Source organism: Enterococcus durans NBRC 100479 = LMG 10746, assembly GCF_001544215.1.
GTDB lineage: Bacteria > Bacillota > Bacilli > Lactobacillales > Enterococcaceae > Enterococcus_B > Enterococcus_B durans.
The window spans coordinates 1-46,903 of record NZ_BCQB01000024.1; the positions used below are offsets into that span (position 1 = coordinate 1).

Consider the following 46,903-nt stretch of genomic DNA (forward strand, 5'->3'; position numbering starts at 1 on the left):
CCACTCTTCTGGCTTGTACAGAAGAGTTCCTTTATAAATCAAGCAAATTTGCCCTTTATATTTTTCTTTAGTTAAACAATTTTCCTCGAAATAGATATTTAGGTCTAGAATATTTAGGGTATCTTTGATAAGCTGAGTATGAGACATCTTGAATCCTCCTATGAATTTGTTAGCCAAATTAATTCTAAAGGATTTCAGGGTGTCTTTTCTATATTTTTTTATACAAAAAAAGATGTTGGCGAAGTTCACCAACATCAAAAAGTATAGAGCCATTTTTTCTGATTTTTGTCCCACTCTCTACTCTTAGTATGTTTTGCTAAATTTCAGTTGTATCTTTCTCTACCAACACTAAATGTTGAAGAGCCTAAAAAGCTCGTACCCATTGTCGTACCCAAAAACACAAAAAAAGACACTCTCCATAATTTGGAAAGAGCCAGAAAAGTTAGGATCAAGGTAACTCGCCTCACCCATCATCCTTCTCATAACTAAAAAAACACACCCTCCAAAATGAAAGGTGTGTTTTTGCTTGAACGATAATAAAATTAACGTTTTGAGAACTGTGATGCTTTACGAGCTTTTTTAAGACCTGGTTTTTTACGTTCAACCATACGTGCGTCACGAGTAAGTAACCCAGCGCGTTTAAGAGCAAGACGGAAGTCAGGATCAACTTCTAGCAATGCACGAGCGATACCATGACGCATAGCTCCTGATTGTCCAGCGTAGCCTCCACCGTTTACGTTAACAAATACGTCATAAGCGCCTTTTGTTTCAGTAACAGCGAAAGGTTGATTGATAACTTCACGCAAGTCAGCATGTGGAATGTATTCTTCAACATCTTTTTTGTTTACAGTAATTTTACCAGTTCCTGGTACTAAGCGTACGCGAGCAACTGCATTTTTACGACGGCCTGTGCCGATATATTGAACTTGTGCCAATGAAATTCCCTCCTATTAGATTAAGTTTGTGATGTCTAAAACTTCTGGTTGTTGTGCTGCATGTGGATGTTCAGCGCCACCGTATACATTTAATTTTGTAAATTGTTTGCGGCCTAAAGTATTTTTAGGAAGCATTCCTTTTACAGAAGTTTCGATCAAACGACGAGAATTTTTAGCACGCAATTCGCCAGCAGTGATTGATTTCAATCCTCCTGGGAAGTTGCTGTGACGGTAATAAATTTTATCAGTCGCTTTTTTACCTGTTAATTTCACTTTATCTGCATTGATGACGATGACGAAATCGCCAGTGTCCAAATGAGGTGTGAAAGTTGGTTTATTTTTACCACGTAGTACAGATGCAACAACTGTTGAAAGACGTCCCAATGGAACATCAGTTGCGTCTACTACATACCATTTACGTTCTACTTCGCCTGGTTTGGCCATATATGTTGTACGCACGTTATTTTCCTCCAATTTAAGTTCTGATGTTTGACATACACTTCGAGTTTCCGGGGCTCTTTGTGGGGCAAACAATACCATTTAACATATTACCTTCTAATCCCCTTAATGTCAACGTTTTTTCTTTCTAATGAAAAATTTTAATTTTCAGTGCAAATTCTTTTATTCTTTTCATTTTTCCAACGTCCAATCAAAAATCCGCTTTGAATAAAATGATGGATATTCATAAATAAATGCATAATATATATTTTTATTTCGTTTTATTGTATATTTATTTATTAAATTGATTGATTTTTTATTTTTATGATGTTATCATTTGAAACAATCAATTCTGAAAACAATGAAAATTAAGGGGAGATTTCTATGAAAGAGAAAATTATTTTAGCTTACTCTGGTGGTCTGGATACATCTGTCGCAATCAAATGGTTAGCAGATGATGGATATGATGTCATCGCGTGCTGTCTTGATATTGGTGAAGGAAAAGATACTGCGTTCATCAAAGAAAAAGCATTACAAGTCGGCGCGGTTGCTTCTTATGCGATTGATGCGAAAGAAGAATTTGCCCAAGAATTTGCGAGTGTGGCGCTTCAAGGGCACACATTCTATGAACAGTCTTATCCACTGGTCTCTGCTCTTTCACGCCCCTTAATTGCAAAGAAATTAGTGGAACTTACTCGAGCAACGGGTGCAACAACGATTGCGCATGGCTGTACTGGAAAAGGAAATGACCAAGTTCGTTTTGAAGTGGCGATCAATGCCTTGGCGCCTGATTTAAAAATCGTAGCACCTGTTCGTCAATGGCAATGGTCTCGGGAAGAAGAGATTGCTTATGCGAAAGACAATGGGATTCCGATTCCTGCGAATCTAGATAACCCTTACTCGATTGATCAAAATCTTTGGGGACGTGCATGCGAATGTGGCGTATTAGAAGACCCTTGGGCAACTCCTCCTACTGGCGCCTATGAACTGACGACTGATTTGAAATACACACCTGATGAAGAAGATATCATTGAGCTTACCTTTGAAAAAGGGTTGCCCGTTGCATTGAATGGTGAGAAACTCTCTCTTTCACAACTGATCCTTGCAGTGAATCAATTGGCTGGTAAACATGGTATTGGCCGTATCGATCACGTTGAGAATCGTTTAGTGGGCATCAAATCCCGTGAAGTATATGAATGTCCTGGAGCTGTAACATTGATGCAAGCCCATAAAGAATTAGAAGACTTGACATTTGTTCGTGAATTGGCGCATTTCAAACCAATTATTGAACAACAATTGAGTCAAATGATCTATGACGGTCTATGGTTCAATCCTTTGACAGAAGCATTGCTTCAATTTTTGAAATCGACACAAGTGTATGTGAATGGTACGGTTCGTGTGAAACTGTTCAAAGGAAATGTCATCGTAGAAGGACGTAAATCAGAAAACAGTCTGTATAGTGAGGAATTGGCTACTTATACTTCTGCTGATACATTCGATCAACAGGCAGCTGTTGGTTTTATCAAATTATGGGGACTACCTTCAAAGGTCCACGCAGAAGTCCAAGAAAAACAGATGAACAAAACAAGTACGAAATAATTTGCAAATCATACAAGATTTACGCCGGATACTTGCCAATTACTGGGAGGAACAATAATGGAAAAACTTTGGGGTGGTCGTTTTCAAGGAAAAAGTGAAGAATGGATTGACGAGTTTGGAGCATCAATCTCTTTTGACCAAAAATTAGCAAAACAGGATATTTTAGGGAGTTTGGCCCATGTCAAAATGCTTGGTCACACAGGAATTCTTACGGTTGAAGAAACTGCAGCAATTACAGAAGGATTACAGACCTTACAAGCGAAACTGCAAGAGGGAAATTTACAATTTTCCATTGAAAATGAAGATATCCACTTGAATATTGAAACGTTACTGCATCAGGAGATCGGTGCAGTTGCCGGAAAATTGCATACAGCTCGTAGCCGAAATGATCAAGTCGCCACGGACATGCACCTGTTTTTGAAAGATGTTGTGCAGGAGATACTTGAAAAATTGCATCATCTACGCCAAACCTTTGTGGAAAAAGCGGAAGAACATGTAGAAACGATTGCACCTGGCTATACCCATCTCCAACATGCTCAACCGATTTCATTTGGTCACCATTTGCTTGCCTATTATCAGATGTTTACACGTGATTATGCGCGTTTAACAGAAAGTTTGAAACGAATCGATCTTTCTCCATTAGGTAGTGCGGCTTTAGCCGGGACAACTTTTCCGATCGACCGAGAATTTGCTGCTAAAGAGTTAGATTTTTCTGGTGTTTATGCGAATAGTCTAGATGCTGTAAGTGATCGTGATTTTATCCTCGAATTTTTGAGTAACTGCTCCTTGTTGATGATGCATTTGTCACGTTTTTGCGAAGAACTCATTTTATGGTGTAGTTACGAGTTCCAATATATTGAATTAACAGACACGTTTTCTACAGGTAGTTCAATCATGCCACAAAAGAAAAACCCGGATATGGCTGAATTGATTCGTGGAAAAACAGGACGTGTCTACGGAAATCTATTTGGTTTATTGACATTGATGAAAGGTCTTCCCTTAGCATACAATAAAGATTTTCAAGAAGATAAAGAAGGGATGTTCGATACCAGTGAAACGGTGTTGGCATGCCTGACTATCATGGATGGGATGGTTGCTACGATGAAAGTGAACAAATCACGTATGTACGCAGCCACTCAAAAAGATTTCTCGAATGCTACAGAATTAGCGGATTATCTGGCAGCTAAAGGATTACCTTTCCGCCAAGCCCACGAGATCGTTGGTAAGTTGGTTCTGCGTTGTACGCAGAAAGGTGGGTATCTACAAGATATTCCTTTTGAAGAATACCAAGCAATCAGTCCTTTGATCGAAGAGGATATCTATGTGACTCTTCAACCGGAAACTGCTGTCAAACGTCGTCATTCGCTTGGTGGGACAGGATTTGATCAAGTACGCTTGCAACTTGACCATGCGCATAAAGAGTTACTCACTGAAAATTAGAGATTGGCTTCCAAAAGAAGAAGGCTCTGCGTTTATTCTTCTATTCTTTGAAGAATCACTCATTGAAGCCATTTGCGGATAGCCATTCTCTTTCAAAAGGTTTCCAAATAAAAATGAATACCCCTCTAACATAAAAAACTGCGTGAAAGGAAACTTCCACGCAGTTTTTCTACTATTATATATTCTATCAATTATCTTTATGCATCGATTTCTGGTGCTTTGCCCAAGTGTGCTTGGATCATCCAGATACGTTTTTCAGTAGCTGTTTTAAATGCAATAAAGATGTCTTGTGTTGGGTCATCGCCTTCTTCACCAGATACTTCTATCCCTTTTTGGTAAAGGTCTGCTAAGTAGCGGTAGCCTTTAACAAGTGTTTCTAAGCGTTCTGGGATTGTACGGTCCCAACGGCCTACTTCATCAGGGATTTTTGTATTGTCAGCAAATTCCCGTAAAGTTGAGTAAGGTGAGCCATCTAACGTAATCAAACGTTCTGAGATTTCATCCAATTGTTCATTTAAATCATCCATGAACTCATCCATCATTGGGTGCAATGTCAGGAAGCCCGGCCCTCTCATGTACCAATGTGTTTGGTGAACCACAACAGACATTTGACTCAAATCTGCCACTAACTGATTTAATACTTCTTTGGTTTGTTGGAATTTCATTTTCTGGTTTCCTCCTAACTTTTATTTACATTAAAAGCATAGTAAACTTTGAGACAAAAGTACAATGAAACCATTTACTTGAGAATGATTTTCAACATAGAACAATTCTTTTTCAATCTGTATTCCTCAGTGCTTTCCCCTTTATCGCATCTTTGGTTCATCTCAATCTATTAGATTTCATTTTTTGAGTATCATGTTCTGGCTAATGATTGGCGAAGGTGTGCTAGTCGTTTATAGGTACTGGTTAATTGTTGTTGTGTATCAACGAATGTCGGATAAATGATTTCATAGATCTCGTGGATATTTTTCTGTACGGGAACTTGGGTCTCTAATTTGATCCATTTTTTGCCTTCATTTAATTCCTTGATTTTCCCTAGGCTCTGCCAGCCTAGAAAAACAGCCCCTAAAGCGGAGGCCTCAGAAACAGCTGGAAAGACGAGTGGATAGCCTAAGACATCTGCCATGAGTTGACGAAAAACATAGGATCGAGCAAATCCACCTGTCGCTCGTAGTTCAGATAGCTGACCTTCTTGGCAGATCCCTTCCAAGATCCGTTTCAAGTTGAGACAGATTCCCTCTAAGATTGCCCGCATCATTTCTTTTTCTGTGTGGTGCCGTTGGAGACCTAAGAAGCTTCCAGAAGCCTCTGCATCCCATAGTGGCGCTCTTTCTCCTAATAAATAAGGTTGGAAAAGTAAGCCGTTTGCTCCTGGAGGGACAAAAGCAATTGCTGAGAGCAGGGCATCGTAAGGATTGTCTCCTTGCGCAATCGCTTGTTGCGTGACTTCCTGCATCAAGGTTTGACTTGCCCAATCAAAGATCCCTGCACCATTACTTGTTGCCCCACCAACGACCCAATGGCTTTGATCCAATACGTAACAAAAGGTCTCCATATCTGGGTGCAACTGTGGATGATCTGTTATAAATCGGATAGCACCACTCGTCCCGACCGTTAATGCGGCGATATCCTCCCCAAATGCGCCTAATCCTAAATTTGAGAGCGGACCATCTGCACCGCCCAAAACAAATGATATATCATTTTCGAGTTTCAATATTTCTTGCATCTCTGCTTGAAGTTTCGGCATCTCCATAGTGGGTGGAGCTATTTCAGGTAACTGTTTTTCACTGATATTTAAGTAATCCAGCACTTCTTTTGTCCATCTGAACTGATGGATATCGAAGTATCCTGTGCCAGAGGCTGTACTATAATCTGTTATGAGCTTGCCAAATAAACGATAAATGATATATTCTTTGATCCCGATATAATACGCGGTACGTTCGATTAGTTCCGGTTGTGTTTCTTGTAACCATTTGATTTTTGCGAATGGCGTCATTGGATGAAGCGGCGTACCTGTTTGTTGGTAGATGCTTAGACCTAGTGGAGTGTTCTTCAATCTTTCTGCCTGTTCCACAGCACGTGTATCTGCCCAAGTGATCATTCGGGTAAGTGGCACCATTTGTTCATCGCACAAAATTAAACTGTGCATTGCTGACGAGAAGGAAATGACGTCAATCGTTGCTTCTTTAGAGAACCGTTCAGTCAATTGCTGGATCACTGTACAAACAGCATGGAAAATCAGTTCTTGATCTTGTTCTGCCATCCCTGGTTGTTCTTGGATCAAGGGATAAGGAAAGTACGCTGAATCGATGACTTGTGCTTGTTCATCGAAGGCGACTGCTTTGGTTTGGGTTGTGCCAATATCTATGCCAATTGAGATATTCATTTTATCACCTCTACTAAAAATTACGAAAAAATTGGAGCATTACTGACGTATCTTACCTAAAAAGGAGGATACATTCATGTTACTGTCTGTTATCATTGGTTGTTGTGTTGGTTCTTTCTTATGTTTGTCGGCACAACGGATTCCCCAAGATCATTCTATTATTTCTCCCAGATCACATTGTGTCAACTGCCACCATTTTTTGACATGGTATGAATTGATTCCTTTGCTTTCGATTTGCTTGCAACGATTTCGCTGTCGCTCTTGCCATGTTCCCTTACCCCAAAGCTATTTTTTAGCTGAACTGGCTTGTGGTGGGATCTTTGTTTGGTTCTTCCACTATGCACCAAGCACGGATCCAATGCTCCTTTTTTGGATACTTTCTGCTTTTTTGCTCTCACTGATGGATTGTTTTTATCTCTTCATTGATTCTAGGATACTTTACCTTATTTGGATCATTTTGTGGAGTTATTGGTTGCTTACTGGGCATTTTCAATTCACGACGGTTTTGATCCTATCGATTGTCAGTAGTCTTTTGATTTTTTATGCTACTGATTATTTAGGTTCCGGTGATTCATTGGTTGTATGGTGTTGGAGCGGACAACTCTTACTAGTACAATTACTGTACTTAGTCTTGATTGCTAGTGCCTTAGGAATTTGTTTTATGCTCTGCACTCATTTCTTCTTTCAAAAGAAGATCACAAAGTTACCCTTTCTGCTTTTTTTAAGTGTGGCTTTACTCGTTGTCCAACATATTGAATAACGCGATACTACAGCAATGAAAAAGCCGACATCTAGTTGCACCCTAGCTGTCGGCCGAACATAGAGGTCGAGAAAAAAGTCGTTTAGGTTTGAGAAATTGGAGAGAAAAACGAGGCTAGGACAGAAGTAAGAAACACTTTTGTCTCATTCTTTAGAAACGAATACACGGTGGGAGCAAAACTGATTTTTAGATTTGTCCCAGACTCTATCTTTTTTAGCTCTTTTTATCGCCCCAATGCTTTCTCAAAAAGCCTCCACGCCCAGAGCCTTCACGGTATAGCTGATAATGTACTTTGTTTTTCCTATAATAATCTTGATGGTATTCTTCTGCTGGATAAAAGTCGCTTTTAGGTTCGATTTTCGTTACGATCGGTTTATCGAATCGACCACTATCTTGCAGTTTTTGTTTTGATTTTTCCGCTATTTCCCGCTCTTCTTCATTCCCATAATAAATGACTGGCCGGTAGGAATCCCCTCGATCTGCAAACTGTCCTAACGCATCGGTCGGATCGGTTTGTTGCCAATAGATCTCCACCAGTTGTTCATAGCTGATGATGTCAGGATCATAGGCGATCTCCACGGCCTCCGTATGTCCTGTCGTTCCTGTTGTCACTTGTTCATATGTTGGATTAGGCACGTGTCCACCTGTATAACCTGAAACAACAGAGAATATACCTGGTTGCGTTTCAAATGGTTTTACCATACACCAGAAACATCCTCCGGCAAATACCGCTTTTTTTACTGCCATAATGATCAACTCCTTTCCTTTTATCATACTCATTTTAGATGAAAGTCCTATTGATTTGCTTAAATTACCCTACCAGGGTATTCAAAAAGCTGCTTTATTTCTGTTTTTCCTACTGCCTATTCCAGACTCAATTTTTTGATATTGTGGATAATTATTGAAAAAGAAAAAACTTATCCACCTGTGGATTTATTTTTCGTGTAACTTTTTGTGTTTCCTACTGACTGTTGATAGCTTCTTCCTACTTTTTTATCCACAATTTTTTAAAATCATTTGATAAACTCTAGGACGATTTATCTGTAAAATGACTCACAAGATGAGCATAGCTAGAATTCGCTTCAATAAATTTCTGTTTATGTTCCAATGAACTAGACTACTATTTTATTCAAAAAAAAGAGGATGTGATAGATTTTATCACATCCTCTAGTTCGAGTAACAAGGGAGAACAGAAGTCATTTCTTGATGAATCCTTCTGTTCTGACCGCTTTACTTACACGTTATGCTTATTTTTGTTCATTCATTGCATCTTCTGCAGCCATTTGTGCTTCGATGTCTGAAATACTATAAACATTTTCACTTGCTACACCGACTTCTTTTGGTTCCATGTTGCGGTAACGTGACATACCAGTACCAGCTGGGATGATCTTACCGATGATAACATTTTCTTTCAAACCAAGAAGTGGATCTTTCTTCCCTCTGATAGCAGCATCCGTCAAGACACGAGTTGTTTCTTGGAATGATGCAGCAGATAAGAAGCTGTTTGTTTCTAATGAAGCCTTTGTAATACCTAGTAAGACTGGACGAGATGTTGCAGGAACACCGCCGGCTACTAACGTATTGTAGTTTTGGTCTTTGAAATCTGCGATATCTAATAATGTTCCTGGTAAGATTTCTGTATCACCTGGGTCCATTACGCGAACTTTACGCAACATTTGACGAACCATTACTTCGATATGTTTGTCTCCGATTTCTACCCCTTGCATACGGTATACGCGTTGTACTTCACGTAGCAAGTAGTTTTCAACAGACAATACATCGCGGACTTGTAACAATTGTTTAGGATCAATCGAACCTTCTGTCAATGGTGCTCCACGATGGATCATATCGCCTTCAGCAACTTTCATACGAGCTGTATAAGGAACAGTATACGTACGTGTATCTGTTTTCCCTTTGATTGTTACTTCTTTTGTACGTGTCGCAGCGTCTTCTGAAATGTCGATGACATCTCCAGTTACTTCTGTGATCACGGCTTGCCCTTTCGGATTACGTGCTTCAAAAATTTCTTGGACACGAGGAAGCCCTTGAGTGATATCGTCTCCGGCAACCCCACCCGTATGGAACGTACGCATTGTTAACTGAGTACCTGGTTCACCGATTGATTGAGCGGCGATCGTACCAACTGCTTCTCCGACTTCAACGTCAGAGCCAGTTGCCAAGTTACGTCCATAACAATGTTTGCAGACACCGTGTTTTGTGTTACATGTGAAGACTGAACGGATCGTTACTGTTTCAACACCTGCATCAACGATTTGTTTTGCAACGTCTTCTGAAATCAATTGATTTCCAGCAATGATCACTTCATTTGTTTCAGGATGACGGACTTCTTTACGTGTGTAACGTCCAATCAAACGATCTTCTAGTGATTCAATGATTTCGTTTCCTTCACGAATCGCTTGAATTTCAAGCCCTCGATCTGTACCGCAATCTTCTTCACGAATGATTACGTCTTGGGCAACGTCTACTAAACGACGAGTTAGATAACCTGAATCGGCTGTCTTCAAGGCTGTATCGGTCATTCCTTTACGCGCTCCGTGAGTAGAGATAAACATTTCCAAGACAGATAGTCCTTCACGGAAGTTTGAAATGATCGGCAATTCCATGATTCGTCCGTTAGGGGCAGCCATCAATCCACGCATACCAGCAAGCTGTGTAAAGTTGGAGATGTTACCACGGGCTCCAGAATCAGACATCATGAAGATTGGGTTTTTCGCTTCCAGACTTTCCATCAGTTTTTGTTGGATGTTGTCTTTGGCAGCGTTCCAAACAGCGATTACGCGTTCATAACGTTCATCATCAGTAATCAACCCACGACGGAATTGTTTAGTGATTGTTTCAACTTGTTTATGGGCATTTTCAATGATTCCTTGTTTTTCATCTAGTACACTGATATCTGCGATACCCACTGTGATACCAGCATGAGTGGAATGTTTGTACCCTAAGTCTTTCATACGGTCAAGCATCTTAGAAGTTTCTGTTACTTTGAAACGTTTGAAGACTTCTGCGATGATATTTCCTAAGTTTTTCTTCTTGAATGGTAAGACTAATTCTTGCTCTTTGATGTGTGCCGGAATATCTGTACCTGCTTCAACAAAATATTTATCCGGTGTTTGGACTGTTAAGTTGAAGTCAGTAGGTTCATTCAAGTAAGGGAATTCTGGTGGCATGATTTCATTAAAGATGATCTTACCAACAGTTGTGATCATCGTACGTTCTTTTTGCCATTCAGTAAATGGTTTTTCACCTAGTGAATTAGGGTTCACACCGATACGTGAATGTAAATGAACGTAGCCATTACGCCATGCGATCACGGCTTCATTTTGATCACGGAAGACCATACCTTCGCCTTCACGTCCTTCTTCTTCCATCGTTAGGTAGTAGTTACCTAACACCATATCTTGAGAAGGGGTTACAACTGGTTTACCGTCTTTTGGATTCAAAATGTTTTGAGCAGCGAGCATCAACATGCGTGCTTCTGCTTGTGCTTCTTCGTTCAATGGTACGTGAACAGCCATTTGGTCTCCATCGAAATCGGCATTGTAAGCTTCACATACAAGTGGATGCAAACGGATTGCACGACCTTGAACTAATACTGGTTCAAATGCTTGGATACCAAGTCTGTGAAGCGTAGGTGCCCGGTTAAGTAAAACTGGGTGTTCTTTGATTACGTCTTCTAGGACATCCCAAACTTCGTCTTCTTGACGCTCGATTTTACGTTTCGCATTTTTGATATTTGAAGCAAGTTCACGTTGAACAAGTTCACGCATCACAAATGGTTTGAATAATTCGATCGCCATTTCTTTTGGTAGACCACATTGATACATTTTCAAGAATGGTCCAACAACGATAACCGAACGACCTGAATAGTCCACACGTTTACCAAGTAAGTTTTGACGGAAACGACCTTGTTTCCCTTTCAACATATGAGAAAGAGATTTCAATGGGCGGTTACCTGGTCCAGTAACTGGACGGCCACGACGACCATTATCAATCAATGCGTCAACAGCTTCTTGTAACATACGTTTTTCATTTTGAACGATGATACCAGGAGCGTTCAAGTCCAACAAACGTTTCAAACGGTTATTACGGTTGATTACTCGACGGTAAAGGTCGTTCAAGTCACTTGTCGCAAAACGGCCACCTTCTAATTGGACCATTGGGCGTAGATCTGGCGGGATGACAGGGATAACATCCATGACCATCCAGCTTGGTTCATTTCCTGAAGCACGGAAAGCTTCTAAAATGTCCAAACGACGGATCGCACGTGTACGTTTTTGTCCTTGTGCAGATTTCAATTCTTCTTTTAATTCAGCTGCTTCAGCATCTAAATCAACATTATCAAGTAATTGTTTGATTGCTTCTGCTCCCATAGCTGCTTGGAATTCTTGTCCATATTGTTCACGTTTTTCGCGGTATTCGCGTTCAGTCAACAATTGTTTTTTCTCTAAGTTTGTGTTTCCAGGTTCGATGACCACATATGAAGCAAAGTAAATGATTTCTTCTAGTGCGCGTGGGCTCATGTCTAATACAAGACCCATACGAGAAGGAATACCTTTAAAGTACCAGATATGTGAAACAGGTGCTGCTAATTCAATGTGTCCCATACGTTCACGACGAACTTTTGAACGTGTGACTTCCACACCGCATCGATCACAAACGATTCCTTTATAACGGATACGTTTGTATTTTCCGCAGGCACATTCCCAGTCTTTTGTAGGACCAAAAATCCGCTCACAGAACAACCCTTCGCGTTCAGGTTTTAAGGTACGATAGTTAATCGTCTCAGGTTTTTTTACTTCACCGTAAGACCAGCTTCTGATTTTTTCGGGAGAAGCCAAACCTATTTGCATACTTTCGAATTTATTTACATCGATCAAAAGGGGTTCCCTCCATTTCGTTTAATGGCAAAACCGCAAGGCGGCTGATCATCGACCGCCTTACAGCTCATAGACCGGATTAGTCTAATTTATCTTCTGCGGTTTCAAAGTTTTGGATGACATCTTGTCGTTCATCTTCTACTTGTTCTGCAGCTTTTTTCTCTAGCTCTTTTGCAGTTTGTTGTTCCGCAAATTTAGTCAATGCATCAACGGTGATCAAATCATCGTCTTCGTCATCCATATCACGAAGTTCGATTTCAGCATCCTTGATATCCAAGACACGCATATCCAAACCAAGTGATTGTAATTCTTTTACTAATACTCGGAATGATTCTGGAACGCCTGGTTTTGGAATTGGTTCACCCTTAACAATTGCTTCGTATGTTTTCACACGACCGACAACATCATCTGATTTGTAAGTCAAGATTTCTTGTAAGGTATATGCTGCACCGTAAGCTTCCAGTGCCCAAACTTCCATTTCCCCAAAACGTTGTCCACCAAATTGTGCTTTACCACCCAACGGTTGTTGTGTAACCAATGAGTAAGGTCCAATTGAACGAGCATGCAATTTATCATCAACCATGTGGGCAAGCTTGATCATGTACATCACGCCGACAGACACACGGCCATCAAATGGTTCACCAGTACGACCGTCATAAAGAACAGTCTTCGCATCGCTAGCCATACCAGCTTCACGAACAGTTTCCCAAACGTCTTCATCACTTGCACCATCAAAGACTGGTGTTGCAACGTGGATGCCTAGTTGACGAGCAGCCATCCCTAAATGCAATTCCAATACTTGTCCGATATTCATACGTGATGGCACCCCTAGAGGATTCAACATGATATCGATCGGTGTTCCATCTGGTAAGAATGGCATATCTTCTTCCGGCATAATACGGGAAACAACCCCTTTATTACCGTGACGACCGGCCATTTTATCCCCTTCATGGATTTTACGTTTTTGAACGATATAGACACGAACTAACATGTTCACACCTGGTGACAATTCATCGCCAGCTTCACGAGTAAAGATCTTCACATCGTGAACGATCCCACCACCGCCATGTGGTACACGTAAAGAAGTGTCGCGGACTTCACGAGCTTTTTCACCAAAGATCGCATGCAATAGACGTTCTTCTGCTGATAGTTCAGTAACCCCTTTTGGCGTAACTTTACCAACAAGTAGATCTCCATCTTTCACTTCTGCACCGATACGGATGATACCCATTTCGTCTAAGTCTTTCAGTGCATCTTCCCCAACGTTAGGGATTTCGCGAGTGATTTCTTCTGGTCCTAATTTTGTATCACGAGCTTCTGACTCATATTCTTCAATATGGATTGAAGTATACACATCATCTTTTACCAAACGACGGCTCATGATGATCGCATCTTCATAGTTATACCCTTCCCAAGTCATGAAACCGACAAGAACGTTTTGTCCTAAAGCCATTTCACCTTGTTCCATAGAAGGTCCATCAGCTAATGTATCGCCTTTTTCAACTTTTTCGCCTAAATGAACGATTGGTCGTTGATTGTAACTTGTTCCTGAGTTTGAACGGCGGAACTTCGTAATATCATATTTATCTAATGCACCATTATCACGACGAACACGGATTTGAGAAGCATCAACGAATTCAACTACTCCATCGTGTTTACATAATAATGCAGCACCTGAGTCATGTGCTGATTTATATTCCATACCAGTACCAACCCATGGAGCTTGTGGATTGATCAACGGTACAGCTTGTCGCTGCATGTTGGCACCCATCAAGGCACGGTTGGAGTCATCGTTTTCCAAGAAAGGAATACATGCTGTCGCTACCGCAACTACTTGTTTAGGAGAAACGTCCATATAGTCGACTTTATCGATTGATACTTCTAAGTTTTCACTTTGTGCACGAGCCATAACTACGTCTTGAGCAAATGTGCCATCTTCATTCAATGGGCTGTTTGCTTGGGCAACGATGTAATGGTCTTCGATATCGGCTGTCAAATAATCGATTTGGTCTGTTACACGACCCGTTTGACGGTCAACACGACGATAAGGAGTTTCAATAAATCCAAATTTGTTTACTTTTGCATAGCTAGATAAACTATTGATCAATCCAATATTCGGACCTTCAGGCGTTTCGATCGGACACATACGGCCATAGTGAGAATAGTGAACGTCACGGACTTCATAACCCGCACGGTCACGTGTCAAACCACCAGGTCCTAAGGCTGAAAGACGACGTTTGTGTGTCAATTCGCCAAGAGGATTCGTTTGGTCCATGAACTGTGACAACTGAGAAGAACCAAAGAATTCTTTGATACTTGCGACAACTGGTCGGATATTGATCAATTGTTGTGGTGTCAATGTTTCTGTATCTTGGATCGACATTCTTTCACGTACCACACGTTCCATACGAGCTAACCCGATACGGAATTGATTTTGTAAAAGTTCGCCGACTGAACGGATACGACGGTTTCCTAAATGGTCGATATCGTCTACATTGCCGATGCCTTCCATCAAGTTCAAGAAATAGCTCATTGAAGCAATGATATCTGCTGGACGCACTGTTTTCACAGGTGCTTCTGGATAGCCATTACCGATGACATTTACTTCACGCTCTGGATCTTTTGGTGAAAAGACTTTGATCACTTGGACAGTCATTGGATCAGTCACTACACCGTCTTCTGATGGGTAGTAAGTCACTGAATTCAAGCCATTTTCGATGAAAGGAGCAAGTGTTTCCATCACTTGGTGAGTCAAAACAGTTCCTTTTTCAACAATGATCTCGCCAGTTTCTGGATCGACCAATGTTTCTGCTAGAGTCAAATTCAATAGACGTGTTTTCAAGTCTAATTTTTTGTTTACTTTGTAACGACCAACATTTGCTAAGTCGTAACGTTTTGGATCGAAGAAACGAGCGTTCAATAGGTTACGTGAGCTATCCGCTGTTTTAGGTTCGCCTGGACGTAAACGTTCATAAACGTCTTTCAAACCTTCTTCTGTTCTTGAGTCGCTTGCATTTTTGTGCAAATCTTTTTCGATCGTATTACGTAATGTTTCACTATCGCCGAAGATTTCAAAGATCGTATCATCTGAGCCAAATCCTAAAGCCCGAACTAAAACAGTCAATGGAATCTTACGTGTGCGGTCGATACGTACGTAAGAAATATCTTTTGCATCAGTTTCCATTTCTAGCCAAGCACCACGGTTAGGGATTACAGTTGAACCGAATCCTTCTTTTCCGTTTTTGTCGACTTTACCATGGAAATAAACGCCTGGTGAACGAACCAACTGAGAAACGATTACTCGTTCTGCCCCGTTGATGATAAATGTTCCTTGTTCCGTCATTAATGGGAAATCACCAAAGAATACTTCTTGTGCTTTGATTTCACCAGTTTCACGGTTTGTTAAACGCAAAGTGACATGTAATGGCGCAGAATAATTGGCATCATGTGCGCGAGCTTCTGCTACAGTATACTTAGGTTCTTTCAATTCATAATCCACAAATTCCAAAGATAGATTGCCGTTAAAATCATCGATTGGCAAAATGTCTTCAAACATTTCTCTTAGTCCTTCATCTAAGAACCATTGGTACGAGTCTGTTTGAATTTCGATCAAATTTGGTAATTCCAACACTTCACTGATTCTTGCGAAACTTCTACGTTCGCGGTGTTTTCCGTATTTTACTACGTGTCCAGCCAAGCTCTTCACCCCTCTAAAATGTCATTCAAAAAGACTACCCGATCAATTGTTACAATAATATTAAAAATATTATATTTAGGTAACAACAGACATTTTTTGCGGCTTTTAGGCAAAAAAAAACCAAAAATAGAACATTCTCTTGAAACCATTTCTTCATGAGCTTCTACTTTTGTTTCCTTATATTAAAGCCGAAACGGACAATATTTCGTTTCTGCCTTCACTTCATCAGATAGTTTTTGCAACTTCATATACTACACTCATTTTTCATAAAAGTCAACACTTCCTGGCGTTTCCTCTGACTTTTCACAAGATTTTCTTAATCTTTTCCTACTATAGTATTCTAAAAATTTATTTCGTGTTTTTTTAGAATTTTCTGAAATTTCTGCTTGACAGTGGGATGGCCCTCCGCTATACTTGAGAAAATTCAAATTGTGGAGGGCTTTTTTATGAAAATAAAAATCAACCAACTAACACCAACACAACTGAATAACTTTTACTTTAGCTACTTTAGATAGGTTTGTATTCATGATTGATCGTGGGTGCAAACGTTAAACGACAGTTTGTATCTATGATGGCTAAAGCACTTTGTACTGCACAAGAGGCCACGTAGACATTACGCTAAGTGGCTGAGTGAAAGAGTGCAAAGTATTTACTTACTTTCATATATTTCGATGACCGATCCATTTAGACGTTTTGTCTAAATGGATTTTTTGTTTTCAAATTTAAGGAGGAAAAACAAATGAAAAAGAAATTAATGATCGGATTAGGAACAGCTTTACTACTCGCACTTGCAGGATGTGGTTCATCAGGGAACTCTTCTGAAAAAGCAGATAACACAAAAACAATCGGCGTCTTACAACTTGTACAACACAATTCACTAGATGCTGCTTATAAAGGTTTCAAAGAAGGATTGAAAGAAAACGGCTATAAAGAAGGCGATAATCTAACCATCGACTATCAAAATGCTCAAAATAATCAAGATAACTTGAAGAGCATGAGCGAAAAACTAGTCAAAGACGATCCAGACTTGCTTTTAGGGATTGCAACTCCCGCAGCACAATCACTTTTAAATGAAACAACAACGATACCAATCACAGTGACAGCCGTGACAGACTTAGAACAAGCACATTTAGTTTCCTCTAATGAAAAACCTGGCGGAAATGTGACAGGAACAACTGACATGGTACCGATCGATAAACAGATCGATTTATTACTAAGCATCGTGCCTGATGCAAAAACAATCGGGATCATGTACAACAATGGTGAAGCAAACTCTAAGATCCAAGGCGATCTAGTTGAAAAAGCACTGAAAAAAGCAGGCGTGAAAGTCAAAGTCTCAACAGCAAATACAACAAACGATGTCCAACAAGTAACAAAAAGTTTAGCAAAAGACGTTGATGGTATCTATATCCCTACTGACAATACCTTTGCAAGTGCAGCCAGTGTCGTCGGTGAAGTAGCAAAAGAAACGAAAACACCGATCGTTGCAGGTTCTGTTGATCAAGTCAAAGATGGTGGTTTAGCAACAGTTGGGATCGACTATGAAAAATTAGGGAAACAAACAGGCGCAATGGCTGCAAAAATCTTAGATGGTAAAAAACCAAGTGAACTTCCTGTCGAATCTGCAGATGATCTTTCATTGTATGTAAACGAAGAAATGGCAAAAGCCATCGGGATCGATCCATCAACGATCAAATCTGCTGAATAGACCTATAGGAGGACAATCATGACAAATCTCATCTCAATTTTTTTATCATCCGCTTCGCAAGGGGTCCTATGGGCACTCCTTGCTATCGGAGTATTCTTAACCTTTCGTATTTTAGATATCGCTGACTTGACTGCTGAAGGAAGTTTCCCGCTAGGAGCTGGGATTGCCGCAATGAGTATAACAAAAGGCATCCATCCAGTCCTTGCTTGTCTTTTAGGTTTTTTAGGAGGAGCTGCAGCGGGACTTGTCTCCGGATTACTTCACACGAAACTTAAAATCCCCGCTTTATTAGCTGGGATCATTACAATGACTGGTCTATATTCTATTACTTCTCGAGTGATGGGTGCTCCTAATATCTCATTGTTGGGACAAAAGACTGTTTTTGACTGGGTCCAATCTTATGGCATGACAAAAGAAAATGCTGTTTTGATCGTTGGCTTGATCTTTGCTTTGATCGTGGTGGCTTTGCTCGTCCTTTTCCTACGAACAGAGACGGGTCTTGCTATTCGTGCAACGGGAGATAACTTAGCCATGAGTGAAGCAAATGGGATCAACACAGATAATATGAAAATCATTGGCTATATGATCTCAAATGGCTGTATCGCTCTATCTGGTTCTTTGTTAGCCCAAAACAATGGCTTCGCGGATCTAAACTCAGGGATCGGTACGATCGTCATCGGTTTGGCATCGATCATTATTGCTGAGGTACTATTTAGAAATCAATCCTTGCTATTCCGTTTACTGACTATCATCTTGGGGGCCGTGATCTACCGCTTTATCTTGGCATTAGTATTTGAATTGAACGTACAACCAAGCGATTCAAAATTAGCTTCTGCACTTGTACTCGTTATCTGTCTATCATTCCCTCAGATCCAACAGAAATTAAAACTACCAACACGTACCAAAGCAAAAGGAGGTAAATAAAAATGACTGATGTATTAACGCTAGAAAACCTTCATCATACCTTCGAAAAAGGAACAATCAACGAGAACCATGTCCTTAAAGGGATCAACCTATCCTTGAAGCCTGGTGACTTCGTAACGATCATCGGTGGGAACGGAGCAGGTAAATCTACTCTGTTAAACAGTATTGCCGGTTCCTTTTCTGTAGATCAAGGGCGTGTGTTGCTAAATGGGAAAGACCTGACTAAAAAATCAGTCGTGGCACGTTCAAAAGACATCAGCCGCGTGTTCCAAGATCCTAAATTAGGCACTGCTGTCCGTTTAACTGTCGAAGAAAATTTGGCGTTAGCCATGAAACGTGGAAAAAAACGAGGCTTCTTCCGCGGAGTCAAACCTCAGGATCGTACATTTTTCAAAGAACAATTAGCCCGTTTGAATCTGGGACTTGAAGATCGACTAACAACTGAAATCGGCTTGCTTTCTGGTGGACAACGCCAAGCGATCACTCTACTGATGGCAACACTCCAAAGGCCTGAACTGATTTTATTGGATGAACATACAGCTGCTCTTGATCCTGCCACTTCAAAAACAGTCATGGAATTGACTGAAAAACTGATTGGCGAACAACATTTGACAGCATTCATGGTCACACATGATATGGAGGATGCCATTCGGTATGGGAATCGCCTGATCATGTTACACCAAGGAAATATCGTAGTAGACATCCATGAAGCAGAAAAACAACAATTAACTGTTCCTCAACTCTTGGATATGTTCAAACAAAATAGCGGAACAGCATTGAAAGACGATCAAGTATTACTCTCTTGATCCTTTCTGAATAAATACGTCAATTTAGCTTAGATCATTCTTTTTTTCGATTTTGCTAAATTGACGTATTTTTTTTAATAAAATCCATTTGATTAAATTTCAACAAGTTTGTTGAAGTTATTATTTTGTTCTTTTTCACTTATTGATACAATGAACTGAAAAGGAGTGATCATGATGGCGACAAAAGAGAAAGTCCTCCAATTACTGAAGGATTCATCCGAGTTCCTTTCTGGAGAAAAAATTGCCCAACAATTACAAGTTTCCCGTACGAGTATCTGGAAAGCGATCAAAGAATTAGAAAAAGCAGGCTATCAATTTGAGCATCAAGCAAAAGGGTACCGCTATCTCCCTTCTGATGTTTTGGACGCCCAAGAAATCAGCCAAGCACTACACTATTTCGCCCCTGATTTAAAAGTACAGGTCCTAAAGCAATCTGAATCAACGATGAAAGATGCAAAACTGTTCGCTACCCAACACCAGATGGATCCGGTTTTATTGGTAGCAGATACACAGGAACAGGCGCACGGTCGTTTTGGTCGACCTTTTTTTGCGGAGCCTGGCCAAGGAATCTACATGAGTCTTTTGCTACATCCAAATCAACGGTTTGATGAGTTACCTCAATATACGATCATCGCTGCCAGTGCGTGTATAAAAGCGATCCAAGAATTAACCGGCAAGTCTGCATCAATCAAATGGGTCAACGATATTTATTTAAATGGCAAAAAAATTAGCGGTATTCTTTCAGAGGCCGTGAGTGATATGGAATCTGGCGAAATCAGTTCAGTGATTATTGGAATCGGGATGAATTTCTCCATTCCTCAAGCACATTTTCCTGAGGCAATCCAAAACAAAGCATCTTCCCTATTTGCAGATGGAAACAAAACCACTACACGTAATGAAATGATCAGTCAAATCTGGCAAAATTTCTTTACTTATCTTTCAGATTCAAGTGATGCTTATTTAAATCTCTATCGAGAAAGATCGTTTGTGTTAGGTAAAAAAGTCAGCTTTACACAAAAAGGGATTTCTTACACAGGTATCGCTAGAAAAATCGGGGAGCATGGCGAATTGATCGTTGAGACCCCACAGGGAACCTTGTCTCTTTCCTCCGGTGAAATCAGCCTTTCTGCGATCGAATCGATCTAGAAAAAAAACAGCTATTAGTAGATCAACTATTCACATAGTGACATTAAAAAGCCGTCTATCACAGAAATCCATGTTGGAAACTTCTGTGATAGACGGGCTTTTTCTCAATGGTGGTTGCTTTTATATGATCTCGTTGTTTATCCTCCCTAGTCTCCAACTCACGAGTAAAACTGAAGACTAGTGTTTATGTGCGATTGTTTTACTAACAAACTACAATAAATATACTATGTGCTCTTATCTACCATAATTACTAGACGTACTGTAAGAAAACTACCTACCCCAATTACAGATAATTTTCTACTAACCGAAATTCTGCCGTCAATAAAAGTTGGTCAACAAGTGAATCTGTTTAAAAAAAATCTCCCCAAAATCTAGCCATAGGTATATTACCCCATTTTATTTATACATGTGTCAACTTCCGAAATCGTTTCCGTTCAAAAAAAAGATAACGTATATAAAATATTCAAACCATCCTCTATACAACAACATTTTTTGTTTTTTTCAGCCCCCTTTTTTTTCTTTCATTGCTTCTATCATTATAATAAATGATAATTAGATGAACTTGTTATTTTGTACAGTATTACAACATTTTTATTCAGTTTTTTCTCAAGAAAGACATTCTTTTTTCCTATAAAATTTTAGCTGGTTCGATGCTAAATACTCAATATTCAAATTGAATTTTTTGACCACTACACAACGGATCAAAAATTTATCAGCTGTAGTTAACGTTCTTTGACATTCTTTTTCAATGTCGTTGAAAGAAAAATAACTCTTTTTTGTTAAAAGCTGAGTCAAAATCTCATTTACATCTACTCTTGATAAATTAGTCGCTAGTTGTTTCCTCAAAAAAATCTTCCTTTCTTACAGTGGTTTGGTAATTGAAACTATAGCATGAATCTTTTTTACCACTAGAACAAGAATTTTTAAAAAAAGGAAAGAACATTTTTTCCTTGTCTGAACATTTCCAAAAGAAGAAATTTCTGGCGTACGATTCTTTACCATCAATGTTAGAGTTAAGTCAACAATTATGACAAAGGAGTACCTAATTATGGCTAGGATCACAAATATGTTGAAAGATAGCATTCCCTCGAAAGAAAATGAGCAAGACAAAGGAACATCAGAAAAAAGCGCAAAAATCGAACAAAACGAAGCGTTTAAAGATGCGTATGCTCTGGAAGAAAAACAACAAGAACTTGCAAAGTTGAGTCAACAAATTTCACGTTCAAATCATGTACCAATGCAAGTACTACCTGTAGTAAAAGGATGGATCACCCTCGCATTTACCATCATGACGATTTTGAAGGCACAGAAAATCGAACAAGAGATAAAAGCGCAAAAACAAGCTCCAGCAAAGCTTGAAAATGAAAAAGGAGAAGTATATCAAAAAAATATATCTAATCTTGAACAAGAAATAACCAAAGTTTCAAAAAATTTACCTAATCAGTTAAAAAATCATTCGGAGATCAAACCGCATATCGCAAATCTTTTGCAAGAAGTAGCGAGGCACCCATCGGAAATAACTAATACTAAACAAAATGCAGTTATCAGTGAGAAAAGAGTCCCTCTGCATACGTTCGATCAAGTAAAAAAACAAGCGATAACTTCATCTAATCAGCAAACCAACCAAAACCACCGATCAGCTATCACACGAACTACAGATCAGTCCTTAACAAAATAACCATTGACTTCTTCTGGCTGTGAAACATGCTTGAAATAACTCCCACTATTTTAAGCATGTTTGTTTCTTTTTTTATTTTATAGAACATAAGTTATTCTACGGTCGTATCCATCAGCTAAGGGTTCGACAAAAAAGTTGCTGAGTATAACTAAAAAAGAAATCCTTTTAGTCAGCTCAACAACTTTTTAACAATTTATTTAATTGGATTTGACGATGTGCAGCGATCGCTTACGCACAAAACATTTCCCCCAAAACATTTTATGTGTGCTGGCTTCTTCTGTCCCTCCTTTTTAAACAAATTGATGCTTGATTTTATCTCAAAAAATAGCCACTTGATCACTGCTTTTATCACTTTTCACACAAAATTCACGTATCAAATGTTACCAATAAATAATAGACTTGCATCTAGTATTAGCATACTTGCTAATCAAACAATGGGAGAAACTTTTTTTCTCTAAAAAGAAAAAAATGGCTGGGACGAAAGAAACTCTTTTGGAAATAAGCTGACATTCACAAAAATTCAAAAAGCATGAGACAAAAGTAAGAAACACGTTTGTCTCATTCTTTAAAAACGAATAAACGGTGGGAGCAGAAGCAACTCCTTCGGAAATAAGCCGACATTCACAAAAATTTGAAAAGCAATTTTCGTGAATGTCTTCTTATTTCTCGGAGTTAAACACTTCTGTCCCAACCTCTGTACCAAATCGTCCTTAATTTTCTCGCTCTAAGATCAAGCTCGTGAGCGACAGTAAATTTTCCTTCGTTCCAAATAGATTATCTGGTAGTTTATTGATTTCATTTAATGCTTTTTTGGTATATTTTCCAGCTAATCCTTTGGCTTTTTCTACCCCTTTTGCTTCTGCAACTAGTGTTCGAACTTTCTCTATTTCCTCAGAAGTCAACTTGTCTTTTTTATCAAGATATGAGATAAGTTCTGCCTTTTTATCCGTTTGTAACGCATAGATCAACGGTAGTGAATATACGCCTTGACGCATATCTTCTAGTACTGGCTTACCAATTTCATCACTGCTTTTAGTATAGTCTAAAATATCATCAATGATTTGAAAAGCCATCCCGATCGCTAAACCGATCGTACCAGCTTTTTTCGCAAACCGTTCAGTTGTCCCACTTTCATAAGCGCCTATTGAACAGCTCAACTGAAATAGTTCAGCTGTTTTACCAGAAATATTTTCTAAATATTCCTCAACCGTTAGATGATAATTATAACGATCATCCATTTGGCCTAACTCTCCATCTAATATTTTTTCCATACTGCGAGAATTTGTCTGCAGACTTTTAAGGGAAGTAGAATAATTAGAAAGTAATTTAAAACAACACACAAATAAATAGTCTCCCGCATAGACGGCTACCGTATTCCCAAAATTGCCCCGAATATTTTTCTTTCCGCGTCGCATGTTCGCTTCATCGACGATATCGTCATGGATCAGCGTAGCCGTATGAAGCATTTCGATCGAAGCAGCTAACGCAATTGCTTTATCTCGATCGTTCTCAGCACCAAATTGAGAAAACAATAATTGGTATGCAGGCCGTAATAATTTGCCACCAGCATGGATCGTTTCTTTAATTGCTTGTTCAACTGGTTTATTTTTTAAGCGGATGACATCTTCCATTTTCTTCAACGTCTCTGTTAACTCGTCTTTTAAACCGGGATAGCCCTCCCACATTGGATGTAACTTCATAAAAAAACTCCTTGCATAGCGATTATTTTTCTAAAAAAACGGACTGCCATTTGTCTTTCTTTTTTAACTCATATTCTTTTTGGAATTTTTGAAGGGTTCGTACATGGCGCAATAAGTAATTTGCGGCAATTCCAATAGCGATACCTGATAAGATGCCTAAAAAAGATAAAATTGGTAAATAAAGCATAACCGTCCAAGATTGGGCAATAAAAGAGGCTGTAACGAGCTGCCCCACATTATGCATAAATCCACCTGTTGCACTGATACCAATAATGCTGACTCTTTTTGGTCCTAGTTTTTTGACTAGTAACATCCCGAAATAACTAAGTAGTGCACCACTCATACTATACAGAAAAGTAGAGATTGTTCCACCTAATAACGTCGTTAAAAACAAACGGAGCCACAGAAGCAAAAAACTATCTCGTTTGTTCATCGTAAAGATCGCTACGATCGTAATCAAATTTGCTAGACCTAATTTGGCTCCAGGTGCAAAAGAAAACGGATAAGGAATCATGTTTTCAATCAGTCCAATGATCACGCCCTGTGCTACTAAAAGAGAGATATAAATCATTTTTTGTAATTTTGTCATGGTGTGAATAGCCTAATAAATCAGACTGTCTTCGTCACTCCCATCTGTTGATCGCACTTCGATCACTAATTTATGTGGTAAACATACGATTGTCTCCCCATTTTTTGATGCCCATCCTCTTCTCACACAAATCTGATCATCACAATCTGCTTCCTTGATCCGAATTTTATCTCCGGCAATTTCGATCAGATTGTAATCACCATGGGGATCTTTGTATGTGTACGTATATGTTTCACTCCCCACGCTTAGTGGAAAGGTTTTGATTTCTGTTCCATCTACCCGCAGCACTGCTTCTTTTTCAGGTGCAGCGTTTGCTTGCTGGTAACTAAAAATGATAACTGGTAAAAAAGAAAGAGCAACCAAAAGAATGATAATGAAGATATCCCACGGTTTGAGTAAACTTTTCTTGATAAATTCTTTCATTTTTTGTACGCATCCTCCTCTGCCCTTTTTCACTGACCCAATTTTAGCACGGAATAAAAGAAAGTCCTAGGTATCCCTAGAACTTTCCTTTAATCAACCATTACTTTAAACTTTTTCTGTTCAAGCTCTATATTGCATGCTATTTTGAGCCATATTGGGATTTGGGTTTCCCATACCACCAATTTCCTAGTGTTTTTTGCAACCATGGAATTACCCAGCGATCAAGTCCGATTGCTCGTCCTGAACCATTCATCAACGCGAAGGCCACAAAGATAAACCAGATGTTTACCCAGTAAAACATTCCTGATAAACAGAACGTGATGACCAACACAATCGTTGTTGCACTACATAACCAAGTGAATAAACCAGCAATCAATGCTAATGCCAACGCAATTTCAAAGAAAACCATGAATTTTTGGAAGAACATTGCTACATCGTTATTCGGCATGATGACTTGCATCATTTTTGTAAACCAAGCAGGTGATTTGTCGATCACAGCCATTGGTTCTTCTCCATAAGTATAGCTTAGACCAAAGTGTGCTGCTTGTGTTGCTGCTTCCCCAGCACCACTTGATGCAGCACCGCTAGCAGCTGTTGTTGCATCTCCGGCAGCTGATGCGCCACTTGCAACATCCGTCACATTATATTCCCATGTCCAAGGGAAGACGCTGTTACCAGTGAACCATGATCCCTCACCGAACCATGTACCTGGTTTCAATACTTCACCGTTACCAACGATTTTCTTGAATGCTTCTATAAACCAAACTAGTCCGTAGAAAATACGTAGCGGTACACTCCATAGTACATTCCCATAGCGTGAAGAATGACCACGTGTCACATTTCGGTCATCTTTGATATGGAAGAATTCATGCATTAGATATTGGAACATATAGTATCCAGAGCGAATATCAAAGAAATATTTTAAGTTGACGATATGTTTCATGACGATTGCTAGGAAACCACTCAAATGGATCTTGTTAAATAGGTTCGCAACCCCCCATTTAGCGCCAACTGAGACCATGAAACCTTGATAATTCCCTTTAAACTTGTGTTTCTCGCCACCTTTGATCGAAGCCACGATATTTGTAGCAGCCGTATGCCCTGTCTGTTCAGCCGCTTGAACGATTTGCGGTGTCGGTGTTCCAGGGAATTCTTCATAGAAAACCAAGTCCCCGATGATATAGATATTTTTATCTTCATAGCCTTTTGCTTGCATGTACTCGTTGGCAATCAGACGTTGTCCGCGAGCCGATTCTAATCCAAAATCAGCTGCATCAGATGTACCTTTTACACCAGCTGTCCAAATCAAAGTGTGTGTTGGAATCTGACGACCATCTTTTAATTTGATATGATCATTTGCTACCTCAACGATTGGGGAGTTCAACAATAGTTCTACTTGATGTTTCTTCAAGTAACGTTCCGCTTTGGCCGCATCGTTACGATCTAACATATTCAAAATCGTTGGCATTGCTTCTACGACCGTCAAAGTGATTTCGCTTGGATCTAACTTGTAGTCTTTTGCTAAACGTTTTTTCCAGTCAATTAATTCACCGATCATTTCGATTCCGGTAAAACCTGAACCACAAACTACAAATGTCAACATGGCGCGACGTAGTTCATCATTTGGCTCTAATGCTGCTTTGGCAACTGTTCGCTCGATATGTTCACGAATCTTCACTGAATCTTCGAATGACCATAACGTAAAGCCATTTTCTTTTACACCAGGTGTACCAAAGTCATTTGGTTCGCCACCCATCCCTAAGATCAATTGGTCAAATGGATAAGAACCTAATTTTGTTTTAACGATTTTTTGTTCTTTATCGATACCGATTACTGTGTCTGTCACTAATTGAACATTTTTTTTTCGTGCAAATAAGTGCTGTAAATCATATTGAATTGCTTGTGGTTCAACTCGTCCGCCTGCAACTTCGTGAAGTTCTGTCATCATCGTGTGGTACGAATGACGATCAATCAACGTGATTGTCACATCTTCTTTTTTCAGTTTTTTTGCCAAGTACTTTGTAGCTGATACTCCGGCATAACCTGCACCTACAACGACAATATTTTGCTTTGCCATTGATCATCCGCTCCTTATTAAACCATTTATTTGAAATTTATAATAACTATTTTAGTTTGATACCTATTACACAATCTCCATACATTATATAGATGTTATGTTCTTTTGTCTAATTCCTTTTCGATTTTTTTGAATTTTTATTATTAAGCGTTTTTTCACGAAATTTACAGAAAGAAAACGGTTGTAAGATTATAATAGTTATTTGCTTAAAATGGTTGACTTATAGCTAATATCTATTAGAATGTATAATGAATCACAAAGAAAATTGTGGACTAAAAAAGGAAATGGTGGGATTTAAAAATGATGAACAAACGTTTTGTTACTGGATTTGCAGTTTTAGCATTTTCAGCTTTAGTGTTAGGTGCTTGTGGTGCAGATGACAATGGAAGTTCAAACAGCTCAAGTTCATCTGAAGCTTCAACAGCACAAACTTCTGAAAGCGCAACAACTGAAAGTTCAGCAAAAGTTGTCGCTGGTGGCGAGTTGAAAGATGGCACATATAAATTGGAAGAAAAAAATTACTCTAATGGCTACCGCGCAGTTTTTGAAATGGTCGTAAAAGATGGTAAGATCACTGAGTCTAAATATGACAACATCAACGAAAAAGGCGACTCAAAAACAAAAGATGCAGAATACAATAAAAATATGGATGCAAAAGCTGGCACTAGTCCAGAAAAATTCATCCCAGAATTAAACGAACAATTCGTGAAAGCTCAAAGCGCTGGCGGTGTTGAAGTAGTTACTGGTGCTACTCACTCTTCAGAAAGCTTCCAAAACTATGCACAACAATTGATCCAAGCAGCTCAAGCTGGTAACACAGATACGATTGAAATCGACAATGGTGCTGACTTGAAAGACGGTACTTACAAATTAGAAGAAAAGAACTACTCTAACGGCTACCGCGTACAATTTGAAATGACTGTAGCTGGCGGTAAAGTAACGGATTCTAAATTTGATTACATCGACAAAGATGGCAAATCAAAACAAGATGACACAGAATATAACGAAAATATGAAAGCGAAAAGTGGTACTGAACCTAAAACTTACATCCCTGCACTTAACGACGAACTTGTCAAAGCAATGGGCGAAGAAGATGGTTCACCTGCTGACGTAGAAGTAGTTACTGGTGCTACTCACAGCTCACACTCATTCATTATGTACGCAGAACAATTAGTGAATGCAGCTGAAAAAGGCGATACACAAACAATCGAAGTTGACAACATCGTAACAAAATAATCAACTAGAAATAAATGTGGAAGAAGCTGTCTCAACAATAGTTTTTTTCTGAAATCCAAGCCGAGATATCCGAAATTTTCTTTGAAAAATTTTTGTGATATTTCGGCTTATTTCTGAAAGAATATTTTTTGTTTTGCTATACCCTTCTGGCCACTGATGAAATGAGGAAACACATGTTAAAGAAACGCTTACTCCCTATCGTCGCTTTGCTATGCCTATTGACGTTAGCTGGTTGTAGTACTTCAGCGAATAAAGCCACAACAACAAGTACTACGACAAATAAAATTTTAAAAGATCCTTATTCAGATGAACAATTCCTATTAGGTACGTATGTCCGGATCCGTGTCTACGATGAAGGAAAAGAAGCTGCTTTAAAACCAGCTTTTGATCGAGTAAAAGAGTTGGGTGATAAAATCACGATCAACCAACCAGGTTCAGAAATCGATGAAGTCAATCAGCAAGCTGGCATCAAGCCGGTGAAAGTTTCTGATGATGTCTATGGGTTATTGAAGAAAGCCTATGAATACAGCGAAGATTCCCAAGGTGGTTTTGATATGGCGATCGGTGCTATCACTCAGCTGTGGCGTATTGGTTTTGATGATGCAAGAAAACCTTCTCAAGAAGAAATCGACCAAGCATTGAAATTAGTCGACTACCATAAAATCGAATTGAACGATCAAGACAAGACTGTCTATCTCAAAGAAAAAGGGATGATCATTGACCTTGGAGCGATCGCTAAAGGATACATCACAGATGAAGTAGTGAAAGTACTGAAAAAACAAGGTGTGACGACGGCGATCGTTGACTTAGGTGGAAATGTTTATGTTCTAGGCCATAGTCCTAGAGGGAAAGATCAAGACTGGACAGTCGGTATCCAAGACCCTAATCTAGCACGCGGATCTGTATTAGGAACAATCGAAGAACGGGATAAAACACTCGTTACATCTGGTATCTATGAACGCTACTTAGAAGTAGACGGTAAAAAGTACCATCACTTATTTGATCCTAAAACTGGTTATCCTTTTGATAATGACATTGCAAGTGTCACGATCATCACAGATAAATCAATTGATGGTGATGGCTTATCAACGGCTGTCTTTTCAATGGGTGTGAAAAAAGGTCTTGAATACGTTGAAAGTGAATTGAACAATGGTACTGAAGCGATTTTTGTCACAAAAGAAGATAAAGTATATGTGACAGATCCAATCAAAGATACATTTAAACTGGATAAAGACTCAAAATATACGATGGGCGATCGCTCAGAACTGAAATAAGGAGCAAGAAACATGACACTAAAAATCTTTTTAGAAGTAGTCGAACTACGGACTAAGGTAGCTAGTGTATTTCCTTTTGCGATAGGGGTTTTATTCTCTATCGCTTTTTTTCATGAGATACATTGGTTGAACACCGTATTATTTTTTATCGGTATGCTCGTCTTTGATTTGGCGACAACAGCTATCAACAATTATATGGACTACGAAAAAGCCCATTCCGCTGTTTATAAATACGAAGAAAATGTGATCGGACGTACAGGGACTTCCCCCAAGTTGGTTCGCAATATGATTTTAGGAATGATCCTTTTTGTTCTGATCATCGGTCTCATTCTAACTGCTAAAACGGGGCTCCTTCTATTGTTGATGGGGGCGGCTTGCTGTTTCATCGGTATCTTTTATACATTTGGTCCGATTCCTTTATCTCGTATGCCGTTAGGTGAGATTTTCAGTGGTGTAACAATGGGGCTAGGAATCTTTGCCATGGTCGTCTATGTCAACACGCACAATACAAACGTATTTGATTTGTCCCTTTCACTTGCTACTGGACACTTTAGCTTAGAAGGCAATCTATGGGCAGTCTTAGCGATCTTTTTGGCTTCCCTTCCACTGATATTCACGATCGCTAACATCATGTTAGCGAACAATCTACGTGACTTAGACCGTGACATTGAAAACCACCGGTATACACTAGTCTTTTATATCGGTCGGCCAGTGGGCATCGTTTTGTTCCAACTCTTGATGTATGCTTCCTATCTTGTCATCTTATTAGGGTTGATCATCCGCGTGTATCAGTTACCGATAATCGTAACCTTCTTTACCTTGCCAAAAGTCTATAAAAATTTGCAGGCTTTTAAACAAACTCTGCCACAACCCGTTAGTTTCAGCTACTCCATTAAAAATATGGTCCTCTTCAATAGTAGCTACGTGGTAGGCTTATTGTTAACGATCTTATTCCAAACGCTTTAAAATAAACCCATTTTAATCAAAGGAAATGTGGGACAGTCTAAAAAATCAGGTTTGCTACAGACGCACAAATAAACGGCGTCCAAAAGTCAGGCTTTTCGTAAATTTCGAAAAAAAAAGAGCATGAGACAAAAGTAAGAAATACTTTTGTCTCATGCTTTAAAAACGAATTAACGATGGGGATGCAACTCCACGAAATAAGAAGTTACACACTTCTACCGTGATTTCTCATCTACTTTTTGTTTACAAATCGTACAAGTCACTCGATTTGTCCTTTGATCGTCGTTTTTCGTTTGCTCCCTAACGTCCTGTATTGATAGTAGGTATAGACGTACGGCGCTGTGGTAAAGCTCGGCTTACCTCTTTCGCCTTGTTATTGTTGATGGCAGATATCTTTCTAGCATGGGTCGTTAGTTCAGAAAGTGGCTTATATTTTTTTGGTACATTATTTTGTAACATTTGTGCATGTGTCGGTTTTGCAATCGTATTGTTTATTTGGAGTTTTTCTGTGCGTGCTGGAATAGCCTTGGAATCCTTCACTGCTGTTCCCAATTCTCTGGTACCCCGGTCACGAGTCACTGTGTTATTCCTTAATACGACATTACGAATAACCCTTGGCAACAGAGGCAAAACAAATTTTGCACCTTTCATCAGTAGCTGATTGAATTTATTCATTGCATGTTGAAAGGGATTGATTACTCTTTCTCGACTAGTTGCTTTGGATAAAAGAGGCATCTCTCTTTTTTTGATTAGTGCCTTTGATTCTTTTCCCATTAGTTTTTGTGCAGATTGTTTTTTGTCTAATACTTGTTTCATCGTCTGGTTTGGTTGTTTAGTGACTTGACGATTTTTACGCCACTGATTCAATTGTTGAACCCCGGTTTTTGCTTTACTTGCTAGGCTTACGATACCGTTCTTGATTTTTTGGGGTATTTTCTTTTTAAAAAAATACACAGTAAGCTTCAACGCCAACTTGGCAATACCTAAGTACCCCTTTAACATGACCTGTTGGGTTTTGTCTACTTCTTTATCCTCCATCTATCCTCACCCCTTAACTTTTTCGGTAATTATCACTTTGTTTCCATCTTTATCAACCGTTTCAGTGGTTTTCTTCACTGTATCTGATCGCGTGGTGCCGTCTTGTATAGGTGTGACCGCTGCATAACTTTTTTCAAAGGTAGTGATCCAGTCGAAGGCGCCTGGGTTCCCCAATAAAATATATTTAGAGCCTTCTTCCTTGATTTTAAAGACTACATCTTGTTTCTGGTCATAACTATCCGTTCGACTCATGACAAAAACTGCACTGGACTGTTCATAATCAATCGAGATGATTCGATACTTGTAAGTGACTTCTTCCTCTTTTTTTCCTTGTTCGATTTTTTTCTGAATAAATTCATCGTCTTTGAATGTCAACGTGAATGTTCGTTTATCTGTTTTATTTTCCCATTCTCCTTGTTGCAAGATGTCCATCCACATTTGTGAAACAACTTGCTGAGCCGCTTCTGCTTGTTCAGAAATCTCTGTTTCCATTTTTTCTTTGACTTCTTCATTTGGATACAAATAGATTTCTTCTTCATCTTCTTTTAAGTATATGACTGTACTACCCATTTTCGTTTGCAACTTGAATTTTTTCTTTTTCCCCTCTTTATCCTCCAATACCACGACCCCATTATCAATCAAATGATAGGTACCTTTAGATAACCAAGCAGAGGCTTGGTACGTGCCATCCGTTTTTAATTCAATCGTCATCTCATCTGTTCGATTGGAATACCATTTGCCACTGTAAGGTGTCGCATCGTATTGCCCTCTGACTTCACTGCTTTCTTGCGTTTTTTCAATGTTATCTTCATTTGTCGAGGTTGGCTCAGGTTCTTTCGTCATGAACGCATAAATGATAGTGCCAATGACCACGACTACAAATACGGCAAAACCCGCAGCGATCCGCTTTCCTGCTTTTGTTTCCAAAAAATTATTAATCATATGTGTGCCTTTCTAAAAATAAAGTTCTTCTTTACTTAATAGAAAATAACTCACCTCCTTTAATGTGTTGTCTGGTGCTTCTACTTGATTGGCTCAGGTTCGTCTGGCTAAGGGATACCGTATCCGGAAATAGCTATGTTATCTAGCGCATAGGTTCTGCGGCGAACAAGATTATTAGAATTTCCTTCAATGACCTGTACGATATTTCCACCAGAATATTCAACGATGCCCACATGATCTTTTCCTGTTTTTTTGCCTTTCCAATCAAAGAAAATCAAATCACCTGATTGTGGGATATAACCAACAGTTGGTGCTTGGAATTTACGATTATCTTGGTACCATTTCATCATCGATAATGGACTTGGTGTATTCAGCACACGTCCTTGGTCTAAATAACCCGCTTGACTAGCAACCCAAGAAACAAAGATTGCGGGCCATTCGATGCGCTTGTCAAAGCCACCCCATTGCCAGTATTTATCCCCATTTGGTGTACCTAATTCCTTTTTAGCTATCCCGACTAGTTTACCGATGTCAGCAGAAATATTATACGTGACAAGTTGCGGATAAAACATATTGCCAAAGGTATAACGCCAATTGTAGCCTCGATCAAGAGTAGGGGTGCTGTTATAAGATATGGTCTTACCCTGACTCTTCTCTTTGGCATACAGGCGACTATGATCAAAGGAGTAACGTCCTCTTATACGAATCAGGTCATCTAAGTAGGCTTCCCCATAACTATATGCTTGTAATGAAGCCTTCTCTCCTAATTGATTCGCTTGCGTTTTTTTCAATAATTTTGCAAAATATTTTACACCTTTTTCGATGGATTCAGTTGGACTATGTACTGTACCACCTACTGAGTACGCTTTATTTATTCCCATGATATCTGAGAAACGCTCGCTATCCCCACCTGTTTCGACCCAGATAATGGATAGGATCGTGTTTACATAAGAACCAATATTGTTTTTTATCGCTTCTTCATACACTTTGCTGCGCCACTGTATTACTTTTTCTGGTGGATTAAACAATTCACCTCTTAGCCCGCCACTGTTATTGGAATAGGCTAAATTCGTATCACTGGCGAAGACCAAGTTATCGATGAAAATCGCAGGATAAATGTCAGCGTTGCTGTGCAGAGCACGGAATTCTTCCATCGCAATCAGTAGATTCCCGCCAAAAGTACTCCTTGTATAGCCAATCAAATCCTTTGCTTTCAAATCCTGACCGTTCCTCACTACGGGGTCCACATTGATATAAAACGCATAGTAATCTCCTGTGTCCGTTTTGATACTTCGCGTTTCAACCATTTTCCCATCACGATCTTGTGCGCCATATGTACGATTGATTCCGTCTACTTCTTCATCTGTAGTGGCATAAACTGGTGAACCAGGTTCCGCATCCAACATGATCTCAATATTTAATTTGTCTTCGTCTCTTCCCCGATAGCCATAGTTTTCAACAACTGGACTATAGGTATTTTTCCCTAATGGATTATCCATGAAGATTTTTGATTCAAAGCGATCCAACTCCATGATTGGATAATATTTATCCACTTCGGCTTCGTCGAATGCCTCAACGGTCCCTACTAAAGCATAGTTGCTTTCTTCCTCTAAAAACCCATTTTTAAACCCGTAGATCTCAACTTCCGGCTTAGAGTCAAGCATCTCATTCAATGTCTGAACCTCGATTTTCACCGTAGCAATATCTTTGATTTCTACTTTAGTTTCTGTCTTCTCTTTCCCTGTTTCTTCATCGATCGTTACTACCGTTGTTTCAATTTCCTTATCTTTTTCAATGACCGTCTCATAGCTATACGTCATATCGTGGATCGCATGAATCTCATGCTTCACTCGATTGATCTTGATTGGTAGTTCTGACGATGGATGTGGGGTATCTTTAAATTGAACATGTGCTACCTTTGAAATTGGTAGTTCTATGCCAGTATTTTTAGCTAGACGTTTGATATAGACATTCACTGCCCGTTCCTCAATATCATAATCTTCGTATTTTGCATTGAGATAATAGATATAATTATCGCCATTTGACACAACAGAAAATTTCTCAGGATCAGAAGCAATATTATTCACTTCAAAATAGACTTCGTCATATTCAGGGTTATCCACTAACTGATTGTAGCGTTCATAGACTTCTTTGTTTTTACTGACATCTAACCAGGTGACATACTCATAAGCTTCTGTAATCATCATTGATTCTGTTTTAACAACAAACAAGCTTACGATGAACGCCCAAATCGCCATGATAACCGCAATGATTGCTATGACGACTGATAAAAGAGCAATAATGATAATCAAGTTCATCAAAATAGGAACGAGAAGAACCAACATCAGGATCATCCCAATAATGTTCAAATTCCCTTCACTATCCCGTCCAAATTTATCAATGACCATTTCTTTGAAGTAGTTTTTGGCGCCTCTTTTTGGGGAAACTTTTTTCTTTAACTGATCGTTGACCTTTTGCTTCTTATTTCTTTTTTTATAGATCTGTTTTTTGCCAGATGCACGTACATATTTTTGTGCATATTGTTGATTGCGAAGGTGTCTCCGATTCGAAAATAGATTTTTTTTCCTTTGAGAAGTTCCTTGTAATTTTTCCTTGTCTTGCTTCTTTTTCCCAGTTTCTTGATATTGCTTTTTTGCCGTTTGTTGCTTCGTTTCTTTTTTCGCTATGATATGCTGCGTATCTGTTTTTTTCTTTTTTTTCAGAATTAGTTGTTGTTTACGGTCTTGCTTTTGCCGAACACTCTGGACAGTGGGTTTTTGTTTTTTTACAAGTACCCGACCATCTATCTGTTTTTTTATTGTTGATCAACGCTCGGGCTTTTATTGCTTTTTTCTGTTGGATCTTTTGCGTATTGACCTTTTTTACTTCGGTAGACAATTTACTGTTGCGATTGATCGTCTTCTGGTATTTTTCACTTTTTTTCAGATAAATTTTTTGCTGATTCTTACGCTCTTCTCTGGTACTGACGTTTAGATTCCTAAAAAGCCGTTTTTTTCTGGTATTTTGCGACTGTATCATTTCTTTATGTTTCAAATTCTTTGATCGTTTGATTGGCGAGCTTGTAATTGATGCATTGCCTTTTTTAGCTTGCTGTTGCCTTCGGATCATCATTCTGATTTTTGCTCGTTTGCTTCGTGATACAGTCGATTGGTTTTTCCGAATGATTACAGCCTTGCGATGTTTGCTTTTACTAGTGGTGATTTTCTCATTTTTTGAAACATTTTTTTCTTTTTTGGTGGATGTAATGTTCTTTGCTGTCTCCAAGCGATCAATGATCTTATCGTTTTTTTTCTCATTTCCTTTTTGGTTTTCTTGTTCATTCAAATCGGGCACTATGACGTATCCTTTCTGATTTCATTCTTTTTATGTTTCACCCGGCTTCGTCGACATCATCTTATAGAGTTTCGTATCTTTAGGAAAATGATCATAAAAAGGCAATGTTGTATCACCAAAAACCATCAAGCCATAACCTTCTGGAGAGTTGACAACAAATTTTTCTTGTTCCTCGGAAATATCAAATAATCGAACTAGTTGCGTACGGTCAGATTTTGCTTGATTCAGCATCATGACGAAATCGCTATTTGAAAGCATCCGTCTTGCTAAATCTGAGAGTAATAATGTTTCCACATTCTGCGTGATACCAGTTGGGATAGCCCCCCATTTTCTGGCACGACTCCACAGTTCAAAAAAATAATTCTCAGAGTATTCATTAGTAAATAGCAACTGCATCTCATCGATATACAGCCATGTACGGACACCACGTTCTCTATTTGTCGTGATACGATTCCAGACTTGGTCTAACACGATCAGCATCCCCATTGTTTTTAATTGTTTTCCTAAATCTTTGATGTCATAAATGACTAAACGCTTTGTAATATCTACATTCGTTTTTGCAGAAAAGACAGACAAACTACCTTCGATATAGATCTCCAGATCCATCACTAATTGTCTTGCTTCCTCTTCTTCTTGTTCTTTCAAAATAGTATAAAAGTCGATAAATGTCGGTGTTTGACTTCCCAATATTTCATATGTTCGTCGGCAAACTCGGTCAATCAATGTCTTTTGAGTAGAACTCAAACCAAGAGCTCCACCAATGATCAAATCAAATAAAGAAATCAAAAATTCTGATTTTAAAACGACCGGATCTGTATCATCTCCATAATTTTCATTGATATCCATTGGATTGATCGTTGTAGCAGAATCGCTAGAAATTTTGATGATTTCTCCATTGAAATTTTGACCGATCACTGAGTATTCACGTTCTGGATCAATAATGATCACTTCATCATCTGCATCTCGTAATAAAACATTCACGATTTCTCGCTTGACTGAAAAACTTTTTCCTGAACCCGGTGTTCCCAATACAAAACCGTTTGGTGCTTTCAATAGTTTTCGATCGAGGGAAAGAATATTTTTAGAGATCGCATTGACCCCATAATATTTCCCATTTTCTTGGATCAAATCGGAAATCGTGAATGGAATAAAGATCGCGGTACTCGCAGTCGACATTGTCCGGTCTAAAGGAATCTGATTGATCCCTAATGGCAATGTTGCATTCAGACCAGCTTCTTGCATAAATTCTAATTCGATGATTTTGAATCCAAATTGACGCCCAATCGAATTGACTTCATCATGGATCTCTGTTAATTTTTCAACAGTATCCGCATGGAAATGGATCGTACTGGACATTGAATACAGTTTTTGTCCTTTATTTTGCAAGTCGTCTACTAGTCCTTTGGCTTCTGTCAACGAATAAGATAAGTCATACGACAGCATCTCAAAGTCATAGCCATTTTGTAATGCTTTCTTTTGTTCATCCACTTTTTGCTGCTCCATGAAGGCCAATTTCGTTTTGACTAAATCAAAAGCCTCATCTTGTTCAAGCGGATCGATATGTAAGGTAATCACTAGTTCTCGAGGGATTTCTAGTAATTCATAGATAAAAGTATCCGATAACTCTGCTGGATACTCCTGTAAGTAAACGGTCTTTGCATAATGCTGATCGACTTTCAAATAGTTCTTATTTTCCTTCAGTTCGATCACTTCTGGTAAAATATCTTCAATTTCTGGCTGTGCCGTAGCTTTCGTCACTAATATCTCTGAAAGGATCGTCAGTAATTCCTTTTTAGGTATTCTTTTAGCCTGACTTCCTAAGCGGTTTGCAAACATCAAAAAGCGATCCGTCACCATGTCTAATTCTTTTTCTGCAAACTCGAGTTTCTGGTGAGTTTGTACGAAAGTGAATAAAATCGTTTTTTTGTATCCATTTTTTTCCTCATCTAGCTTACGCGAAATAATATCATTCATCTCTGCACGATAAGCATCTAAAAAATCATTTTTTTCCTGATAATACAGAATAGATTGCAAATCTGCTAAGGGTCTTTTTTTCTTATAGACAGTCAGTTGTAATTTTGTCTTACTGCTAAGTGAATTCAAAAAATCACAATATTGAGAAAAAATCTCGATCTGACTATCTTCAGAAGATAACTGGTAATTGATATCATTCAACTCGATGGTGACCGAATATGTCGTCTCATCAAGTCGGCAGATACCACTAGGATAGATTTCCTGAAATAAAAAAGTATCTCGCAGTAGATCCATTTCTTTAGGATCCTTCTTTGCTCTTTTTCCCTTCTTTTTTGTATTACCCATCGTGGATTTATCCGTCTTTTTTACTGATGTGAACCCTTTTAATTTCATCATGTTTCTTGTCCGCCTAACTTGGTTTGCTCATTTTTATCTTTGGGTTCTGCTTCTTTCTTTTTTCTGACACCTGCAGAAAGATGGTATTTAAATAAATGTTTGATATACGTTTCAAAATTCAAGCCATTTCGTTTGAACCAACCAAAGGATACGATGGGGATAGAAACTAAAATCATCAGCCAACTTGTGATTTACATCGGGATTTTCAGCCAGACGACAAAGATCAGACTAATGAGAATATTTACACCCCCAGCAATCGTCAAACACAACAATTGCTTTAGATTCATTCCTGCAATTATTTTTTCTTTATATTCTTTGATATCTTTTGGTACTTTTACTTCTATTGCCATAATTCCTCCTTGGTTACGATGCTGACAATATCATCTTTGCCCAGCCTTTTGTCTTATTGATTGAAAGTAGTAAAGCGATCATATAGATCGTCAATCCTAGTATGATCCCCCATATGCCTTCACCTACGTCCTTCATGATCCTAGCAAAAATCATTGGGTAAATGATAAGAACCAAGGCGATAAAAGTGGCTTGCAGGCCCGTGGAGGCAAAATTTTTGAAGAAGCTTTTTGTCATTGATGAAAACTCTTGACTTGGTAATGCCCCCATTGGGATCGGTGCCATTGCTGAAAAGATATATAACTCTAAAAAGCGTAAATAGATCGTTACTTGAATCAATACCCGTACGACTAATGCTACTAAGAATAAGATACACATGATCAGTAAGATAACGATTTTCTCCCAAAAATCTAAATCATTTACCGCTCGTCGCACTTGCTCTGTTGCATTTTGTACTTTTCCACTAGCCCCTATCGCTAAAACTTTTGCTGATAAGTTTGCTGTGATAACGATGATCCCATCTAAGATATCCTGAATCCTTAAAATCACTACGTAACATATTGCAAACTTGATAAACGACTTGATGATCATTTCAAATCCAAGCATGGGGGCACCTCCTGCTCCTTCTACCTTCAAAGAAATCCGTTGAAATTCTAGAAGGATAAAAAGAGCAAGGATCGACAGTGCAAGTGGTCCCACTACAATGGTTTGCAGATCTTTTACCAAATCATATGCATCGTACATATAGGAACTTAAATTTTGTCCAAGCGTATTTTGTAAGTCTTCTCCATTTAGATAAACCATGATTTGACTGAAGATGCTCATTATTGCGTCTGCCATAAACTAAACTCCTGTTCTCCAAATCAAATTATGGTACCAATGAACTAAAATCAAAGGATGAGCCGAACCAGCCAGCTGCTGCTAAGATTAAGCCACCACCAACAATTTGCCAAATTCCTTGCTGCAATTGAGGACCATTTTTATCTTTCAATGCCCCAGCTAGAATGATCGTCCCCCAAATAAGCCAAAGTCCACCGCCAACTAATGTGAATTTAGATACTAGTTCAAATACCTGTTTCAATAAATTCGAATTGCCCATAATATTAAATACTCCTTTATCTATGTAATTTTTTTGGTGTTCCATCATTTAGTATATGCTACTTTTTTGTTATCTTTTCTCCAGTTATTTCCAAGTTGAGAAAATTTAGAACACTTCTTTATTCGGTTACACTCATTCTTCATAAAAGTGAGTGTTCTCTTGCTTTTTCGTCTATGCATCCATCGGAAATGAGTCCCTCTAACAAAATCCAACAAATCATTTTCTGTTATTTTTTATTTTTTCACACAAAAACTCTCTTTTTAATTGGCCAATTTACGGTAAATACCAAAAAGAGAGTAGAAAAAGTTAAGCAGATAAGTCGCGTAGATACATATATTTTTCTGTTACATCGCCTAATTTCTTATAATTTTTATGTTTGAGAATATCATATTTTTCCGATAAAAATGGATTTGCACCACGTATTTTTAAGATACACTGTTGCCCTTTTAAACTTGCTACTTCATCAGGGTCCATCAGATTACGCCCCAATTTTTGGAAGCTTTCATTGAATGAACCATTTGAACCTTTTGTCACACTGATATTTCGCTGTTCGATCGTCTCTTTCCCCAGTAGTTTAGAGATATATTCATGCGTACTTTTCTCCATTCCACCCAAGTATAAGAACACATCACTTGTACCAATGATTGTTTCCCAAGTATCCTTATACAATGTCTTTAACTGGCTGATATTTTGCAAGATCACATTCGTTGAAATTTCTCTACTTCGGATAACAGAAATCACTTTTTCAAAATCAGGTATCTGTCCAATATTGGCAAATTCATCTAGGATACAACGCACATGACAAGGCAATCGTCCCTTATAGATATTATCCGCTTTGTACACGAGCATATCGAAAAGCTGCTGGTACATCATACTTGCTAAAAAGTTGAAACTCGTATCTGTATCTGGCAACAAGATGTACAGAATGGTTTTCTCATCGCCCACTGTATCTAGTTCCAACGTATCTTTTGAAACCAACTCTTTGATACTTGGAATATCAAATGGTGACATCCGTACACCTAAACTCACTAAGATACTCTTCGTTGTCTTATCCCCAGATAATTTGAAGATTTTATATTGCGCTACAGCAAAATTCGTTGGATCTTTTTCTTCTAGCTCATTGAATAAGACATCTAACGGACTGACAAAGCCTGGAACATCTTCTTCGATATCGGCTAACCGAACCAGTTCGATCACATTGCCTAGTGTGCGGTCTTCTTCCACCACTTCTTGGAGCAAATAACTGAAAATTGCCATGAGCAAAGCCGTTTCTGCCTTTTCCCAGAAATCATCGCCCCCTTTTTTGTTAGGGTTAGAGGTATTCTTGATCAGATTGTTCACGATTTTTAAGATATCATCTTCGGTTTTTATGTAATGGAATGGATTGTAGTGATGTGTATCCCGGCGATTGATCAAGTCGAATACTTTGATGTGGTAGCCTGCTTCTTCAAACATTTTTCCTGTCTCCGCCAATAATAACCCTTTCGAATCACTTACTACATAAGAAGAGTGCATCTGCATCAAATTCGGTTTTACGTAGAACCGTGTCTTACCACTCCCAGCACCTCCGACAACTACAACATTCTTATTTCGATTGAAGTTGTCTTTGCCGGTTATCTTCATCCCGCCGGATAACGATAAACTTTCCGTCTTCGTCAATAAAATATTAAAATCTTTTTTCTTATCTATGAATGGGTAAATGTCCCGCGGTTTCCCCCAACGTGCACTCCCGTATTCTTCTCCTGGTCTGACATTCTTGTCGTCGAACACTTTATACAAGACAAATAATCCGTAAGCTAGAGTCAAAAAACCTCCTCCAGCTAATGATCGAGTATCAAAAGTAAAATGAAAGGAAACATTTGACAGTTCATCTATAGTCTGAAGAAATCCTGTCATCAGTTTATCTAAAAAAGAAAGCTCTTCTGATTTTTCAGCTAAAAATAAAAAACATGTTCGATTCCCTATATAAAGCAGTATGCTAATAATGACGATATGCAAGCTGATCCATGCATATTGTTTTTTTCTCAAGTTGAAACCTCCTTTTCTGATCGTTTTTTTAACTCATTACTGGTTGTTCTACCTTTTTCTTCCTAGTGTTACTTTGAGTCGCTTCTCGTTTTTTTTGTTCTTCCTGTGCTACTTGTAGTGTCTGATTATTTCTCTGACTCGCTAGATTGGATTTTTCAACCGATGTATTCTTTAAATCAGAGAACGAGCGTAATACTTTTTTCTCGGCCACAGCTTCCGGCGTTCGCTGCTCACTTTTTACATTGACAGAATGAGTCGCTTCATTTTTGATTGCTTCTATCTTTGGCTGGCTTGGCCCCGCTTGATCTATTCGACTTTGAGAATTCTGTTCTCCTTTATGAGCTGGTTCCGTTACCTTAGGTCCTTCTACTTTTTGCGCTACCATTTCTGCCTGTAGCCGCTCAACTGCTGATTTGGCCACCTCCGTTCTTACTGGTTCCGGCGTTTTCTCTTTAGCAACGACTTGTTCTTTTGTTTCCACTTTCACAATTTCACTGATTTTTTCTTTATATTCTTGATTTAGTGACTGATGCTGTCCTTTTTCTTTATCTTTTTCATACCGCTTAACGATCATCTTTTCCCGATTGCGGACTTCCCGTCGGACAAGGAATTTTTGAATTGGTTTGAACACCAATTTATCCGCCAACAATACCGAACCACAAACGATGAATGAACTAGCCGCAAGAGCAAATGCATCAACCATGATTGAAGAAGTTAACATTGGGAATATTGCCGGCGCAATCGCCCCAGCAGTAAAGATCGCTCCAGCAGTCAAACCAACAATCAATGCGATTTTTATCTTATGACGCCACATATAATCAAGGGAACGCTTGGTCAAATTCCACGCACGCATTTTCAGAGATAATCGTTCCCCAGTCACAGGATTGAAGCCTTTATTCCGAAGTTTTCTTTGTTCTGGTGTTAATTTTCCGTCGATGTGTAGCGTTTTTTTCAATTGCGCAATTACTGGTGCTAACTTCGCAGCTACCGGTCGTATCGTATGTTTTGAAATGGTTTCTTGTGTGTTCGCTATTCTATTTTTTATTGGCGTAAACACTTTGTCTTTAACGGGGGAAAGAACCTTTTCCTGCACCCTCTCCACAACTTTATCTAAGCCTTTAGCTGCTCGCGGAAACTTCTTTCGGGTCGCTTGAGAAAGTCTGTCCATTCCTCGTCCCAAAAGCTTTGGTCCTACATACAAAACTTTTTGTGCGACATACGTTCCTAGAATTGCTTGTTGGACTGCACTAATCCCCGCTGCTCCATTCATTATCAAAGTCGTTTCTGGCATGACTTGCGCTATAAAACCTGGAACGGCTGGCATTAAGAGAAATGGCGTATCCCACGCAGCTTGCCTCCCGATAAGTGCATAGAATGATGGTCTTTTAAAAACATGGTACCAACGATTGCTTAGCTCTTTATAGTCTATCTTTTTTAGTTCATTCGTCTTTTCAATCAGCTCAAGCGTATCTTTTTTTACTTGTTCGATTTCTTGTGACAGCATACTTTTATCTTTTGGTACTACTTTTTCGATATAGTCGCTTAATTTATTGTTATCTTGGAGAATACTCTTTAGATCATTTATGAGCTGCGTATCTTCCGCCATGGTAGCCTTGATATCCTTAAATCGATCTACTCTTTGTGTCCTCGATTTTCTATCAAGGAGAAAGTTATTCATCGGCGCTTTTTTTATTATTGCCTCAGCGATTCGGACATGTTGTTCCAATAATTCGACTTGCTCCTTCAAATAAGGCCGATATGCCTCCATCAACTTTCCATCTACCTTCTGATTTGGTAAAGTCAATTCAGGTGTAGGCCGACTACGTTTTACTGCTGGGCTTTCCATCGCCTTTTGAACAGAGTGAGGACGCTTTAAATTAGGTCGCGGAAGCTTGATTTTAGGGTTCTCACTTCCATCCACTACGTGCTCTCGTTTCAACTGAGGACGTGGCAGTTTGATTTTAGAGATCCCATTTCTATCGGTTAAATGAGGTGCGGAATAACTACGTGTTAATTTAGGCCGTTCTTGGATGTTCTCTTGAATGGATTGAGAACGATTTAGTTTAGGACGTGGAATGTTAAATTCTGATTGTCGAAGCAACAAATCAGAAGTATTTAATACTTTCGCAGGATCTGATACTGCAATATTTTCCAGTATTTCACTATGTGCTATGTAAACATTTTTTTCAAACGTCAATTTTTCCTTCATCTCTTGGACAGCGTCTAATTTTTGCTTTAAATCGCCTACAGACTCTTCATCCTTTGGAAGATATTGCGAAAATGATGGTGTTCTTTCCAAACGTTGGACAGGCTCAACCGCTTTTTCTATGTTCGTAAGATCGTTCGTATTCCCCAGCTTTTCCACGATCTGGATTTCTACATTAGACAACTGAGCGATATTTTTTTCAGTATTCGTCAATGCTTCTTGGACGACTTTGTTTTCATGTTTTTTTAATTGACTAACTTCTCTTCGAAGCTTATCCACTTCTATTTCAAGACTTTTATTTTTCTCATTAAGTACACTACTCGCTCGCATGAATTCTGCTGATTTCAAACTAGTAAGATACGAGATATTTTGGTTAGAGGGATCTTTGATTGCTTGCTCGAGAGAAATAGTGTTTAATCTATTTTTAGCTGTTTCCAATTTTTGATTATTGATTTGATAATTTTTTTTGGCTTGAACCAAGTCAGCCATCAAATTTTTCTGTTTTTCTTCTAATGCCTTTAAGTCAATCGTTTTACCTGTGGGTTGTAAAAAACTCTTCTTTTTTTCTAAACTTTCTTTTTCAACTAGCCAATCACTGATTTTTTTTTCTGTTTCTAAGTTCTGTAACTTAGTCGCTTTTAGTTCTTCAAAGCTTTCTAAGATATTCCCTATGGAAGGTGGTTTTTCGCCACTTGCTATTCTTAAAATCCGTTTGTTATGTTGTCCACCTTTCTCAGTCAAAAAAAGTTTGATAAAATCCTCAGTTAAATTAGACTGATTGATAAGATCATCTATCGGATTCCCTGATTTATCTTCTTCGTTCGTTCCCATTTCTTATCCCTTCTTTCTAAAGCTTACAGTGTATGATCACTTGCTAATATAGGAGATTTGGGAAGTGATTGGCTACTTTGCCCAGAACGCGTATGGACATTGTTGATTTTTTCCTTAAATGATTGTCGTTCTGATTGTTTGACATCCTGCTTTGTTAATTCATTCACAGGAGAATTTAGATTTCTTTCGACTTCTTTAACAGCGGTTTTTGCCTTTCGTTCTTGGTACTTTTTATAGCCCCATTTTCCTAAAGGCTTGAGCATCCAATTATAAAGGACGGTTTTAGCTATCAATCCAGCTAACTTAAGTAGTCCCCATATCCCTTTTCCTAAGCATTCCAGCATTTTACAATCATATAAAGTAAACATTTTTCTTCCTTCCTCTCTATAAATCATACTTTTGTTTAATGATAGACGAAAATAGTCATGATCTCATTTCTATTTTTTCAAAATTATTAAAAATTTGACGAGCCAAAAAGCTAGGAGGAATACAAGTACTCCTCAAAGTTCGTCCAAAAGATAGGTGTTGGTACTTTAGAAATTTTCAAGATCTCCGATGTGAGCCGCTCAAAATTCAATGAAAGATCAGTCAAGACCAAGTCATATTTATTCACGATTTGATAGTCGATAGCAAAGATATCTTTTTCATAAATATCGATATTTTTGAAGAAAGGATACTTGTTCAAAATCAGCTTTTTATATAGCAAGGCTAGACCGACTTCTTGCGTACTTAAAACCAAAATCGACTTTTCTTGTATTTTAGGTTCGATCATTCGCAACAGTTGAGGCGATGAGATGATCAGTTCTAAAAATAGATCTTTATGTAATAATTCACTTTGCTCAATAAAATGGAGTTCAGACGTGGCTAAGGCCAGATGATAGGCCTGCCAGATCTTTGGATTCGTCTTCATCATTTTCTGATAAAAGATATCTGCATAACTTACTTTAAAGATCATCAATTCTTTATAAAAGTTGATATAGTCCAAAAAATAGTCCACTTTTCTTTTATTGACTGCGGAATCAATATTCAATAAGTAATAAAAATGCGTCAAAAATTTTTCGATTTTTGTAGGCATCGCCCCATATTCCCTTGGATTATCAGTAAATAGTAACCCAAAATACGAGCTTATGACATTGGCCACATTAACTTTATTGACATTAAATTTGTACTTTTGGTTCATCAAAGTACCGAAAACTGTATCATCGTGAATTATCTTATAGACCGTGTCAACAACTTCTTCTTTATTGATCAATTCGATTGCAGGAATAAAATGCTTATTCCCCACACGAATGATCGAAACAAAAATATAATATACGGAATAAATGATTTTTGGCGTACTAGCTGCCTTTTTTTGTGTTTTTAAGCAACGTCGCAGCAATTGATAAATGGTGTCAAAATATGTAAACTCTTTTACTCGATACATTTCTTTGAACATACTGGCAAACAGCCGCCTGATCTTCGTTTCATTGCCAACGATAACTAACTTTGTATCTAAGTCTATCTGTATATCCATCTTCTCATGTAAAAAATATGTATTGATTTTTGTTACTATACGCCGAATACTTGTTTTACTTAGGAAAAGTTCTGTAGAAATATCATTTAATGTCGGTTCAGCGATAAAGATATGTTTTAAAATCTTGACATTGATCGAACTATTTAATATTTTCACATAAATATCATCTAAGTTGATATTCTTAGGAATCCTCAAAGATGCTTCTTTATAATGATTGATTCCAATATGTGCAGGAAAGCAAGAAACATTGAAATGATCAATGTCAGCAGTAATCGTTTTATCGGTTATATTTAATTTTCTCGCCAGTTCACTAATATTAGAGGATTCAATATTTAACAAATAAAGTAAGGTAATTTGCCTTTCCAGTTGCTTTTCAAGTAACCCCATATCATTTTTCCCCTCTCTTTCAGAGCTATAGATGTATCGTACAGTCAATTCCTTTATTCCTCTGGAACTTTTTTTCTATTATCATAAATTTAAGTTTTAAGTACGAA

The 46,903-nt window shown here is 38.6% G+C and carries 33 protein-coding genes and 2 pseudogenes; 11 read left to right on the top strand and 24 right to left on the bottom strand.

The window, feature by feature from the left end; genetic code table 11:
- From ED2_RS14955 to rplM, 3 genes and pseudogenes are all read right to left on the bottom strand, one after another.
- Positions 1-147: pseudogene (locus ED2_RS14955) on the bottom strand (ISL3 family transposase); the annotation flags it as partial.
- Between the two features lie 395 nt (positions 148-542).
- Positions 543-935, bottom strand: coding sequence for a 30S ribosomal protein S9 (rpsI, locus tag ED2_RS08170; RefSeq protein ID WP_005881201.1), 393 nt, complete (start codon positions 933-935; stop codon positions 543-545).
- 15 nt (positions 936-950) lie between these two features.
- Complete coding sequence (gene rplM, locus ED2_RS08175; RefSeq protein WP_034865780.1) at positions 951-1,379, bottom strand: 50S ribosomal protein L13; 429 nt, start codon at positions 1,377-1,379, stop codon at positions 951-953.
- 378 nt (positions 1,380-1,757) lie between these two features.
- Between rplM and ED2_RS08180 the strand changes: the two genes are divergently transcribed.
- Together ED2_RS08180 and argH are read left to right on the top strand one after the other, a co-directional pair.
- Positions 1,758-2,972: an argininosuccinate synthase gene (locus ED2_RS08180; protein WP_005881197.1), complete on the top strand. Its 1,215-nt coding sequence runs from the start codon at positions 1,758-1,760 to the stop codon at positions 2,970-2,972.
- Between the two features lie 57 nt (positions 2,973-3,029).
- A complete protein-coding gene (gene argH / locus ED2_RS08185) occupies positions 3,030-4,412 on the top strand; it encodes an argininosuccinate lyase (RefSeq protein WP_005881195.1) in 1,383 nt (460 codons plus the stop codon).
- Positions 4,413-4,609: 197 nt separating this feature from the next.
- On the opposite strand, the gene ED2_RS08190 is transcribed toward argH, so the two are convergent.
- Both ED2_RS08190 and ED2_RS08195 read right to left on the bottom strand, forming a co-directional pair.
- Positions 4,610-5,077, bottom strand: a complete 468-nt coding sequence (locus ED2_RS08190) for a Dps family protein (RefSeq protein WP_005881193.1) — start codon at positions 5,075-5,077, stop codon at positions 4,610-4,612.
- 191 nt (positions 5,078-5,268) lie between these two features.
- The gene (locus tag ED2_RS08195) at positions 5,269-6,801 is read right to left on the bottom strand and encodes a gluconokinase (RefSeq protein WP_016177779.1); all 1,533 of its coding nucleotides are present in this window, start codon (positions 6,799-6,801) and stop codon (positions 5,269-5,271) included.
- Positions 6,802-6,877: 76 nt separating this feature from the next.
- Here ED2_RS08195 and ED2_RS08200 point away from each other — a divergent pair, with 76 nt between their 5' ends.
- On the top strand, positions 6,878-7,561 hold the full coding sequence (locus tag ED2_RS08200) for a prepilin peptidase (protein ID WP_016177780.1): 684 nt from the start codon (positions 6,878-6,880) through the stop codon (positions 7,559-7,561).
- Between the two features lie 213 nt (positions 7,562-7,774).
- On the opposite strand, the gene msrA is transcribed toward ED2_RS08200, so the two are convergent.
- The 3 genes from msrA to rpoB form a co-directional block, all read right to left on the bottom strand.
- A complete protein-coding gene (msrA, locus tag ED2_RS08205) occupies positions 7,775-8,308 on the bottom strand; it encodes a peptide-methionine (S)-S-oxide reductase MsrA (protein WP_005881187.1) in 534 nt (177 codons plus the stop codon).
- 500 nt (positions 8,309-8,808) lie between these two features.
- Complete coding sequence (gene rpoC, locus ED2_RS08210) at positions 8,809-12,459, bottom strand: DNA-directed RNA polymerase subunit beta' (protein WP_016177781.1); 3,651 nt, start codon at positions 12,457-12,459, stop codon at positions 8,809-8,811.
- 79 nt (positions 12,460-12,538) lie between these two features.
- Positions 12,539-16,156, bottom strand: a complete 3,618-nt coding sequence (gene rpoB / locus ED2_RS08215; RefSeq protein ID WP_005881184.1) for a DNA-directed RNA polymerase subunit beta — start codon at positions 16,154-16,156, stop codon at positions 12,539-12,541.
- Positions 16,157-16,895: 739 nt separating this feature from the next.
- Here rpoB and ED2_RS08220 point away from each other — a divergent pair.
- The 5 genes from ED2_RS08220 (at position 16,896) to ED2_RS08245 (ending at position 22,418) form a co-directional block, all read left to right on the top strand.
- On the top strand, positions 16,896-17,864 hold the full coding sequence (locus tag ED2_RS08220) for an ABC transporter substrate-binding protein (protein WP_016177782.1): 969 nt from the start codon (positions 16,896-16,898) through the stop codon (positions 17,862-17,864).
- An 18-nt stretch (positions 17,865-17,882) separates the two neighbouring features.
- On the top strand, positions 17,883-18,788 hold the full coding sequence (locus ED2_RS08225) for an ABC transporter permease (protein ID WP_005881180.1): 906 nt from the start codon (positions 17,883-17,885) through the stop codon (positions 18,786-18,788).
- A gap of 2 nt (positions 18,789-18,790) precedes the next feature.
- Positions 18,791-19,594, top strand: a complete 804-nt coding sequence (locus ED2_RS08230; RefSeq protein WP_005881178.1) for an ABC transporter ATP-binding protein — start codon at positions 18,791-18,793, stop codon at positions 19,592-19,594.
- Positions 19,595-19,768: 174 nt separating this feature from the next.
- Entirely contained in the window at positions 19,769-20,740 is a 972-nt protein-coding gene (locus tag ED2_RS08235) for a biotin--[acetyl-CoA-carboxylase] ligase (RefSeq protein WP_016177783.1), read from the top strand.
- Positions 20,741-21,788: 1,048 nt separating this feature from the next.
- On the top strand, positions 21,789-22,418 hold the full coding sequence (locus tag ED2_RS08245) for a hypothetical protein (protein WP_016177784.1): 630 nt from the start codon (positions 21,789-21,791) through the stop codon (positions 22,416-22,418).
- A 710-nt stretch (positions 22,419-23,128) separates the two neighbouring features.
- Here the strand turns inward: ED2_RS08245 and ED2_RS08250 are convergent.
- The 4 genes from ED2_RS08250 to ED2_RS08265 all read right to left on the bottom strand — a co-directional run bounded on the left by ED2_RS08250 (position 23,129) and on the right by ED2_RS08265 (position 27,207).
- Positions 23,129-24,118: a polyprenyl synthetase family protein gene (locus ED2_RS08250; RefSeq protein WP_005875235.1), complete on the bottom strand. Its 990-nt coding sequence runs from the start codon at positions 24,116-24,118 to the stop codon at positions 23,129-23,131.
- Positions 24,119-24,140: 22 nt separating this feature from the next.
- The gene (locus ED2_RS08255; RefSeq protein WP_005875234.1) at positions 24,141-24,707 is read right to left on the bottom strand and encodes a Gx transporter family protein; all 567 of its coding nucleotides are present in this window, start codon (positions 24,705-24,707) and stop codon (positions 24,141-24,143) included.
- 12 nt (positions 24,708-24,719) lie between these two features.
- Positions 24,720-25,130 carry a NusG domain II-containing protein gene (locus tag ED2_RS08260; RefSeq protein ID WP_005875232.1) on the bottom strand — a complete coding sequence of 137 codons (411 nt, stop codon included), beginning with the start codon at positions 25,128-25,130 and terminating at the stop codon, positions 24,720-24,722.
- Positions 25,131-25,269: 139 nt separating this feature from the next.
- Positions 25,270-27,207 (bottom strand): NAD(P)/FAD-dependent oxidoreductase, encoded by a 1,938-nt coding sequence (locus ED2_RS08265; protein WP_016177785.1) that lies wholly within the window; start codon positions 27,205-27,207, stop codon positions 25,270-25,272.
- Positions 27,208-27,507: 300 nt separating this feature from the next.
- Here ED2_RS08265 and pplA point away from each other — a divergent pair, with 300 nt between their 5' ends.
- The 3 genes from pplA to menA all read left to right on the top strand — a co-directional run bounded on the left by pplA (position 27,508) and on the right by menA (position 30,683).
- The gene (gene pplA, locus ED2_RS08270) at positions 27,508-28,443 is read left to right on the top strand and encodes an extracellular electron transfer flavoprotein PplA (protein ID WP_016177786.1); all 936 of its coding nucleotides are present in this window, start codon (positions 27,508-27,510) and stop codon (positions 28,441-28,443) included.
- Positions 28,444-28,616: 173 nt separating this feature from the next.
- On the top strand, positions 28,617-29,717 hold the full coding sequence (locus tag ED2_RS08275) for an FAD:protein FMN transferase (RefSeq protein ID WP_005875226.1): 1,101 nt from the start codon (positions 28,617-28,619) through the stop codon (positions 29,715-29,717).
- Positions 29,718-29,729: 12 nt separating this feature from the next.
- Complete coding sequence (gene menA / locus ED2_RS08280; protein ID WP_005875224.1) at positions 29,730-30,683, top strand: 1,4-dihydroxy-2-naphthoate polyprenyltransferase; 954 nt, start codon at positions 29,730-29,732, stop codon at positions 30,681-30,683.
- A gap of 297 nt (positions 30,684-30,980) precedes the next feature.
- Here menA and ED2_RS08285 read toward each other — a convergent pair whose 3' ends face one another.
- From ED2_RS08285 to ED2_RS08340, 12 genes and pseudogenes are all read right to left on the bottom strand, one after another.
- Positions 30,981-31,718, bottom strand: a complete 738-nt coding sequence (locus ED2_RS08285; RefSeq protein ID WP_005875222.1) for a hypothetical protein — start codon at positions 31,716-31,718, stop codon at positions 30,981-30,983.
- Between the two features lie 6 nt (positions 31,719-31,724).
- Positions 31,725-32,660 (bottom strand): hypothetical protein, encoded by a 936-nt coding sequence (locus ED2_RS08290; protein WP_016177787.1) that lies wholly within the window; start codon positions 32,658-32,660, stop codon positions 31,725-31,727.
- A 107-nt stretch (positions 32,661-32,767) separates the two neighbouring features.
- Positions 32,768-35,068 (bottom strand): lysozyme family protein, encoded by a 2,301-nt coding sequence (locus tag ED2_RS08295; RefSeq protein WP_016177788.1) that lies wholly within the window; start codon positions 35,066-35,068, stop codon positions 32,768-32,770.
- A gap of 328 nt (positions 35,069-35,396) precedes the next feature.
- Positions 35,397-36,014, bottom strand: coding sequence for a hypothetical protein (locus ED2_RS08300; RefSeq protein ID WP_060789744.1), 618 nt, complete (start codon positions 36,012-36,014; stop codon positions 35,397-35,399).
- Between the two features lie 30 nt (positions 36,015-36,044).
- The gene (locus ED2_RS08305; protein ID WP_005875214.1) at positions 36,045-38,384 is read right to left on the bottom strand and encodes a VirB4-like conjugal transfer ATPase, CD1110 family; all 2,340 of its coding nucleotides are present in this window, start codon (positions 38,382-38,384) and stop codon (positions 36,045-36,047) included.
- Positions 38,381-38,734, bottom strand: a pseudogene (locus ED2_RS08310) (PrgI family protein). Before ED2_RS08310 ends, ED2_RS08305 begins: the two are co-directional and overlap by 4 nt.
- Positions 38,735-38,747: 13 nt before the next feature.
- Positions 38,748-39,572 carry a VirB6/TrbL-like conjugal transfer protein, CD1112 family gene (locus ED2_RS08315; RefSeq protein ID WP_016177791.1) on the bottom strand — a complete coding sequence of 275 codons (825 nt, stop codon included), beginning with the start codon at positions 39,570-39,572 and terminating at the stop codon, positions 38,748-38,750.
- 28 nt (positions 39,573-39,600) lie between these two features.
- Positions 39,601-39,831, bottom strand: coding sequence for a hypothetical protein (locus tag ED2_RS08320; RefSeq protein WP_005875208.1), 231 nt, complete (start codon positions 39,829-39,831; stop codon positions 39,601-39,603).
- Positions 39,832-40,137: 306 nt separating this feature from the next.
- On the bottom strand, positions 40,138-41,859 hold the full coding sequence (locus tag ED2_RS08325) for a VirD4-like conjugal transfer protein, CD1115 family (RefSeq protein WP_016177792.1): 1,722 nt from the start codon (positions 41,857-41,859) through the stop codon (positions 40,138-40,140).
- Positions 41,860-41,887: 28 nt separating this feature from the next.
- The gene (locus tag ED2_RS08330) at positions 41,888-44,896 is read right to left on the bottom strand and encodes a hypothetical protein (RefSeq protein WP_016177793.1); all 3,009 of its coding nucleotides are present in this window, start codon (positions 44,894-44,896) and stop codon (positions 41,888-41,890) included.
- Between the two features lie 23 nt (positions 44,897-44,919).
- On the bottom strand, positions 44,920-45,264 hold the full coding sequence (locus ED2_RS08335; RefSeq protein ID WP_005875204.1) for a hypothetical protein: 345 nt from the start codon (positions 45,262-45,264) through the stop codon (positions 44,920-44,922).
- A 110-nt stretch (positions 45,265-45,374) separates the two neighbouring features.
- On the bottom strand, positions 45,375-46,796 hold the full coding sequence (locus ED2_RS08340; protein ID WP_025481403.1) for an AcpB/EbpR/MafR family transcriptional regulator: 1,422 nt from the start codon (positions 46,794-46,796) through the stop codon (positions 45,375-45,377).
- Between the last annotated feature and the right edge of the window lie 107 nt (positions 46,797-46,903).

What these genes read in the sequence shown, in the direction of transcription:
- ED2_RS08330 (WP_016177793.1), bottom strand. Translation starts at nt 44,896, where the DNA reads ATGGGAACGAACGAAGAAGATAAATCAGGGAATCCGATAGATGATCTT.
- ED2_RS08230 (WP_005881178.1), top strand. Translation starts at nt 18,791, where the DNA reads ATGACTGATGTATTAACGCTAGAAAACCTTCATCATACCTTCGAAAAA.
- ED2_RS08260 (WP_005875232.1), bottom strand. Translation starts at nt 25,130, where the DNA reads ATGAAAGAATTTATCAAGAAAAGTTTACTCAAACCGTGGGATATCTTC.
- ED2_RS08285 (WP_005875222.1), bottom strand. Translation starts at nt 31,718, where the DNA reads ATGGAGGATAAAGAAGTAGACAAAACCCAACAGGTCATGTTAAAGGGG.
- ED2_RS08190 (WP_005881193.1), bottom strand. Translation starts at nt 5,077, where the DNA reads ATGAAATTCCAACAAACCAAAGAAGTATTAAATCAGTTAGTGGCAGAT.
- ED2_RS08340 (WP_025481403.1), bottom strand. Translation starts at nt 46,796, where the DNA reads ATGGGGTTACTTGAAAAGCAACTGGAAAGGCAAATTACCTTACTTTAT.
- ED2_RS08320 (WP_005875208.1), bottom strand. Translation starts at nt 39,831, where the DNA reads ATGGGCAATTCGAATTTATTGAAACAGGTATTTGAACTAGTATCTAAA.
- ED2_RS08225 (WP_005881180.1), top strand. Translation starts at nt 17,883, where the DNA reads ATGACAAATCTCATCTCAATTTTTTTATCATCCGCTTCGCAAGGGGTC.
- ED2_RS08290 (WP_016177787.1), bottom strand. Translation starts at nt 32,660, where the DNA reads ATGATTAATAATTTTTTGGAAACAAAAGCAGGAAAGCGGATCGCTGCG.
- ED2_RS08335 (WP_005875204.1), bottom strand. Translation starts at nt 45,264, where the DNA reads ATGTTTACTTTATATGATTGTAAAATGCTGGAATGCTTAGGAAAAGGG.
- ED2_RS08295 (WP_016177788.1), bottom strand. Translation starts at nt 35,068, where the DNA reads ATGGTCATTGATAAATTTGGACGGGATAGTGAAGGGAATTTGAACATT.
- menA (WP_005875224.1), top strand. Translation starts at nt 29,730, where the DNA reads ATGACACTAAAAATCTTTTTAGAAGTAGTCGAACTACGGACTAAGGTA.
- ED2_RS08195 (WP_016177779.1), bottom strand. Translation starts at nt 6,801, where the DNA reads ATGAATATCTCAATTGGCATAGATATTGGCACAACCCAAACCAAAGCA.
- ED2_RS08250 (WP_005875235.1), bottom strand. Translation starts at nt 24,118, where the DNA reads ATGAAGTTACATCCAATGTGGGAGGGCTATCCCGGTTTAAAAGACGAG.
- ED2_RS08235 (WP_016177783.1), top strand. Translation starts at nt 19,769, where the DNA reads ATGGCGACAAAAGAGAAAGTCCTCCAATTACTGAAGGATTCATCCGAG.
- ED2_RS08200 (WP_016177780.1), top strand. Translation starts at nt 6,878, where the DNA reads ATGTTACTGTCTGTTATCATTGGTTGTTGTGTTGGTTCTTTCTTATGT.
- rplM (WP_034865780.1), bottom strand. Translation starts at nt 1,379, where the DNA reads ATGGCCAAACCAGGCGAAGTAGAACGTAAATGGTATGTAGTAGACGCA.
- ED2_RS08315 (WP_016177791.1), bottom strand. Translation starts at nt 39,572, where the DNA reads ATGGCAGACGCAATAATGAGCATCTTCAGTCAAATCATGGTTTATCTA.
- ED2_RS08220 (WP_016177782.1), top strand. Translation starts at nt 16,896, where the DNA reads ATGAAAAAGAAATTAATGATCGGATTAGGAACAGCTTTACTACTCGCA.
- ED2_RS08305 (WP_005875214.1), bottom strand. Translation starts at nt 38,384, where the DNA reads ATGATGAAATTAAAAGGGTTCACATCAGTAAAAAAGACGGATAAATCC.
- ED2_RS08245 (WP_016177784.1), top strand. Translation starts at nt 21,789, where the DNA reads ATGGCTAGGATCACAAATATGTTGAAAGATAGCATTCCCTCGAAAGAA.
- msrA (WP_005881187.1), bottom strand. Translation starts at nt 8,308, where the DNA reads ATGGCAGTAAAAAAAGCGGTATTTGCCGGAGGATGTTTCTGGTGTATG.
- ED2_RS08275 (WP_005875226.1), top strand. Translation starts at nt 28,617, where the DNA reads ATGTTAAAGAAACGCTTACTCCCTATCGTCGCTTTGCTATGCCTATTG.
- ED2_RS08265 (WP_016177785.1), bottom strand. Translation starts at nt 27,207, where the DNA reads ATGGCAAAGCAAAATATTGTCGTTGTAGGTGCAGGTTATGCCGGAGTA.
- ED2_RS08180 (WP_005881197.1), top strand. Translation starts at nt 1,758, where the DNA reads ATGAAAGAGAAAATTATTTTAGCTTACTCTGGTGGTCTGGATACATCT.
- argH (WP_005881195.1), top strand. Translation starts at nt 3,030, where the DNA reads ATGGAAAAACTTTGGGGTGGTCGTTTTCAAGGAAAAAGTGAAGAATGG.
- pplA (WP_016177786.1), top strand. Translation starts at nt 27,508, where the DNA reads ATGATGAACAAACGTTTTGTTACTGGATTTGCAGTTTTAGCATTTTCA.
- ED2_RS08255 (WP_005875234.1), bottom strand. Translation starts at nt 24,707, where the DNA reads ATGACAAAATTACAAAAAATGATTTATATCTCTCTTTTAGTAGCACAG.